This window comes from Chloroflexus sp., from assembly GCF_034431535.1.
Taxonomy (GTDB): domain Bacteria; phylum Chloroflexota; class Chloroflexia; order Chloroflexales; family Chloroflexaceae; genus Chloroflexus.
In genome coordinates, this window is record NZ_DAOUDC010000024.1 from 1 (window position 1) to 56003 (window position 56003).

The 56003-nt window shown below is 60.1% G+C and carries 57 protein-coding genes, 1 tRNA gene and 1 other RNA gene; 29 read left to right on the forward strand and 30 right to left on the reverse strand.

Annotated elements, in window-relative coordinates:
* The 8 genes from U9R61_RS06090 to U9R61_RS06125 all read left to right on the forward strand — a co-directional run.
* A partial coding sequence (locus tag U9R61_RS06090; RefSeq protein ID WP_322487988.1) for a hypothetical protein occupies positions 1-92 on the forward strand: 92 nt, incomplete at its 5' end.
* Positions 93-164: 72 nt separating this feature from the next.
* Positions 165-392 (forward strand): preprotein translocase subunit SecE, encoded by a 228-nt coding sequence (secE, locus tag U9R61_RS06095; RefSeq protein ID WP_066787824.1) that lies wholly within the window; start codon positions 165-167, stop codon positions 390-392.
* A gap of 24 nt (positions 393-416) precedes the next feature.
* Positions 417-974 carry a transcription termination/antitermination protein NusG gene (gene nusG, locus U9R61_RS06100; protein WP_066787822.1) on the forward strand — a complete coding sequence of 186 codons (558 nt, stop codon included), beginning with the start codon at positions 417-419 and terminating at the stop codon, positions 972-974.
* A gap of 83 nt (positions 975-1057) precedes the next feature.
* The gene (gene rplK, locus U9R61_RS06105) at positions 1058-1483 is read left to right on the forward strand and encodes a 50S ribosomal protein L11 (RefSeq protein ID WP_322487929.1); all 426 of its coding nucleotides are present in this window, start codon (positions 1058-1060) and stop codon (positions 1481-1483) included.
* A gap of 57 nt (positions 1484-1540) precedes the next feature.
* Entirely contained in the window at positions 1541-2254 is a 714-nt protein-coding gene (gene rplA / locus U9R61_RS06110; RefSeq protein WP_322487930.1) for a 50S ribosomal protein L1, read from the forward strand.
* A 223-nt stretch (positions 2255-2477) separates the two neighbouring features.
* Positions 2478-3020, forward strand: a complete 543-nt coding sequence (gene rplJ, locus U9R61_RS06115) for a 50S ribosomal protein L10 (RefSeq protein ID WP_322487931.1) — start codon at positions 2478-2480, stop codon at positions 3018-3020.
* Between the two features lie 78 nt (positions 3021-3098).
* Complete coding sequence (rplL, locus tag U9R61_RS06120) at positions 3099-3497, forward strand: 50S ribosomal protein L7/L12 (RefSeq protein WP_322487932.1); 399 nt, start codon at positions 3099-3101, stop codon at positions 3495-3497.
* An 86-nt stretch (positions 3498-3583) separates the two neighbouring features.
* Positions 3584-6541, forward strand: a complete 2958-nt coding sequence (locus U9R61_RS06125) for a hypothetical protein (RefSeq protein ID WP_322487933.1) — start codon at positions 3584-3586, stop codon at positions 6539-6541.
* A 58-nt stretch (positions 6542-6599) separates the two neighbouring features.
* Here the strand turns inward: U9R61_RS06125 and ffs are convergent.
* Positions 6600-6698: signal recognition particle sRNA small type (gene ffs, locus U9R61_RS06130), an RNA gene on the reverse strand.
* A gap of 90 nt (positions 6699-6788) precedes the next feature.
* On the opposite strand from ffs, the gene U9R61_RS06135 reads away from it, so the two are divergent.
* Positions 6789-7436, forward strand: a complete 648-nt coding sequence (locus U9R61_RS06135) for a hypothetical protein (RefSeq protein ID WP_322487934.1) — start codon at positions 6789-6791, stop codon at positions 7434-7436.
* Between the two features lie 106 nt (positions 7437-7542).
* On the opposite strand, the gene cdd is transcribed toward U9R61_RS06135, so the two are convergent.
* The 4 genes from cdd to U9R61_RS06155 all read right to left on the reverse strand — a co-directional run bounded on the left by cdd (position 7543) and on the right by U9R61_RS06155 (position 10536).
* Positions 7543-7953 carry a cytidine deaminase gene (gene cdd / locus U9R61_RS06140; RefSeq protein WP_322487935.1) on the reverse strand — a complete coding sequence of 137 codons (411 nt, stop codon included), beginning with the start codon at positions 7951-7953 and terminating at the stop codon, positions 7543-7545.
* Entirely contained in the window at positions 7934-9286 is a 1353-nt protein-coding gene (locus U9R61_RS06145) for a hemolysin family protein (RefSeq protein ID WP_322487936.1), read from the reverse strand. Before U9R61_RS06145 ends, cdd begins: the two co-directional genes overlap by 20 nt.
* 87 nt (positions 9287-9373) lie before the next feature.
* Positions 9374-10312: a ribose-phosphate pyrophosphokinase gene (locus U9R61_RS06150; RefSeq protein WP_322487937.1), complete on the reverse strand. Its 939-nt coding sequence runs from the start codon at positions 10310-10312 to the stop codon at positions 9374-9376.
* 150 nt (positions 10313-10462) lie between these two features.
* Positions 10463-10536: transfer RNA gene (locus tag U9R61_RS06155), tRNA-Gln, on the reverse strand.
* A gap of 115 nt (positions 10537-10651) precedes the next feature.
* Here U9R61_RS06155 and ettA point away from each other — a divergent pair.
* From ettA to U9R61_RS06195, 8 genes are all read left to right on the forward strand, one after another.
* The gene (gene ettA / locus U9R61_RS06160; protein WP_322487938.1) at positions 10652-12328 is read left to right on the forward strand and encodes an energy-dependent translational throttle protein EttA; all 1677 of its coding nucleotides are present in this window, start codon (positions 10652-10654) and stop codon (positions 12326-12328) included.
* A 189-nt stretch (positions 12329-12517) separates the two neighbouring features.
* The gene (locus U9R61_RS06165; protein ID WP_322487939.1) at positions 12518-13078 is read left to right on the forward strand and encodes a hypothetical protein; all 561 of its coding nucleotides are present in this window, start codon (positions 12518-12520) and stop codon (positions 13076-13078) included.
* Between the two features lie 28 nt (positions 13079-13106).
* Positions 13107-13256, forward strand: coding sequence for a hypothetical protein (locus U9R61_RS06170; RefSeq protein WP_322487940.1), 150 nt, complete (start codon positions 13107-13109; stop codon positions 13254-13256).
* Positions 13257-13279: 23 nt separating this feature from the next.
* Positions 13280-13654 carry a PPC domain-containing protein gene (locus U9R61_RS06175; protein WP_322487941.1) on the forward strand — a complete coding sequence of 125 codons (375 nt, stop codon included), beginning with the start codon at positions 13280-13282 and terminating at the stop codon, positions 13652-13654.
* 353 nt (positions 13655-14007) lie between these two features.
* Positions 14008-15357 (forward strand): acetyl ornithine aminotransferase family protein, encoded by a 1350-nt coding sequence (locus U9R61_RS06180; RefSeq protein WP_322487942.1) that lies wholly within the window; start codon positions 14008-14010, stop codon positions 15355-15357.
* Between the two features lie 135 nt (positions 15358-15492).
* On the forward strand, positions 15493-16920 hold the full coding sequence (locus U9R61_RS06185) for a serine/threonine protein kinase (RefSeq protein WP_322487943.1): 1428 nt from the start codon (positions 15493-15495) through the stop codon (positions 16918-16920).
* 28 nt (positions 16921-16948) lie between these two features.
* Entirely contained in the window at positions 16949-17548 is a 600-nt protein-coding gene (locus U9R61_RS06190) for a GNAT family N-acetyltransferase (protein ID WP_322487944.1), read from the forward strand.
* A 10-nt stretch (positions 17549-17558) separates the two neighbouring features.
* The gene (locus U9R61_RS06195; protein ID WP_322487945.1) at positions 17559-18110 is read left to right on the forward strand and encodes a hypothetical protein; all 552 of its coding nucleotides are present in this window, start codon (positions 17559-17561) and stop codon (positions 18108-18110) included.
* 7 nt (positions 18111-18117) lie between these two features.
* Here the strand turns inward: U9R61_RS06195 and U9R61_RS06200 are convergent, their stop codons facing one another.
* The 3 genes from U9R61_RS06200 to gatA form a co-directional block, all read right to left on the reverse strand.
* Positions 18118-18600, reverse strand: coding sequence for a transcriptional repressor (locus tag U9R61_RS06200; RefSeq protein ID WP_322487946.1), 483 nt, complete (start codon positions 18598-18600; stop codon positions 18118-18120).
* Between the two features lie 96 nt (positions 18601-18696).
* Entirely contained in the window at positions 18697-18942 is a 246-nt protein-coding gene (gene rpsR / locus U9R61_RS06205) for a 30S ribosomal protein S18 (protein ID WP_066787774.1), read from the reverse strand.
* 103 nt (positions 18943-19045) lie between these two features.
* Positions 19046-20506 carry an Asp-tRNA(Asn)/Glu-tRNA(Gln) amidotransferase subunit GatA gene (gene gatA / locus U9R61_RS06210; RefSeq protein WP_322487947.1) on the reverse strand — a complete coding sequence of 487 codons (1461 nt, stop codon included), beginning with the start codon at positions 20504-20506 and terminating at the stop codon, positions 19046-19048.
* A 25-nt stretch (positions 20507-20531) separates the two neighbouring features.
* Here gatA and U9R61_RS06215 point away from each other — a divergent pair, with 25 nt between their 5' ends.
* On the forward strand, positions 20532-23255 hold the full coding sequence (locus U9R61_RS06215) for a clostripain-related cysteine peptidase (protein ID WP_322487948.1): 2724 nt from the start codon (positions 20532-20534) through the stop codon (positions 23253-23255).
* 223 nt (positions 23256-23478) lie between these two features.
* Here U9R61_RS06215 and U9R61_RS06220 read toward each other — a convergent pair whose 3' ends face one another.
* The 4 genes from U9R61_RS06220 to U9R61_RS06235 form a co-directional block, all read right to left on the reverse strand.
* Positions 23479-25374 (reverse strand): ABC transporter ATP-binding protein, encoded by a 1896-nt coding sequence (locus U9R61_RS06220; protein ID WP_322487949.1) that lies wholly within the window; start codon positions 25372-25374, stop codon positions 23479-23481.
* Positions 25371-27296: an ABC transporter ATP-binding protein gene (locus tag U9R61_RS06225; RefSeq protein WP_322487950.1), complete on the reverse strand. Its 1926-nt coding sequence runs from the start codon at positions 27294-27296 to the stop codon at positions 25371-25373. Before U9R61_RS06225 ends, U9R61_RS06220 begins: the two co-directional genes overlap by 4 nt.
* A gap of 49 nt (positions 27297-27345) precedes the next feature.
* Positions 27346-27777 carry a MarR family transcriptional regulator gene (locus U9R61_RS06230; RefSeq protein ID WP_322487951.1) on the reverse strand — a complete coding sequence of 144 codons (432 nt, stop codon included), beginning with the start codon at positions 27775-27777 and terminating at the stop codon, positions 27346-27348.
* Between the two features lie 141 nt (positions 27778-27918).
* Positions 27919-29958 carry a S9 family peptidase gene (locus U9R61_RS06235; RefSeq protein ID WP_322487952.1) on the reverse strand — a complete coding sequence of 680 codons (2040 nt, stop codon included), beginning with the start codon at positions 29956-29958 and terminating at the stop codon, positions 27919-27921.
* Positions 29959-30192: 234 nt separating this feature from the next.
* On the opposite strand from U9R61_RS06235, the gene U9R61_RS06240 reads away from it, so the two are divergent.
* Positions 30193-30903, forward strand: a complete 711-nt coding sequence (locus U9R61_RS06240) for a helix-turn-helix transcriptional regulator (protein ID WP_322487953.1) — start codon at positions 30193-30195, stop codon at positions 30901-30903.
* A 101-nt stretch (positions 30904-31004) separates the two neighbouring features.
* Positions 31005-32138: a glycosyltransferase family 1 protein gene (locus tag U9R61_RS06245; protein WP_322487954.1), complete on the forward strand. Its 1134-nt coding sequence runs from the start codon at positions 31005-31007 to the stop codon at positions 32136-32138.
* Positions 32139-32152: 14 nt separating this feature from the next.
* On the opposite strand, the gene U9R61_RS06250 is transcribed toward U9R61_RS06245, so the two are convergent.
* Positions 32153-32716 (reverse strand): SH3 domain-containing protein, encoded by a 564-nt coding sequence (locus U9R61_RS06250; protein WP_322487955.1) that lies wholly within the window; start codon positions 32714-32716, stop codon positions 32153-32155.
* 12 nt (positions 32717-32728) lie between these two features.
* Entirely contained in the window at positions 32729-33613 is an 885-nt protein-coding gene (locus tag U9R61_RS06255; protein WP_322487956.1) for a GNAT family N-acetyltransferase, read from the reverse strand.
* Between the two features lie 55 nt (positions 33614-33668).
* On the opposite strand from U9R61_RS06255, the gene U9R61_RS06260 reads away from it, so the two are divergent.
* Positions 33669-34196 carry a dual specificity protein phosphatase gene (locus U9R61_RS06260; protein ID WP_322487957.1) on the forward strand — a complete coding sequence of 176 codons (528 nt, stop codon included), beginning with the start codon at positions 33669-33671 and terminating at the stop codon, positions 34194-34196.
* Here the strand turns inward: U9R61_RS06260 and U9R61_RS06265 are convergent.
* The 7 genes from U9R61_RS06265 to U9R61_RS06295 all read right to left on the reverse strand — a co-directional run bounded on the left by U9R61_RS06265 (position 34174) and on the right by U9R61_RS06295 (position 39681).
* Positions 34174-35091, reverse strand: coding sequence for a DUF2156 domain-containing protein (locus tag U9R61_RS06265; protein WP_322487958.1), 918 nt, complete (start codon positions 35089-35091; stop codon positions 34174-34176). The two genes, U9R61_RS06260 and U9R61_RS06265, sit on opposite strands and share 23 nt — an antisense overlap.
* A 70-nt stretch (positions 35092-35161) precedes the next feature.
* Positions 35162-35791, reverse strand: coding sequence for a uridine kinase (gene udk / locus U9R61_RS06270; protein WP_322487989.1), 630 nt, complete (start codon positions 35789-35791; stop codon positions 35162-35164).
* A 62-nt stretch (positions 35792-35853) separates the two neighbouring features.
* A complete protein-coding gene (locus tag U9R61_RS06275; protein ID WP_318775908.1) occupies positions 35854-35994 on the reverse strand; it encodes a hypothetical protein in 141 nt (46 codons plus the stop codon).
* 3 nt (positions 35995-35997) lie between these two features.
* Positions 35998-36705, reverse strand: a complete 708-nt coding sequence (locus tag U9R61_RS06280; RefSeq protein WP_322487959.1) for a zinc metallopeptidase — start codon at positions 36703-36705, stop codon at positions 35998-36000.
* Between the two features lie 138 nt (positions 36706-36843).
* Entirely contained in the window at positions 36844-37062 is a 219-nt protein-coding gene (locus U9R61_RS06285) for a YtxH domain-containing protein (protein ID WP_322487960.1), read from the reverse strand.
* A gap of 160 nt (positions 37063-37222) precedes the next feature.
* Positions 37223-38506, reverse strand: a complete 1284-nt coding sequence (locus U9R61_RS06290) for a Glu/Leu/Phe/Val dehydrogenase (protein ID WP_322487961.1) — start codon at positions 38504-38506, stop codon at positions 37223-37225.
* Positions 38507-38616: 110 nt separating this feature from the next.
* A complete protein-coding gene (locus tag U9R61_RS06295) occupies positions 38617-39681 on the reverse strand; it encodes a M42 family metallopeptidase (protein ID WP_322487962.1) in 1065 nt (354 codons plus the stop codon).
* Between the two features lie 209 nt (positions 39682-39890).
* On the opposite strand from U9R61_RS06295, the gene U9R61_RS06300 reads away from it, so the two are divergent.
* From U9R61_RS06300 to U9R61_RS06310, 3 genes are all read left to right on the forward strand, one after another.
* A complete protein-coding gene (locus tag U9R61_RS06300) occupies positions 39891-40244 on the forward strand; it encodes a metallopeptidase family protein (RefSeq protein ID WP_322487963.1) in 354 nt (117 codons plus the stop codon).
* A gap of 32 nt (positions 40245-40276) precedes the next feature.
* Positions 40277-41524, forward strand: a complete 1248-nt coding sequence (locus U9R61_RS06305; protein WP_322487964.1) for a glycosyl hydrolase family 18 protein — start codon at positions 40277-40279, stop codon at positions 41522-41524.
* Between the two features lie 113 nt (positions 41525-41637).
* Positions 41638-42702, forward strand: a complete 1065-nt coding sequence (locus tag U9R61_RS06310; protein ID WP_322487965.1) for a hypothetical protein — start codon at positions 41638-41640, stop codon at positions 42700-42702.
* Between the two features lie 476 nt (positions 42703-43178).
* On the opposite strand, the gene U9R61_RS06315 is transcribed toward U9R61_RS06310, so the two are convergent.
* Together U9R61_RS06315 and U9R61_RS06320 are read right to left on the reverse strand one after the other, a co-directional pair.
* Positions 43179-44690, reverse strand: a complete 1512-nt coding sequence (locus U9R61_RS06315) for a carboxypeptidase M32 (RefSeq protein ID WP_322487966.1) — start codon at positions 44688-44690, stop codon at positions 43179-43181.
* Between the two features lie 60 nt (positions 44691-44750).
* Positions 44751-45956 carry a methionine aminotransferase gene (locus U9R61_RS06320; protein ID WP_322487967.1) on the reverse strand — a complete coding sequence of 402 codons (1206 nt, stop codon included), beginning with the start codon at positions 45954-45956 and terminating at the stop codon, positions 44751-44753.
* Between the two features lie 138 nt (positions 45957-46094).
* Between U9R61_RS06320 and U9R61_RS06325 the strand changes: the two genes are divergently transcribed.
* Positions 46095-46487 (forward strand): hypothetical protein, encoded by a 393-nt coding sequence (locus U9R61_RS06325; RefSeq protein ID WP_322487968.1) that lies wholly within the window; start codon positions 46095-46097, stop codon positions 46485-46487.
* Here U9R61_RS06325 and U9R61_RS06330 read toward each other — a convergent pair.
* Complete coding sequence (locus tag U9R61_RS06330) at positions 46465-47289, reverse strand: DUF3352 domain-containing protein (protein ID WP_322487969.1); 825 nt, start codon at positions 47287-47289, stop codon at positions 46465-46467. The genes U9R61_RS06325 and U9R61_RS06330 overlap by 23 nt on opposite strands.
* 109 nt (positions 47290-47398) lie before the next feature.
* Between U9R61_RS06330 and U9R61_RS06335 the strand changes: the two genes are divergently transcribed.
* The 3 genes from U9R61_RS06335 to U9R61_RS06345 all read left to right on the forward strand — a co-directional run bounded on the left by U9R61_RS06335 (position 47399) and on the right by U9R61_RS06345 (position 51436).
* Positions 47399-48397 (forward strand): molybdopterin-binding protein, encoded by a 999-nt coding sequence (locus U9R61_RS06335; protein ID WP_322487970.1) that lies wholly within the window; start codon positions 47399-47401, stop codon positions 48395-48397.
* Positions 48398-48565: 168 nt separating this feature from the next.
* On the forward strand, positions 48566-49918 hold the full coding sequence (locus tag U9R61_RS06340) for a tetratricopeptide repeat protein (RefSeq protein ID WP_322487971.1): 1353 nt from the start codon (positions 48566-48568) through the stop codon (positions 49916-49918).
* Positions 49919-50155: 237 nt separating this feature from the next.
* Positions 50156-51436, forward strand: a complete 1281-nt coding sequence (locus U9R61_RS06345) for a glycosyltransferase family 4 protein (RefSeq protein WP_322487972.1) — start codon at positions 50156-50158, stop codon at positions 51434-51436.
* On the opposite strand, the gene U9R61_RS06350 is transcribed toward U9R61_RS06345, so the two are convergent.
* The 3 genes from U9R61_RS06350 to U9R61_RS06360 form a co-directional block, all read right to left on the reverse strand.
* Positions 51385-51936: a DUF3267 domain-containing protein gene (locus tag U9R61_RS06350; RefSeq protein ID WP_322487973.1), complete on the reverse strand. Its 552-nt coding sequence runs from the start codon at positions 51934-51936 to the stop codon at positions 51385-51387. The genes U9R61_RS06345 and U9R61_RS06350 overlap by 52 nt on opposite strands.
* A gap of 166 nt (positions 51937-52102) precedes the next feature.
* Positions 52103-52393, reverse strand: coding sequence for a hypothetical protein (locus U9R61_RS06355; protein ID WP_322487974.1), 291 nt, complete (start codon positions 52391-52393; stop codon positions 52103-52105).
* Positions 52390-52617, reverse strand: coding sequence for a DNA cytosine methyltransferase (locus U9R61_RS06360; RefSeq protein ID WP_322487975.1), 228 nt, complete (start codon positions 52615-52617; stop codon positions 52390-52392). The genes U9R61_RS06355 and U9R61_RS06360 overlap by 4 nt, the downstream gene beginning before the upstream one ends.
* Before the next feature lie 90 nt (positions 52618-52707).
* Here U9R61_RS06360 and U9R61_RS06365 point away from each other — a divergent pair, with 90 nt between their 5' ends.
* Positions 52708-53730 carry a gluconeogenesis factor YvcK family protein gene (locus U9R61_RS06365; protein WP_322487976.1) on the forward strand — a complete coding sequence of 341 codons (1023 nt, stop codon included), beginning with the start codon at positions 52708-52710 and terminating at the stop codon, positions 53728-53730.
* Here the strand turns inward: U9R61_RS06365 and U9R61_RS06370 are convergent.
* Genes U9R61_RS06370 through U9R61_RS06380 form a run of 3 tightly spaced genes read right to left on the reverse strand, consistent with a single transcriptional unit; the run spans position 53686 to position 55929 of the window.
* Positions 53686-54615 (reverse strand): GNAT family N-acetyltransferase, encoded by a 930-nt coding sequence (locus U9R61_RS06370; RefSeq protein WP_322487977.1) that lies wholly within the window; start codon positions 54613-54615, stop codon positions 53686-53688. The genes U9R61_RS06365 and U9R61_RS06370 overlap by 45 nt on opposite strands.
* A complete protein-coding gene (locus U9R61_RS06375; protein ID WP_416208824.1) occupies positions 54612-54923 on the reverse strand; it encodes a P-II family nitrogen regulator in 312 nt (103 codons plus the stop codon). The genes U9R61_RS06370 and U9R61_RS06375 overlap by 4 nt, the downstream gene beginning before the upstream one ends.
* Before the next feature lie 31 nt (positions 54924-54954).
* Complete coding sequence (locus U9R61_RS06380) at positions 54955-55929, reverse strand: sodium-dependent bicarbonate transport family permease (protein WP_322487979.1); 975 nt, start codon at positions 55927-55929, stop codon at positions 54955-54957.
* Positions 55930-56003 lie beyond the last annotated feature (74 nt).

The following is a 56003-nucleotide window of genomic DNA, read 5'->3' on the forward strand; positions in this document are numbered from 1 at the left end:
TGCCGGTGGCAATCGAAGAGGGTCTCCGCTTCGCCATCCGTGAGGGTGGTCGCACCGTCGGCGCCGGCGTCGTGACCAAGATCCTTGATTAACGCCTAAGGCCGGATTCGCTGAGCTGCCGGTGGCCTTGCCGCCGCCGGCAGCTTCAAAGTGAAGGGTATACAATGGCCGTGGCCAAAGATACAGAGCGCGACATTCAAGAAAACATCCTCGTGCGCACGTTTCGCGAGACGCGCAGCGAGTTACGGCAAGTCGTTTGGCCAAGCCGCGAAGAGACGATTCGCCTGACGGTGCTCGTGATTGCGGTGTCGTTGGTGATCGGGTTGCTGCTGTTTATTGGTGATTCGATCTTCACCTTCCTCTACACGAGCCTCGTGAGCCTCGTCCAGTAAGCTGTTCGCGAACGGGGGCTGCCCATGTCTGAGGAAAAAGAGAAAGAGACTGATGATCGGCGCTGGTACGTGATTCACACGTACTCAGGCTATGAGAATAAAGTGAAGCAAAATCTGGAGCATCGCATTGCTTCGATGGAGATGCAAGACCAGATTTTTCGCGTCATTGTGCCGACCGAAGAAGAGATTGAAATCAAGAATGGCCAGCGCCGCACGGTCAACAAGAAGATCTATCCCGGTTATGTGTTGGTGCAGATGCGCCTGACTGATGACTCATGGTATGTGGTGCGCAATACGCCGGGTGTGACGAGCTTTGTCGGGCATGGGAATAAGCCGACCCCGCTTGAGGATGAAGAGGTAAAGGCCATCCTACGCCAGATGGAGGGTGAAGCGCCGAAGGTGCGCGTTAGCTACCAGAAGGGGCAGGCCGTCAAGATTATCGATGGCCCGTTCACCGATTTCGAGGGTATCGTCGATGCGATCGACCACGAGCGGGGCCGTGTGCGGGTACTGGTCTCGTTCTTTGGTCGCGAAGCGCCGGTGGAGCTTGACTTCTTGCAAGTGACCCGGTTGGTTGAATAAGGTTGTTCCGTTGTCCGTGACCTCGCCGGTTGCGCGAGGGAGGGAAGTATTCCACTGCTTCCCGCTATGTAAGGAGTAGTGTTGTGGCTAAGAAACTTGTCGCAGTTGTCAAGCTGCAATTGCCGGCCGGTAAGGCGACGCCAGCGCCGCCCGTTGGCCCGGCGCTCGGCCAATACGGCATTAATATCATGGCGTTCGTGAAGGAGTACAATGAGAAGTCGGCTCCCCAAGCCGGCAGTATTGTCCCGGTCGAAATCTCGATCTACAGCGATCGCTCCTTCGTCGCTCGCCTGTTGACGCCGCCAGCTGCTGACCTGTTGCGCAAGGCTGCTGGCATTCAGAAAGGCGCGAGCAATCCGAAGCGCACGACGGTGGGGTCGATTACTCGCGCCCAGTTGCGCCAGATTGCCCAGCAGAAGCTGCCCGATATGAATGCGAATGATATCGAGGCGGCGGAACGAATTATTGCCGGCACTGCCCGCAGCATGGGTATCAAGATCGTTGAATAAGCGTTGTTAGTTGGTGGGAGGATCAATTGATCCGCCATCACCACCCGGAGTGTTACCATGCCAAAGCACGGAAAAAAGTATCTCGCCGCGCTGGCGAAGATTGATCGCTCGCGTCTCTATACCCCAGCCGAGGCGCTGGCGTTGGTGAAAGAGACATCGTATGCCAAGTTTGATGCGACGGTCGAGGCGCACCTGCGCCTTGGTATCGATCCGCGTCACGCCGATCAGAATATCCGCACGACGGTTGCACTGCCCCATGGTACTGGTAAGACGGTGCGGGTGCTTGTCTTCGCGCAGGGTGAGGCGGTGCAGGCAGCGCTCGATGCCGGCGCTGATTACGCCGGGAGCGATGATCTGATTGCCAAGATCGATCGCGAGAATTTCTTTGATTTCGATGTAGCGATCGCAACCCCCGATATGATGGGGAAGGTTGGTCGCATTGGTCGTAAGCTCGGTCCCCGCGGTCTGATGCCGAACCCCAAGAGCGGTACGATTGTGCCGGCTGCTGACCTCGCGCGCACCATCCGCGAAGTGAAGGGTGGCCGTGTTGAGTTCCGCAATGACAAAACCGGCATTTTGCACGTGGCGATCGGTAAGGTGAGTTTTACTTCGCAGCAGTTGGCCGAGAATTTTGTCGCCTTGATGGAGGCAGTCAAAGCGGCGAAGCCGAGTGGTGCGAAAGGAACATATATTCGCACCGTGACCCTGACCAGCACGATGGGTCCCGGTGTGCCGGTTGATCCGGCAGCGGCGCAGACCTTTAAGCCGTAATATGTGAATCTATCTCGTGGCTGCCTGAGACAGCCGGTGAGCATGCGCTCCTAATGGCCCGTTGGGCCGCCGGCCGAGGTAGCGTCTGAGGTGCGATAGCCGTGAGCTTTGCGCTCGCTCTGTCGATAGTGCGCAGTGTTTGGCTGCGCTCATCTCGGTCGCTCGGTCTCAGGACGCGAGCGACCATTTTTATTGTGACTTCAACAGAGAGGAGGTGAGATAGATGCCAACGCAGCGCAAAATTGAAACAGTGCATGAGCTGACCGAGAAGCTGAGCCGCGCCCAGTTGGTTGTGGTGGCCGACTATCGCGGTGACGGTCGCGGCATGAGCGTGGCTGATATGACTGAACTGCGCCGGAGGCTGCGCGAGCACGGCGGCGAGGTCGTGGTGGCAAAGAATACGCTGCTCAAGATTGCCGCCAATCATACCGGTCGCGAGGTGCTTGATTCGTTGCTCTCCGGCCCCACTGCGGTGACCTTGGCGTACGATGATGTTGGCAAGGTGGCCAAGGCGCTGCTCGATTATCTCAAGTCGGGCAACAAGAGCTTTACCGTCCGTGGCGCGTTACTCGGCAAGACGCTACTGCCAGCCGATGCGCTTGAGCAGGTGACGAAACTGCCGTCGCGCGAGCAGGCGCTGGCGCAGGTGGTCGGCGGGATCGCAGCGCCGGTTTCCGGTGTGGTTGGCGTGCTCAACGCCGCGATCTCCAATGTGCTGTATGTCTTGCAGGCCCGGATTGATCAATTGCAACCGCAGAATTCGTAATCCGTAGTAGCGGCACAGCGCTATTGTGCCGGTGCCGGGAATTAGGTTATTAGTATCACATAAAGGAGCATACATACCATGTCGAAGATCGATTCGATTATCGAGATGATAGAGGGCCTGAATGTCCTCGAGCTGGTCGAGCTGAAGAAGAAGATGGAGGAGAAGTGGGGCGTGACCGCAGCGGCGCCGGTGATGGCGATGGGTGTTGCTGCGCCGGTGGCTGCTGCCGGTGATGGCGCTGCCGCTGCTGCTCCGGTTGAGGAGAAGACCGAGTTTGATGTCATCCTCAAGGAGGCCGGCCCCAACAAGATTCAGGTCATTAAGGTGGTGCGTGAGCTGACCAGCCTTGGCCTGAAGGAGGCGAAGGATCTGGTTGAGGGTGCGCCCAAGCCGGTGCGCGAGGGTGTGAGCAAAGAAGAGGCTGAGGCGGCTAAGGCCAAGCTGACCGAGGTCGGCGCTGTGGTTGAGATTAAGTAATTTGGTTTGTCTCGCCAGCTTGTACGGGCACAGCATTGCTGTGCCCGTACACTGTTTTAGCAAGGGTGTGGTATAGTACATACCCGATGACGCCAATAGTACCGCGCGCCTTTCGCGCTGTCGAGCAATTTAGCGAACTTTACGCCACCGTCGCGCCGGCGTTGCGCGCCCAGCAAGAACGGGTGCAGGCTTGCTTGCGCTCGGCTATCGACCGGCCGGCGTTGCTTGATGCTGTGGTCGCCACGCTGCGCGATCAGCAAGGTATTGTCGTCCTCGATGCGCCGATCGGTGCTGGCGCATCGACTTTGCTCTGCCAGTTGGCTGTACGTAATGATTGGCCGCTCTGGCTAGTCGATGATGATGACGGCGGTGGTGCGCTGGCGTTCTATGCCCAAATTGCTGCTTTGCGCCGTCCCTTGCTTCCGTTGATCGACCCAGCGGCGCTGACCGATCCGGCCGCGTGTGAACGGCTGTTGGCCGAGGTAGCCGATCCTTCTCAGCCGTTGGTGTTGCTGGTCAGCGCTCCTGACCGCGATCGGCAGCCGTTACGCTCGCTCCCCCTGCCATTGCCGTTTGATCTCCCTGCCGGTGTGACACTGGTGATGCACGGTTCATTGCCGGTCGAACCGGATGCGCGTCTGGTTTTGCCTGCTGCTGATAGTGAGTTGATCCAAACTCAGACGGCGTTGCTCGAACGGCGTCATTGTCCGCCGGCATGGCGCGCGCCGTTGCTGGCCGCGGCGCAGGGGAATCTGCTCTACTTGAGCTGGGCTGAACGCTGGCTCCATCTCGGTGTACTCACGAGCGCCGATCTGCCTGCCGATTTAAACTATTTGCTGCTGGACTGGTGGCGAGCGCTGAATCCAGCCGAACGGCGGCTGGCGGTATTGCTGGCTGCGAGCGGCGAACCGGTGCCAGTAGCGGCGCTCGCCGAGATTAGCGCCGAGCATCCGCATTTGGTGCTCGATCGGTGGGAAGAGCAGGGACTGGTGCATATCAATCTTCGCCGCTTGAGCGATGAAGATTCACTGTTGCTGGTGCGCTATGCTCATCGCGCCGTGCGCCTCTTTCTGGCGCGCCACGTGCCCCGCGAGATAGATTCCGCTCACGGTGAATTGGCGCAGTGGTGCGCCGAACACTTGCGGCGCAATCCCCTCGATCCGGTGAACCGGTACCTTGTGCGCCAATTGGCGCGCCACACCGCGTTGTGCCCGCCGGCTCAGCGACCGGCTCATCTGCCCACTGCCAACCAAATCGCGTGGTTGCGCGAACGCGAGTTGCGCGAAGGACTGGCCGGCGCGTTGCGCGATGCCGGGTGGATGCTGCACGATGCCGCGCATGGCCCGCCGTTAGCTTTAGCTCGCGCCGCGGCGATCACCGGTACGCTCGCGACCCGTGCCCGCCAACTGAGCGGTGAATTGGTGACGGCGGCGTTTCTCACCGCGGTTCAAACCGGTGGTCGTGAGGGTAGCCTGCGCCGGGTGACGGCCATCGTCGAGCAGTTGCCCGATGGTGTGCCAAAAGCCGCTGTGCTGCGCCAGCTCGGTGAGGCGTGCTATAGCGTCAATATGCGCAGCGCCGCAATGCGACTGCTCTCGCGCGCACTTGATCTTGAGGCGCAACCAGTGTCACGGGCATGGCGCGATGCACGCGATCAAGCGATCGAGGCCTTGGCGACGGCGTGCTTTGAGGCGGGTGATGTTGAGCGTGCCTTGGCGTGCGCTGAACAGATCGATCTGCTCGAACGGCGTGCCCATGTTGAGACGCTGGTCGTGCGCCGGTTATTGGCTGATGGCCAGTATGATCACGCATGGCGGCTGTCGCGCGCAATTCTGCACGAGAACCGGGCCGCATGGGCGCAGGCGGAAGTGGCGGTTGCGTTAGCCCGAATTGGCGATCCACGGGGTGAGATGCTGCTCGAAGAATTGAAGGTGGAGACGGCGCGGGCATGGGCCGAGATCGAGTTGGCATGCGACCTCGCGTTGCGCAACGAAGAGGCGGCGTTACAACGTATCGCGGCCTTGGCTAGCCCGCATCAGCGTGATCGGGGCTTAGCCCGCCTTGCCCGGGTCTTTGCGCTGGCCGAGAAAGACGGTGATGCGCTGGCTGCTGCTGAACGGATTAGCAACCGCGAGTTACGGGTGACAACCCTGCTTGAGTTGCGGTTGTTGTTGCAAGGGTTGGTCGCTAATCTCGCCACCGAGCGTGCGACACGCGAAATTGATGCCTTGCAAGGCGAAGATCGGCCGATCTTGCTTGCGGCCTTGGCTTCGGCCCACGCCGCCATTGGCCGCAAGGATCGGGCGCTGGCGATTGCGCATCAGTTAAGTGGCGAAGAATTGGAACGTGCCTTGTCGCGGGTTGCGGTAGCCTGTGCGCAGGCCGGTGATTTCGCCGGCGCGCAAGAAGTGTTGGCCGCGATGACCGATGATGATGAGCGTGATTGGGCCCGCGACGAAATTGCGCGCTCTTTGGCCGCTATCGGTGATTGGGAGGCGGCGAGTGCGCAAGCCGCGGCGATTGTGGCTGAAGACCAACGGGCACGTACTAGTGCTGATCTGGCGATTGCGCGCGCGCGGGCCGGTGATGTGCTCGTTGCCGTCGCAATGATCCGTGCAATCGAGGTGGCTGCCGAACGGGGGCGGGCGTTGGTTATGATTGCGCCGTTGTTGGCGGCCACCGATACCGGCTTGGCCGACCGTTTGGCTGAAGCATTGCTGGCTGGCGAAGCGCGCAATCGTTACCGCGCAGCCTTGGCTGTTGCGCTCGTAGAGCGTGGCGAGGTGACAACGGCTGCTGCTGTTGCGCGGCGGATTTGCCGCCGTAATGAACGGGTGCGTGCTGAATTGGCGATCGTGGCGGCGCTCGATCCGGCCGATCCGATGACGTTGCACCGGCTGGCGAGCACACTGGGCAAGGCGGCTATTGGGCGCGAGGAAATGTTTTATGCGCTGAGCTTCGTTGTGCCAATGTTGCAGCGCATGGGTGGTACGCCATTATTGGCTGAACTGGCGGCGGCGATTGTCGCTGATGATCGCGCTTAGTGTACCCGGCTTTCAGCTAGCCGGTAACTGCGTTTCCCCAACCCGCTTCGCATCTGCCAAAAACAAAGCGCCGCGAACACCCAGAGGAACTCGCGTACCGTTGCTACCTCTCGGTCCTGGCGGGGTTCCGCAAGTATCTGCCGTTCGCGGCACTTGCTCATTATACCCCAAAATCGCGATTGCGCAACTCTTGCATCTACGAACAGGCGTGGTATTATTCAAGACAACTGTAGTTGTAGGAGGACGCATGAGCAACGAAACCACGCCTCGCCCCGTCAAGCGTTACGCGCGCATTGCCCCCCTCTACAAAGCGCTGATCTGGACATCGTTCATCATGAACGCGGTGCTGCTGGTGGTGCTGGGGATTGTGATTGGGATTTTGGTGATGAACCAGCGTCAAGTGGCGCAATTGGCCGAGAATTTGCCGGCCTTCGCCGCCAATAATCTGGCTGAGCTGCAAGATGTCGTGAACCATCTTGAATCAGCGACGATCGTCTACACCGTGCCGCTGAGCACGCGCTTGCCGATCGAGCTGGATGTGCCGATCAATGGCGCAACAATTATGACCGAGCGCAATGTGGTGAAGTTGACCGAGCCGGTTTCGTTGCAGGCGCCGGCCCAGATTGCGTTTCCCGGCGGCGGCGGCAATCTCAATGCCAGCGTGGCGATCGTGTTGCCCACCGGGCTTGAGTTGCCGGTCGATTTGAATATGAATGTCAAGCTGGTGACATCGATCCCGGTTGAACTTGATGTGCCGGTGAATATCCCGCTTGCCGAGACCGAACTGGGGCCGCAGTTCACCCGGCTCAGCGCGATTGTCGACCGGCTGGTCGAGCCGGTCGCGCCGCTGTTGCCGATGCCGACGACCCCGCCGGATAGCAGCAAGCCGCAATAACACCCAACCGCGACGTGTTCATCGGGATAACGTTCGCGGCCAAAGGCAGTGTCACGCGATGGATGACGGCAGTATAGCTGCCGTCATCCATCTCTGTAACCTGTGCTCACTCCCCGTGCAGTTGTTCAGGGCCAAAGCCGTAGGGCAACAACTCAGCCGGAGTGGTGATCCGGCGTTCGCTCGCATCAGCGTTGAGCAGAATGATCTGCGCGTGCGACGCTAACTCAAAGATGACCTGCCGGCACGCGCCGCACGGGCTGGCGACGGTGGCGGTCGGTGTCACCACCGCTAGCGCCGTCACCGGCCCGGCGGCGGCCATATGCGCGCTGAATAGCGCCACCCGCTCTGCGCAGATGGTTAGCGGGTACGAGGCATTCTCAATGTTCGCGCCGCTAAAGATTTGCCCATCCGCTGTGAGTACGGCTGCGCCAACGGCAAACTGCGAATAGGGCGCGTAGGCGCGGCTTTGGGCCGCCAACGCTGCGGCCACGAGTCGATTAAGGACTGCTTGATCCATGCGCTTCTTTGGTCAGCGGCAATATAGGCTTCTCGGCCTCCGCCGGCGCTGCCGCCTCTACCTCTTCCGGCGTTTGCCGCACAATGTGCAACCGTTCAGCGCGGATGCCTTTCAATGAGAGCACCGTGATCGTGACATCACCGCACGTCACTTCATCACCCACTCGCGGAATCCGCCCCAACTGCTCGTACACCAAGCCGCCAATCCGGTCAGCAGTCGTTTCCGGGAATTCCACTTCCAGCAGTTCGGCCACATCATCAATCGGCACGCGGGCATCGACGATAAACTCGCGTGGCCCCACTTCCACAATTGCCGGCTCTTCGGTGTCGTACTCGTCGCGGATTTCGCCCACGATCTGCTCGATCAAATCCTCTAGAGTGACAATGCCGGCGGTGCCGCCGTATTCATCAACCACAATCGCCATGTGAACGCGCCGGCGCTGCAAATCTTCCAAGAGCGCCTTGACCTTCATCGTCACCGGCACAAAATAAGCCGGGCGCAGCAGGTCGCGCAGCGGTGTATCGCGCTTGCCGTCGCGCAAGACGGGGATGAGGTCTTTGGCGTACAGAATGCCGACCACATTGTCGATCGTCTCTTCGTAGACCGGAATGCGTGAGTGGCCGCGAGTGATCGCCATATCGAGCGCGCGATCAAGTGAGCTATTGACTTCGAGCGCAGCCACATCAACCCGCGGGATCATAATCTCGCGCACCAGCGTGTCGCCAAAATCCATCACGCCCTCGATCATCTCGCGCTCTTCGTGCTCGATCCAACCTGCCTCTTCACCGGCGCTCATCATCAGGCGCAGCTCTTCTTCCGTCACCAACGGCGTTAGCGGGGCCGGTTTGCCGCTCAAGAGGGTGAAAATGGGGCGGGTAATGGCGTTGATCACGGCCATTAACGGCCACAAGATCGTGGCGACGATCACCAGCGGGCGGGCCAGCACCAACACGGTGGTGTCGGGGTTGCGGCGCGCGAGCGCCTTGGCTACCACTTCGCTGAGCAACAGAATCGCAAATAGTAGGGTGGCCAGACCGCCGATCATTGCGTTGGCGCCATATGGTGCAGTGAGTTGGATGGTCAGCGCGGTCACGGTGATGGTCAAGACGGTATTCAGAAAGATAATGGCCGACTTGATCCGGTATGGTTCATCGAGGAAATGGGCCGTGAAGCGGCGCGAGCCAAGGCCAGCCGTGGCGAGCAGGGCGCTCAGGCGCGGGCGGCTCACCGTCATCAAGACCGTATCGGCTGCCGAGGTAATGCCGAGGAACATGAGGCACAGGCCAATGCCGATCATCAGCGAACTAGGGCCGGGGTCCTCCAAGCGAATCATCTCCTTTCCGCGGAACAGAGTGGCGCGCATCGCTCTGCGGGTGCGCCCGAACGCTCCGTTGCCTTCGGGCGCATCACTGCCGCGTGGTTACGAAAACAGTGCGCTAAGCGACAGATCTTTGTGGATCCGCATAATTGCTTCGGCAAACAGCGGCGCGACGCTGATCGTGCGCACCCGCGCGGCAGTTGCCTCAGACGGTTGGGGAATGGTGTTGGTGACAATCGTCTCGATCAGGTCAGATTGAGCGATCAGTTTCAGCGCATCATCGGCAAAGATGCCGTGCGTCGCGCAGGCGTAGACGGCGCGCGCGCCGCGGGCCAGCAGGGTCTGGGCCGCTTCGATCAGCGTGCCGCCGGTCGAGATCATATCATCGACGATGATGGCCGTCTTGCCTTCGACTTCACCGACCATCTCGATCACTTCGGCGGTGTCGGGTTCGAGCCGCTGTTTGGCGATAATCGCCAACCCGGCCCCGATCCGTTCGCGGAAGCGGTTGGCCCGCCCCACACCGCCGGCATCGGGTGAAACCACAACCGGATTGGGCAGGTTCAGCTCGCGGATATAGTCGGCCAAGAGCGGCGACGCCTGCAAGTGATCGACCGGAATGTCGAAGAAGCCTTCGATCGCTGGCGCGTGGAGATCCATCGTCAGCACCCGGTCGGCGCCGGCAGTGCGGATCAAGTTGGCGACTAGCTTCGCCGTAATCGGCTCGCGACCCGATGTCTTCTTTTCTTGCTTGGCATAGCCGTAGTAAGGAATGACCGCCGTCACCCGCGCTGCTGATGCGCGCCGGAAAGCGTCGATCATAATCAACAGTTCCATCAGATGGTGATCCACCGGCGTGCAGGTGGGCTGGATCACAAACACATCGCAGCCGCGCACATTGTCGTGGATCTTGACCCGCGTCTCGCCGTTCTTGAAAGTGCCGACCAGCGCCCGCCCCAGATTGATGCGCAGGTTGCGGGCAATCTCTTGCGCTAACGCCGGGTTGGCGTTGCCGGTGAAAATGAGCAGGCGACCATCCATGATGCAGTCGTTCTTTCGTGAATAGAAACGCGCAGCGAGCATGCTCACTGCGCACGTATCAATTGGCCGAGCCAGAAATCCTGACCACCATCGCCGAGAGCAGATTGTGTGGGTTCAGTCGTTTCATTGCCTGTGGCACGGTTGTTGCCGTGGCTGCCGGGCTAGGACTCGAACCTAGACTAACGGATCCAAAGTCCGCTGTGCTACCATTACACCACCCGGCATCACGCTGAGTATTATACCATAAGCTTGCAATTGTGTTGTCAATCGCGCGCTGTATTTGGTTGGCCGCTCTATGCTACACTAAGAGCGGTATAACCCAACCCAAGGAGTGTTCGCATGACCGATACCCAAAAGATTATCTTCTCGATGTACCGGGTGGGCAAGGTGGTGCCCCCCAATCGCGACATCCTGAAAGATATCAGTCTCTCGTTTTTCTACGGGGCCAAGATCGGCGTAATCGGCGCCAATGGTTCGGGCAAGAGTTCACTCTTGCGGATTATGGCTGGTCTCGACCAAGATTACAACGGTGAGATTACCCGCGCTCCCGGCTATACGGTTGGCTGGCTCGAACAAGAGCCGCACCTCGACAATGTCAAGACGGTGCGCGAGGTGGTCGAAGAGGGCATGGCTGAGACGGTGGCCCTGCTGCGCCGCTACGACGAGATCACCGAGCAGTTTAACAACCCTGATGCCGACTACGATGCGCTGATCGCCGAGCAGGCCGAACTGCAAGACACGATCGATCACGTTGACGGCTGGAATCTCGATAGCCGGCTGGAACTGGCGATGGACGCGCTGCGCTGCCCGCCGGGGGATACGCCGGTAGCGGTGTTGTCGGGCGGCGAACGCCGCCGGGTGGCGCTCTGCCGGTTACTGTTGCAGCAGCCTGATATTCTGCTGCTCGATGAGCCGACCAACCATCTGGACGCCGAATCGGTGGCGTGGCTGGAACGGCATCTGCAAGAGTACAAGGGCACTGTGATCGCCGTGACCCACGATCGTCACTTTCTCAACAATGTCGCCGGCTGGATTCTCGAACTCGAACGCGGGCAGGGCATTCCGTGGCGCGGCAACTATTCGAGCTGGCTTGAGCAGAAGCGGCAGAAGCTGGCCGAAACCGAGAAGGCCGAATCGCAGCGCCAAAAGGCCCTTCAGCGCGAGTTGGAATGGATCAATATGGCCCCCAAGGGCCGCCATGCCAAATCGAAAGCGCGTATCACCGCCTACGAACGCCTGCTTAACGAGAGCCAAGACCAGCGTGACCGCGAGCTTGAAATCTACATCCCGCCCGGCCCCCGTCTCGGCGATCTGGTTATCCGGGCCACCAATGTGACCAAAGCTTACGGCGACAAACTGCTCTACGAACATCTGAGCTTTGATGTGCCGCCGGGAGCGATTGTCGGCATTGTCGGCCCCAATGGTGCCGGCAAGACAACCCTCTTCCGCATGATTGTCGGCCAAGAGCAACCCGATAGCGGTACACTCGAAGTTGGTGCTTCCGTTAAGCTCGGCTACGTCGATCAGAGCCGCGAGGTGCTCGATCCCAAGCAAACGGTCTGGGAAGCGATCACCGAAGGGAACGACCAGATCGTGCTGGGTGGGCGGCAAGTCAACTCGCGCGCCTACTGCGCCCGCTTCAACTTCAGCGGCAGCGACCAGCAGAAGCTAGTAGGCAGCCTTTCGGGTGGCGAACGCAACCGGGTTCACCTTGCCCGTATCCTCAAGTCGGGGGCGAACGTCTTGCTGCTCGACGAGCCGACCAACGATCTCGATGTGCATACCCTGCGCGCATTGGAAGAAGGGTTAGAGAACTTTGCTGGCTGCGCGTTGATCATCTCGCACGACCGCTGGTTCCTCGATCGCGTTGCTACCCACATTCTCGCCTTTGAAGGCGATAGCCAAGTCGTGTGGTTCCCCGGCACTTACTCAGAATACGCCGCCGATTATCGCCGCCGCAAAGGGGCCGAGGCCGATCATCCGCACCGGATTGTCTACCGCAAATTGACGCGGTGATGGCGGCGGGGGCGCACCGTCGTAGGGGCGCACGGCAGTGCGCCCCTACGTAAATGTCTTTTCACTGTATTTCCCGTGGGCGCGTGCTACAATCGCTCTGAGGAAACCTGCTAGGGGGAAGGGGGTGCGCGATGCGTTCTCTCGTTACGTTCCTGCTCGCGGTACTGCTCGCCGGTTGCACGTTGCCCCTTGCCCTGTGCCGCACCGCCTACTCCTACCGCTACACTGACCCGCACGCCGCGCCCGACGCCGGTGGTGACGCCATCTCCGCAGCCGACGCCACCGCCAATAATGCCAAGCTTCTATGGCTTTGACCCCGAACGGGTGTTGGCAGCGCCATTGCTTGATGTCGATTCGGCGCAAACCGTTCAATTCGATCAGACCGGTATTGCATGGTTCCGCATCAACTTGCAGACCGGCCAAGCTTATGAACTGTTTACCGCTGATCTTTCCGAAGGCCTCGATACCTCATTAGCTATCTTCAACTGTACTGGCGACGAAGGCGCGTTTGATGAGGACATCGACGCGACGAGGTGTATCGTCATTCGCCCATTCTACTTCCGCAGCAATGATACGCGCTACAGCGTGGAGGTCGAAGAGGTGCCGCTGATTGCTCGTGATGCCTTTGAACCCGACGATCAGCCAGCGAATGCCGGTTTGCTTGTTGAGGGCGAGGCGCAACTACGCACGATTCAAGATTCATCTGACGTTCATCTGGTGCAGGTGCAAGTACAGGCCGGCAAGGCGTAGCAATTCGTAGCAACGTATTCGCTATGCAGTGTGGCTATCACTCGATCTGCTTGACAGTGAACGCGAGGCTATTGTAGACGCTAATTTCGTGCAAACTGACAATGGCCGTCAGATTCTCTATCTGGCAAGCGCCGATGCGATCCTCTATCTCCAAGTGACTGCGTATGAGATGCATTAGGCGGTGCGAGCTATCAATTGTCAATGGAAACGACGCCTCTGCCGCAGCCCGACCCCTACGAGCCGGATAACGACCTCCAGAGTGCGCGTCCGATTGAGGCCGGCGCCACCCAACAACACAATTTCATCGGTCGTAGCGATGAAGATTGGTTGAAGCTCGATTTGCAGGCGGGCCAGACCTATAGTAGTGAAACGTTTGACCTTGCTGCCGACGTAGATACGGTTATCGAACTGTTTGATGCGCAGGGCCAGTCGCTCGCCGTGAACGACGATAGCGATGGTTTCGTATCGCGAATCGAGTTCCGCCCGTCGCGCAGTGCGACCTATTACGTGCGGATTACGAATATTGGCGTTGCCATGTTTGGTGCAACCTATCAGGTGCGGGTCAGCGTGCGGTAGCCGGTTGGCGTAATGCGTTGCCCGATGCGCTCCCCCTTCTGTCATTGCGAGCCGCGCGTAGGGGCAGAGCGTCGCTCTGGCCACGCGCGGCAAAGCCATCTCCTGCGAGCACGGCATGCAATGCGATCAGGCATGGGTTGCGCTAAAGAGGGAGATTGCTCCGGTCGGGTGGCGCCCGCTGCATTGGTCGCCACCACTCCCTCGCAATGACAGGAGGGGCGCTACGCGCCCTCTCACACTGACAGAAGCTTGCCCTTCGCGCCCTCGCTATGCACCTGTCTTGACGCCCTGAGCGCATGTCGGCTACAATATTCTGCCTGCAACTATCGTCACGATCTGCAAAGGAGCGCGTCATGACTGCTCATACCGACACGGCAAGGATGCCTGCTGAGTATATGCCCGAACCGGTGCCCGGCCCGCGCGCGCAGGCGTTGGTGGCCCGCGATCGCGAAGTGATTGCGCCGTTGGGGCGTGTGTATCCGCTCACCATCGATCATGCGCAGGGTTGTGAAGTGTGGGATGTTGATGGGAACCGGTTCCTCGATATGAACGCGGGAATTGCCGTGCTGGCTGCCGGTCATTGCCACCCGCGCCTGATTAAGGTAGCGCAAGAGCAGTTGCAGCGGTTTACCCACATGGCCGGTACCGATTTTTACAACGAGCCAATGGTACGGGCTGCCGAGAAGCTGGTTTCGCTGATGCCCGGCGGCAAGGGTTGGCAGGTCTTTTTCACCAATAGCGGTACCGAAGCGGTCGAGGCGAGCATTAAATTGGCCCGCTACGCCACCGGTCGCCAGAATATTATCGCTTTCTACGGCGCATTTCACGGGCGCAGCTACGGCAGCCTCTCGCTGACGGCCTCGAAGCCGCGCCAGCGCCACGGCTTTTTCCCGCTGTTGCCCGGCGTTAGTCATACCTATTACCCGAATTGTTATCGTTGTCCGATTAACCTCCAGTTTCCGTCGTGCAAGATCGCGTGTCTCGATCTGATTGAGCGCACGCTCTTCAAGACCACTACGCCGCCGGAAGAGGTGGCCGCGATTATTATCGAGCCGATTCAAGGCGAAGGCGGTTATGTCGTACCTCCCCCCGGCGCATTGGCTCGCTTGCGCTCGATCTGCGATCGCTACGGCATTCTGCTGATTGTGGATGAAGTGCAGAGCGGCGTTGGCCGCACCGGTAAGATGTGGGCCTTCGAGCACGAGGGCATGGTGCCTGATATTGTAGCCTCAGCCAAAGGGTTGGGCGGCGGCTTGCCGCTGGGGGCCATGATCGCGCGCGCCGAATTGGCTCGCCAGTGGCAGCCCGGTTCGCACGGCAACACCTACGGCGGCAATGGCCTCACCTGTGCAGTGGCGTATGAATTGCTCTGTATGGTCGAAGAGGAGCTGATGGCGAACGCGGTGACGGTTGGGGCGTATCTGCTCGAACAATTGCAGACGTTGCAGCAGCGCTTCCCGCAGATTGGCGCAGTGCGCGGGCGCGGATTGATGATCGGGGTCGAGTTTGTTGATGACCAAGGCAACCCTGCCGGCGCGCTGGCCGATGCCGTCATGGAGGAGAGCTTCCGCAAGGGGTTGCTGGTGTTAACCTGTGGCGCTTCGACCATCCGGTTCTGTCCGCCGCTGACGCTCACCATGGCGCAGGCCGATGAGGCGGTGGCCCGGTTTGCGTTGGCGATTGAAGCATGCGTTGCCGGCTAAGATAGCGCCGCCGATGATGCATAGTTGGCGTCTTAGCAGTATACTGGTAAGGGCATCATTTGGCTGGCGCAACTGCCATCAGGCAGTGATGATTGCGGGTATATTGCGGGTACGCCGTTTTGATGGATCAATCGTATGACCGCTCCTGAAGCGACAAAGGAACCAGTCCTCTTTGGCCGGTATCGTGTTCACGAAGCGCTTGGTGAGTCACGGTTGGCTGTTGTCTACAAGGCGACCGACTTACGTCTGCAACGGACGGTCTTGATCCATCTGTTGCGCAAGGAATTGCGCGATAATCCGCGCAAACGGGCGCAATTCATTGCTGAGGCGTCCCAGAGTGCGCGCCGTTCGCATCCGGTGTTGCTTGAGGTGTTTGATAGCGGTGAGAGTAGCGACCGGCCCTTTGTAATCACCGAAGCGGTGGAGGGCCGGCCTTTGTTTGGCATCGGCGCGTTGAGCGTGGCGCAGGCGCTCTTGATTGTGCGGCAAGTGGCCGAGGCGATCGCGCTCTGCCAACGCCACCGTTCGGCTGAATTGCCACTCGGCCTTGCCCATCCGCCGATCAGCAGCGCCAACCTCTTGTTAATTGGCGATGGGCAGGTCAAGTTAGTGGATGGCTGGTTCTTTGCGCCGGCGCTGATCCCAGCCGATCTGGCGCACTATCGCGCGCCCGAACTCAGCGCCGGCCAGCCGCCGCAGCTTTCCAGCGCGGTATATGCTTTAGGCATTTTGCTCTTTGAGCTGATCACCGGCCAACGCCCAATTCACGGCGACGATGCGCAGGCCACCGCGCTCGCCCATCTTACCCAATCGGTGCCGTCACTCGCCCGCGCTCGACCGACGATGTACCTGCCATCGGTAGAACGGCTGATCGCGCAGGCGACCGCTCGCGATCCGGCCCAGCGTTTTCTCGATGCGCAAACATTTGCCTTGGCGATTAACGATCTCTGGCGCGAGCTGACCGTGCAGACCCGCCGGTTAGTGATGGAACCGGCAGCTCCGGCCCGTCCTCTCGCTGGTGGCGCAGCCCAGCGCCAGCCGGTAACGCCGCCGGCAACCCCTCCTGCCCGTCCGGCGCCAACCCGGCCAGACGATCTCCGCAGCCGGGTGAGCCGCGCGCTGACCAATTCCTTTGACATCGACCAGTTTCGTCGCTATAACGTAAGTCGGAGCGTGATGGGGTGGGTGGTCATGGTCGCGCTCTTGCTCATGGTGGCCGGAGGTTCGTTTTGGGCCGTGACGTGGACGATTGGGCGGTTTAATTGGGGCGAAGTGCCGCGCCTGCCCGATCTGCCGACGTGGTCGTTGCCCGATCTGAGCTGGCCGGGCAATGCTGCTCCTGAACTCTATGTGGTCAATATTGCCGAAGGGTTGAATCTCCGGTCAGCGCCAAACGCCCAACCTGACAACATTATCACCGTTGTGCCTAATGGGGCTGTGGTGCGCAAACTGGAAGGACCGGTGATGGCCGATAATATCCCGTGGCTCAAAGTGCAGGTTGAGCTCAATGGCCAGATCATCGAGGGCTGGATGTCGCTCAACTATTTACGTCCGCAACCGTAGGAGAGAGATGGTGGCAGAGGAAGCGGAAATGCGCGAATTGCTCGGCGAGCGGGTTCGCATCCGGCCATGGCGGCGAGCCGATACGCTGATGCAAGAGCGCTGGCCGCGCTATAGCGAACCGTTCAGCTCGCTGTGGAATATTCCGCGCCCATACCAACCCGGTCAAGATGATAGTCATTGGATGGGCATGACTGAGGCGTGGGCGATTGATCTGCGGTCAGGTCAACTCATCGGGCGCATCTCGTTGCGCGAGATCGACCGGCAGTGGCAGTCGGCTCGGTTAGGAATTTCGTTGGCCCAGCCGTATGTAGGGCAGGGGTTAGGCGGCGAGGCGTTACGCCTCTTTCTCGCCTATTATTTCGGCTCGCTCGGTTACCAGCGCATGGTGCTCGATGTCGCTGCTTTTAACCTGCGCGCGGTGCGTTGCTATCAGCGGCTCGGCTTTGTCGGCGTAGGCAGCGAATGGCGGCGCATTGGTAATGAACCGGTGCTCCGCTTGTTGGATGATCAACAGTACCAACATCTGCGTCCCCATTTTCGGCGCAACCGGTTTGATGCGCAGGTCGAATTTTACGAGATGGAACTGACGCGCGAGGCGTGGCTAGCCGCAGGTGGCTCGTTGATATAGGGAGAAAACAATGTCACTTATCGCCGGAAATCTTGCTATCGTCCAACGCCTACTCGACGGCGATCAGATGGCATGGGCCGTGATTGGCGGGGCGGCTGCGCATCTGTATGGTGATCGGCGCCCGCTCAATGATGTCGATATTCTGGTGCAGCGGGGTGCGTTGCCGCAGATCATCCACTTACTGCAACAATCGCATAAAGCGGTGCAATCTGATGGTTCGCGGGTGATCTGGCGCGGGATCAAGTTATTTGAAGATTTGACGGTGCGTCGTGGCGCTACCAGCCATCCCTTCTGGCTCGACGAGCCAATGCAGCGCCACCGTCGCCGGATGCCATTACTCGGCGCGCAAGTCTATGTCGCTGCACCGGAAGATATTGTGGCCCACAAACTGCTGTTGCAGCGCGGGCCGGAACAAGGGAAGTACGATATCAATGATGTGGCCGGGATCATCCGGCGCTGTCAGCTTGACGTAACATACCTTGAGGCGCGCCTCAAGACCATGGGAGCGCTTGAGATTGTTCGCCCTCGCTTGAGCGAGTTTGGGGTGGCGTTACCGTTGTAACGGTACGCTACGACGACGAAGCTTTTGCTTGGCATTGGGCGCAGCGGCCAAACAATTGCAGTAAATGCCCCTCGACGCTAAACCCGGTCTCTTTGGCGACACGGGCTAGCATCTGTTCCAGATCACAGCCTTCAAAACTGATCACTGCCCCGCATTGGGTGCAAACCAGATGGTGAAGATGGCCGGGATGGCATGGCACGTACCCTTCTTCACCGACCGAGCCATGGATGCGGGCGAGCCAACCGCTCGCGTGTAGTTGCTCGATCGTGCGATAGACGGTGGCCCGTCCCGGCGCTTCGTTGTGCGTGCAGAGATCGGCGTAGAGCTGCTCGACGCTGAACGGCGATCGGTATGATACGATCGTCTCGATCACGCGGAGGCGGGGGCCGGTGATGCGCAGGCCGCTGCGTTGCCATGCGGCGCGCACGCCGCTTAACCAAGCTTTGGTGTCGATTGGTGATTGCAGCGATGAAGATATGGATGCTGCCATAAGCTACTTCCCGTGTAGTCAACGTGCGAGGGTAGCGCAGCGTATAAGCTGTCGCAACCCTCGCACGTCATCTGTACCGTTTCTGGCAACAATCGTTTAGCGTGTGTGCGCCGGCGCTGCCGGCAACAGCGCCAGATGGCGCGCGCGTTTGATGGCCACTGCCAACCGGCGCTGCATCTTGGCCGACACGCCAGTGCGACGCCGCGGCAGGATCTTGCCCTGCGCAGTCAGATACTTCTGCAGACGTTTGACATCTTTGTAGTCGGGTACAATCCCCAACTTGGTAAACTCACACTCGCGGCGGCGCGCTCGTGGCCGCCCAACCCCTCGCGAACGGCTCATTGATGATATCTCTCCTTGAATGATCCAATACTGACCGGTCGAGTTTTGATAAACCGCCTCTTAGTATACCACAATCTGCGGGTGTGTGGTGCAATGTATGGGCTCAGGCCAACGCTGGCCGGCGCGTATGCCAATCGGTAATGCGTTGATACGCATCGCCAACCCGCAATAACGTGGCTTCGTCGAATGGCCGCCCGATCAATTGCAACCCGACCGGCAGTCCTTCGCTAAAGCCGCAGGGTACGACGAGCGCCGGCACGCCGGCCAGATTGATCGGCAAGGTGCAAACGTCACTGAGATACATTGTCAGCGGATCGTTGATCTTTTGGCCGATTGGGAAGGCAACGGTTGGCGAAGTCGGCGTGGCCAGCAGATCAACCTCCGCGAACACCTGCTCGAAGTCGCGCTTGATCAAGGTGCGCACCTGTTGCGCGCGCCGGTAATAGGCATCGTAGTAACCGGCTGAGAGCGCATAGGTGCCGAGCATGATCCGCCGGCGCACTTCGGGGCCAAACCCTTGCCCGCGCGTCTGCTCGATCTGCTCCCACATTGTTTCACCCTCGGCGCGGAAGCCGTAACGCACGCCGTCGAATCGGGCCAAATTAGCACTAGCCTCGGCGGGAGCGATGATGTAGTATGTAGGCAAAGCATATTTGGTGTGCGGCAGCGACACCTCGACCAACGTTGCACCCTGTTCGCGCAGCGCCTCGATAGCCGCGCGGGTGGCGGCTTCGACACCCGGCTCCATACCCTCCACGAAGTATTCGTGGGGAATCCCGATCCGCAACCCGCGCAGATCACCAGTTAAGGCTGCCGTATAGTCGGGTATAGGAATAGGCGCGCTGGTGCCGTCACGCGGATCGTGGCCGGCAATGACGTTCATGATCAGAGCTAGATCAGCGACTGTCCACGCCATTGGTCCGATCTGATCGAGCGACGAGCCGTAGGCGATCAGGCCATACCGGCTGACCCGGCCATAGGTTGGTTTGAGGCCGCTGATGCCGCATAATGCAGCCGGTTGCCTGATCGAGCCGCCGGTGTCGGTGCCGAGGGTAGCCGGTACTTGACCAGCGGCGACTGCCGCCGCGCTGCCGCCGCTGCTGCCACCCGGCACCCGGCTGGTGTCCCACGGGTTGGTGGTGATCTGGTAGGCGCTGTTTTCGGTGCTGGAACCCATGGCAAACTCGTCGCAGTTGAGTTTGCCGATCAGCACCGCGCCGCCGGCAAGCAGCCGCTCGATGACGGTGGCGTTGTAGGGCGGGCGAAAGCCGGCCAAGATGCGCGAGCCGGCAGTTGTCGGTACGCCGTCGGTGCAGATAACGTCTTTGATCCCGATTGGGATGCCGTCAAGCGGTCCGAGCGACTGACCTTGCCGGCGCCGTTCGTCGGCAGTGCGCGCTGCGGCGAGGGCGGCGTCGGGAGTGAGATGCAGAAAGGCGCGAATCATTGGTTCGGTGGCGTTGATCCGCGCAAGATAGGCTTCAGTGAGTTCTACCGCCGTCATTTCGCCGGCTGCCAACGCAGCTTGAGCGGCGCTCACGGTAAGATGAGAGACTTCGGTCATATCGCCTCCAGCGGAGTTGTGGCGCATGGTGACTTTATTGTACCAGACTTCAGCGCAGCGTTTGGCGATGGGGCAGCGCCTGATCGCACTGTTGCTCTGTGTTGGGTTGCTCATTGGTCTCGTTCCGCCGCAGATCGAGGCGGCCCATGATCCACCGCCTGAGCTAACCAATTTGATCTGCATCGATGCGCTGGCTGATCCGGCGATCAGCCTTGCGCCGTCGGCATCGCCGTGGCGTACGGTGCGCGAGCAGGTAAATTTTACCTCCGAAAGTGTACGGGTCTTTTCACCGCCGCAGGCTATCTTTCTGACCGAAGATGATGATGGCGATAACGATGGCAGTGTTGATGTCGATGCCTTCGGTCAGACCTTCACCGTACCGGCGGCTGCCGAGCAGATCATTGGTTCGCTGCGGTACCGGATACCACCCGGCGCATTGGGGCCGAACGATACAGTAACGCTGTCGCTGAACCTGCCCGATGACCCGACGCCATCAGGTCGGATCTTCGCCGTCGATCTGCCGCTGAGCGGGAGGGCGGACGGCAACTGGCGTAGCTTTACTTGGGCTGCTACTAATATTACGCCCCTTGTTGAACGCGGTTCGGCGCAATTCGTGATGACCCTGCGCGGCGTGAATGGTGGCCCGGCGATCGGCATCTCCTTCGATGACATTGAAGCTCAGGTGTGTACGCGCACCGTCGCGACGCTCAGCGGGCGGGTGACGCAGCGCAATCGCACAGTCCCCGCGCTGGGTGATGCGCAGGTGTTGCTAGTGCGTTACGATAGCCGCGGGCGACAGGTGGTAGCAACGGCTCACGTCACGCCAGCGGAAGATGGCTTTCGCTATCAATTCAGTGTGCCGCCATTGCCCGCCGGAGCTGCCTATCAAGTCTGGTTTGCTAATCAGCCGCTCGCGCCTACTCGTGACGAGCAACGGCTTGGTATGCTGGCCGGGCCGGTGATCACCACCCTTACCGCTGGGCAAGAGGTAACTAATCTCGATCTTGAGTTGAGCACTGTGCGTTTAGTCAATCCTCCGCCCAATGCCACCGTGGTATTGGCTCCTGATGCACCGGTGCGGCTCCAGATCGAGCCACGCGGGATCGAGGGCGAAACGTACCAGATTTGTCTCTACGATCCGGCGCTGATCGTGCCTGAAACTGATTTGCCGCCCCAATTGTGCAGCTCGGTTTTGACTGCTGATGAGCCATTCTTTGACCTTGTTCCAGCCAGTTTTTCCACATTCCGGCTCCGCTATGGTTATCCATACCGCTGGTACGCCATCGTCCGCGATCCGCGCGGTACTGTTGCTCATCCAGCCTATGGCTATAGCTTTGCCGAGCAGACGATTACCTTCTTGACGGCGCCACGCACGGTACCTTTCCAATCGGCCAGCGATGAAGGATTGCCGGCTGGGGCCGCCTCGGCCAATTGGACGGTGCTGATGTATGTGGCCGCCGATAACGCGCTGGGTGATCCAGCGCGGATGAGCATAGTTGCGCAGCCAGCGTTCGAGCTGGAGCGGCTGCGATCGTTGGCGGCATCTTATCCGAATATCTCGATCGTGACCTTCTACGATGGATACGGCAACACTGGCGGCGAGATCTGCGCTCTGCGCGGGAGTGCCGTAGATTGCAGGCAGCAACTCGAACCAAATAGCGCCGACCCGGCGACGTTGCGCGGGTTCGTCGAATATGGCTTGCGCCAATTCCCGGCCAGCCGTACGATGCTGGTGTTGGTGGGGCCGGCCCATCCGGCGCTGGGGTTTGGGAGCGATGAGGCGACGGCCAACCAACCGCCGATGAGCATCACCGATCTGGAGATGGCGCTTACTGCTGCTACCAATGCGAGCGGCAAACGGATCAATCTCGTGCTGATGCAGGCGCCGTTGACGGCCAATCTTACCACAGCGTCGGCTTTGGCTCCTGCCGCCGATTATCTGGTTGCGCCACCCGGCCAGATCTGGCGCATGGCATGGTTGAGGCAGGTGTTGAACCGGCTGGTCGCGACCGGCGGCAATGATCCGCGTGCGGTGGCGAGTGATTTGCCGGTGCTGTATGCGGCGGCGGCGCGTGCCGATGGCGTATTGCGCGAGTATGCGCTGGCCGCGTTCGATCTTGCGCGCGCCAGTGCCGTGCAAACGGCGCGTGATGCATTGGCTGTCGAGCTAGCGCGGGTGTTGAATGAACGTGGTACCGTCATCCAACAAGCGTTGGGTGATGTGCGTGCGGCCAGCACCGTCTATGACTCGTCGGGCAATGGCTTGGCCGATATGATGCGCGATCCGATCGGTGACCGTTATCCTGTGCCGGAAGATGCCTTCCTTGATCTCGGTGATTTCACAGAAGCCTTGGCCACTGCTCCCGCTTTGCAAGCCAGCGAATTAGCTCCGGTGCGCGAGAGAACAACCGCTCTTGCTACCGCGCTTGGCGGTTCAGCGCCCATCGTGATCAATGCTCGCCGGCAAACTCCTGGTGTCCCCGGTGTGCCTACGTTGCCTCCCGGCGGCGGTCTAGCCGAGTTCTTCCCCCACCACTCGCTGTTTGGGACGCAGCCGCTCTACGTTGAACGCTTGCTCTACCGCGGTCAAACCGATGCATGGAGCAGTTTTCTGCGCCGTTATCTCACTAGTGATCGGCCAGTGGGGGTGGGAGGCGTGACGGCTGCGCCTGCCGGTGGCACGGGGTTGCCATTGATTGCCGGGCTCCCGATTGCATACGATTGGTACTTGCCGATTGTGATCCGGTGATTGGTTGGGTACGGCGTATGCCTGCCGTGGTCAACCGCTGCTCGTTGCGCGGTTGTGACCTGTTGTCATTGCGAGAGGGCGCAGCCCCCGAAGCAATCTCCCGTTTGGGCGGGAGCGAATGGTGAGGGATGGTTTCCGTGCTCGTGGGGGATTGCTTCGCCGCGCGTGGGCAGAGCGTCGCTCTGTCCCTACGCGCGGTGAAGCAATGGCATCTACCCCTACATTACCCCACGCGGGCCGGCGCCACGTCTGCCCCTTCACCAGCGGTAAATTGCTGCCGGTACAGCTCGTAATACGCGCCGCGCTGGGCCAATAGCTCATGGTGGCTGCCGCGCTCGACGATCTGACCGTCTTTGACCATCAGCACCAGATCGGCGTTGCGAATGGTACTGAGCCGGTGGGCAATCACGAAACTGGTGCGTCCGGCCAGCATCTGGTCAAAGGCGCGCTGGATGATCCGTTCGGTGCGGGTATCGACGCTGCTGGTCGCTTCGTCGAGGATTAAGATGCGCGGATTGGCCAATGCGGCGCGGGCAATCGCGATCAATTGGCGTTGGCCTTGGCTGAGACCAGTTCCGCGTTCGCCGAGCATTGTCTGGTAGCCGTTGGGCAACCGCTCGATGAACTCGTGCGCGCCAACCAGTTTGGCCGCCGCGATCACCTCCTCGTCGCTGGCGTCCAGCCGGCCATAGCGGATGTTGTTCAGTACCGTATCGGCAAACAGGAAGGTGTCTTGCAGCACGATCCCGATCTGCGAACGCAGGCTGGCCGCTGTCACCTCCCGCACGTCGTAACCGTCAATGGTGACGCTGCCCGCACTCACATCGTAAAACCGTGGGATGAGGTTGACCAGCGTCGTCTTGCCGGCGCCGGTCGGCCCGACGATCGCGATCGTCTGGCCCGGCTCGGCCACGAAGCTCACGTCACGCAGCACCGGCTGGCCCGGTTTGTATTCGGCCCAGACGCGATCGAACACGACCCGGCCCTTGATCGGCGGCAGCGGGCGGGCATTGTCGGTATCAACCAGATCGGGCTGCACGTCAAGCAGGCCAAAGATGCGTTCGCCGCCGGCAATCGCGTTCTGCACGTTCGTCCACAGCGAGGCGATCTGCTGGATGGGCTGGTTGAAGCGCTGCACGTATTGGATGAAGGCGAAAATGGTGCCGAGTGAGATGACTGCCGTGCCGAAGAGGGGGGCATTACGCAGCGCGCTGAGCGCACCCACCACGACCACAATCGCGATCGCAACGTACCCTAATGCTTCCAGCACTGGGTTGAGTGCACTGGTGAAGCTGGCGGCGCGAATGTTGGCATCGCGGTTAGCGGCGTTGGCCCGCTCGAATTGGGCAATGCTCTCGGCTTCGCGGTTAAACGCCTGCACCTCGCGCGCCCCAGCGATGCTCTCTTGCAGACCGGCGTTGACGTTTCCCATCTGCTGGCGGCTGGCGCGAAACGCGCGCCGGGCTTGGGTCGAGAAGTAGAACGTAGCGAGGATCATGAACGGTACGACACTCAGGCTGATCAGGGCGTAGGGCAGATTGCTCTGCACCATCGCGTTGATCGTCAACCCAATCTGCAAGAGGCCGTTGACCACGCTCAACAGGGCAAAGCTGAGCGCCTGCTGAATGGTGTCGGTATCACTGGTGATGCGGCTCATCACGTTGCCGGCCTCGTTGCGCGAGAAATAGCCGAGTGAGAGCCGGTGGATATGGGCGAAGACATCTTCGCGAATCTGGCGCAAGGCGCGCTGGCCAGTCCAGTTCATGCTAAAGAAGGCCAACCCTTGCAGGAATGCGCCGCCGATGAAGATCACTAACAACCAGCCGGTTAAGCCGGCCAACCCTCCCATCCGGTCGGCGATGGTGGCGGCGGGATTGACCGTAGTGTACCAGCAGGCATCGGCGCGCGGGAAGAGGTAACAGTCCACCGCTTGCCCGATCAGTTCAGGCGCTGTCACCTGCAACTGGGCGCTGGCCGTGATCAAGATCAGCGTCAAGGCCACGGCAAACCAATAGGGCCGGAAATAAGGCCAGAAGCGGGCGATGGTCGCCAAGACATTCTTGGGCTTCTGCACCTCGGTATTGAGCATGCGGCCGTGGCCGCCAAATCCTCCCATCATAGTGCGGATGCTCCTTCGCCAAGCTGGCCGTTCGGTGACGGCAGGGGGGCGTCTTCGATCAACTGGGAAGCGTAGATTTCGGCATAGATCGGGCTGTTTTCCAACAGCTCGGCGTGGGTGCCGCTGGCTACCAGCCGGCCTTTATCAAGCACAAGGATCAGATCGGCGTTGCGCACGGTGCTAATCCGATGGGCAATCACGAAGCTGGTGCGATTGCGTAGTAATTGGTCAAGCGCGCGCTGAATGAGCGCCTCGGTCGCGACATCGACGTTGCTGGTGGCTTCGTCGAGGATCAGCAGGCGCGGATTGAGTAGCAGAGCGCGAGCGATGGCGATCCGCTGTTTCTGTCCGCCCGATAGGGTCATGCCGCGCTCGCCGACTCGCGTCTGGTAGCCGTCGGGAAAACTCATAATGAAGTCGTGCGCTGCTGCCGCTTTCGCTGCTGCGATCACCTCTTCGTCGCTGGCGTCGGGCCGACCAAAGGCGATGTTCTCGCGGATGGTGCCGCTAAACAGGTTGGTCTCTTGCAACACAATCCCGATCTGGCTGCGCAGGCTGTCGATCGTCACCTCGCGCACATCGTAGCCGTCAATCAGCACCGCACCCTCGCTCACATCGTAGAAGCGCGGGATCAGATTGATAATCGAGGTCTTGCCGCTGCCGGTCGCGCCGAGCAGTGCCACAGTTTGGCCCGGCTCAACCACAAAGCTGACCTCTTGCAATACCGGCGCGCTGCTGTTGAAGTAGCGGAAGGTGACATTGCGAAACTCGACCCGCCCCTGCAACGGCGGCAAGACGATCGCGTTCGGGCGTTCGACAATCTCGCTTTCGGTATCGAGCACTTCGAAGATGCGGGTCGCCGACGCGCCGGCTTGCGCCAGCAGCGCGATGATAAAGCCGAGCTGGCCGAGCGGGAAGAAAACGTATACCAGATAGAGGCTAAATTTCTGGTACTGGCCCAGCTCAAGCGTGCCGTTGAGGATCTGCTGGCCGCCAAAGTAGAGGATTGCCGCTTGGCCGAGCTGGGCAATCAAAAACACCACCGGAAACAGAAAGGCGAAGATACGGTTCACCTTAATCTGCTGCTCCATCAGCGCCGTCGCCGCTCGATCGAACCGTTGCTGTTCGTAGGGCTCGCGGGTGAACGCCTTGACCACCTTAATCCCGGCGACATTCTCTTGCAAAATGGTATTGAGCCGGGCTAGTCGCGCCTGCACTTCCCCGAACAATGGCTGGCTTAGGCGGCCAAAGACGACAAAGACGGCCAGCGCAATTGGCAAGATCGGCAAGATCACCAGTGTGAGTTGCCAATTGGTAAAAGCGAGCACGATCAGCGCGCCGGTGAGGAGCAAAAACGACTGGGCCACCAGCACTAACCCCTGCGCCACAAAAGTGCGCACCCGTTCGACATCATCGGTGGCGCGCACCATGAGCTGCCCGGTCTGGTTGCGGTCGTAAAAGCTGAACGACATCCGCTGGATCTTGCTGAAGATCGCATTGCGCAGGTCGAAGGCCAACCCGTGCGAGGTTTGCTCAGCCATAAATGACTGCAAAAACGAAAAGACGCCGCGCATCACGGCGAAGACTAGAATCAGTAAGGCCGCGTTGATCACCAGACCTTCGGCATTAGCGGCATCACGTTGCAACTGTTCGACGGTAAGGCCAAGTTGAGCGGCAGCGGCAGCCTGAAATGCCGCTGGCACTTCGGTAAGGATGCGGGTAGCGGTAATGCTGCGCGTGACCGCATCGATCATGTTCTGCACCAATTGCGGCACTGCCAGTTGGGCCAACGTTGCGATCACCAACGCGCTGTAGGCAATCGTCACGGTGCGGCGTTGCTGACCGAGATAGCGAATGGCGCGGATTAGCGCGCCGGGATTGGGCCGATTGGTTGGCGGTTGGGCGACACGATGAGCTTGCATAGACGGTTCCTGCTGGCATGTTTGCCAATTCTTCACTTTGTTGTTCGGGTCACGTGCGTATCGCGCGTTCGAGCAAATCGAGAAAGAGTTGCTGTTCGGTGTGGCTGAGGCCGGCCAACAACCGCGTCATATGCCCTAGCCGCTCCGTTTCGAGATCGCGATGCAGCTTGTGTCCAGCCTCGCTCAGCGCCAGCAGCGTGATCCGGCTATCGTCAGGATGCGGGCGGCGTTCGACCAAGCCGTTCTGCACCAACCGGCGGGTGAGGGCCGTCAATGACGGCGGCGTAATGCCGAGTGCCTCGGCCAGTTCGCGCATCGACAGCTCGCGATCAGGCACCAACAAACCGAGCAAACGCAAATGCGACATCGACAATCCCCACTCGCCAAGCTGCTGGAAGAGGGGACTGCGTGGTTGGTTGGCCCGCATGCAGTCGATCAACTGGATCAGGCGTTGGGCATTGGTGATGGTGGTTTGATCCATAGGTCAAAACAATTAGTTAGACAAACTAAGAGTATGATACGGCGGGAATGATTGACGTGTCAAATGAGAAATGGGCGGCGCAGGCCGGGGTTTGTAGCGACGCACGACCGTGCGTCGCTACCATCATAACGTGATCGGTATTTATGATTCGCCCCGGCAATACCGGTCAAACCATTCCAACGTCCGCCGCATGTGATCGGCGCGGTGGCGCGGTTCGCCGCTGCGGGTCAATTCATGGCCTTCGCGCGGGTAACGCACCAATTCCACCACCTTCTTTTGGCGGCGGAGAATGGCGAAAAGCTGTTCGGCTTCGCTAATCGGCACGCGATAATCGAGTTCACTGTGCAAGAGCAGCAGCGGCGTTTGAATCTTGTGGGCATGCGCCAACGGCGAATGATCCCACAGTTCTTCGTACAATTCCCATGGGTAGCCGCGGAACTCGATCTCGATCAACTCGTGCGCATCGCTGGTGCTATGCTGGGTCAGCAGATTGTAGACGCCGCGCGCGGCGACGGCGCAGGCAAAGCGGTCGTCGTGGCCGATCAGCCATGCCGTCATATAGCCGCCATACGAACCGCCGGTGACGGCGATGCGGTCTGGGTCGATGTAGCCGCGGGCGACGAGGGTGTCGATCCCGGCTAAAATATCGGGCGCGTCAGCTTCACCCCAATTGCCGCGGATCGCGTCGCGCCAGAGTTCGCCGTAGCCTTCGCTGCCGCGTGGGTTGCAGAAGAACACGACGTAGTCGCGCGCCGCTGCGGTTTGCCATTCGTGCCACATCGAACGAAAACCCGGCCCCCACATCACATGCGGCCCGCCGTGGATATAGACCGCTAATGGATAGCGGCGAGTCGGATCGAAATCAGGTGGGTGCAGCACCCAGCCTTGCACTTCGCTGCCGTCAGGCGCAAGGTAGACCAGTTCTTCGATCGGCACGATGATCCGCTGGCGAAGCAGCTGGCCGTTGATCGCCGTCAACCGGCGTTCGTGGCCATCGGCACTGCGAAAGTAGAGATCGCACGGATTGTCAGGGCTGCCGGCGACAAACGCGATACTGCCATCACGTCCGACATCAAATTCACTCACGATGCGCGGTCCGCCTACCAGTGTGGCCCCGTTGCGGTAGGTCGGTGTGCCCGGCAACCCGATCTGGTAGACGTGGGCCTCGCCGCGCCAACCGGCGCTAAACAACACGCCTTGCCCGTCAGGCTGCCAGTGGAATTGCTCCACATTCAAGTCGGTATGCGCAGTGAGATCGTGCGGTTCGCCTCCCTCGGCGGGAATAATCGCCACCCGTCGGCCTTCACCGAGCAGCCGCTCTTCATTCAGGCGCAAAAAGGCAATCTGGCTGCCATCGGGCGAGGGTTGCGGGTCAAAGTACGAAAAGCCGGGACTGGTTAACGCCTGCGGTAACGATCCATCAAGCGGAATGCGCATCACATCATAGTAGGCGAAGAGCGAGTCGGCTTCGGGGTCCCGGGTCGCAGTACTCAGGAGCGCATCGCCGGCGGGCATCCAGACCGGTGCGCTGTAGTGGAGATCGCCGGACGTCAGGCGGCACGGGGTGGCCGGTGTGTCCTCGTCGCTGATCTCGATCACATAAATGTGTCGTCGCCGATCATCGAAATAGCTCGTGCCGCTGCGGTACGGCAACTTCGTCACCACTCGCGGATCGTTGCGCAGCTCTTCGTCGTGCTGGCGCTGCTCACGGGCGCGCCGGGCCTCCCACGCATCAGCCGGCGGCGGCAGTGTACCGCTATCTTCACGTGCTTGCTCTTCGGCGTTCACTGGCGAAAGGAATGCGAGCCATCGCCCGTCCGGACTCCATGCCGGATCGCTTGCACCGTTGGGCATACTAGTGACTTGCCGGGCCTCGCCGCCATCAACCGGCATCACGTAGATCTGGCCCCGTTCATCGTCGCGGTTCGAGACGAATGCCAGCCACTTGCTGTCAGGACTCCAGCGCGGCTGGCGATCCTGCTTGCCGTGCGTAAATCGGCGCAGCGGCTCGCCAGCGGTTGGAACCAACACGATCTGGCGGCGATAGCCATTGTTTACCCGATCGACAGTAACCCACACGACAGCTACCCTGCGTCCATCAGGACTCAGGCGCGGGTCTTCCAGCCATCCCAGCTCGTAGAGGTCGTCGATCGTAAAGCGACTAGGGGTTGGGGTTGTCATGAGCGGTCCTGCAATTATGAAACCGGTGCCAATACCTTGCTATTGTAACACACTTCTCTGGGCATGTCACTTTGATATTTTTGTTAGAAAGTATCAAATGACCACAACATAAACCTTGACATTTTAGCGACATCCAACTATAATCCTACAATAGCGAGCATAATTAAAGAGGTTTTCACAATTTCTTGTGTAATCATAGGTTGAGAACTGCTGATAACGAAAGGATTGCCTCCGGTGAGCACGTCCGATCAAAAGATGCCGCTTTCGGTGCTCTTGTTCCATGCCGCGATGCAACGGCGAACATCGCTGGCCGATTTTGCCGGGATGCTGGGGCTCAGTGTCGCCACCTTGCGCTCGTACCTGTTTGAAGCAGGCGCACGTTCACGGATGCGCAGCAAAACGGTTGAGCAGATGGCGGAAGTCTTGAGCATGCCTGCCAGCGAAGTCCGTGAACGGTCTGAATTATTGCCTTACGCCGGGCAAACATTCGGTGAGTGGTTGAAAGAGCAGATGCAAGGCCGGTTTACCCGCGCAAGCCTATGTACCGCCACCAAAATCAGCGACAGCGCGATGAAAAACTATATCAACGGCCAAACCACGCCCGATCCCGATAACGCGATGAAACTAGCCGAGGTGTTGGGTGCTGATTCGCTCGAGGTGGCACGCCTGATCATCGCGACTGAATTGATCCAGCGTGGCGTTGCGTTGCCGCCGGCGCCGAGCCAAGAGCCAGCGAGCGCCGCGTCTCCGGCGACGGCTGACACTATGCCAGCTCCTGCTCCGGTCAATGCGGTGGCCACTCCGGCGGTTGATGCGATGGCCGACGAGGCCGTGGTGAATGCCTACACCGAGCAGCGATTACTCAATCTGTGGCGGCGCTTGCATCCCCAAGGTCGCCGGGCGACGTTGACGTACATTGCGTCGTTGTTGGCCGAAGGGATCTAGCGGGTGATGGAGGTACTGGCGGGTGTACGGGTGGGTGTAATGTAAGGGTGGGCTTCAACCCGCCCTTACATGCCCGTACCATCTGATCACGCGTTGTTTCTATGCCCCCACTACGCATCGGTTTTGATGCTCGCTATGCCAGCGATCACTTTCCCGGCATTGGCCGTTATATTACCGCGCTCTTGCCGGCCTTAAGCGAACTCTGCGTCCCTCATCGTTTGTTTGTACTGATCAGTGCCGGGCAAGCATTGCCGCCGTTATCTGATGTAGTCACCGAATACGTTACCGTGCAGAGCGGCCCTTTTGCGTTGGGTCAGCAGCTTGAGATACCGTTGCTGGCGCGCCGGCTGCGCCTCGATCTCTTGCATTCGCCCTACATTGTCAAACCGTATCTGTTGCCCTGCCCCTCGGTCGTAACCATCTACGATGTCTTGCCGTTGCGCTACCCGCAAACGCTGAGCCCGCGCGGGCGGCGCTGCTACCGCTGGTCACTGCGGCTCGCGGCCCAGAGTGCGCGTAGGCTGATCACCATCTCAACGGTTTCGCGTGATGATTTGGCCTTTCATCTCCGCATTCCGCGCGACCAGATCGCAGTGACGCCACTGGCCGTCGCGCCGGGTTTTGCCCCGCAGCCGGTTGATGAGATTACCGAGGTGCGGATGCGCTACGCTTTGCCGCGCCACTATGTGTTGTACGTCGGCTCAAACAAGCCGCATAAGAATATTGACCGCCTTCTGCGGGCCTGGGAACGGGTGCTGCCAGATTTGCCGGCAGCCTTTGCCGATGCAGTACTGGTGATTGCCGGCAAATTTGACCGCCGGTATCCGCTGCCAATGGCGATTGCCGCTGACCGCGGCGTGAGCGACCGGGTTACCGTGGTGGCGAATGTTGCCGAAGCCGATCTGCCGGCACTTTACAGCGGGGCATTGCTGTTTGTGTTTCCCTCGTCGTATGAGGGCTTTGGCTTGCCGCCGCTTGAAGCTATGGCCTGCGGTGTCCCGGTGGTCTGCGCGTATGCCGGCAGTTTGCCAGAGGTGGTTGATGAAGCCGCGCTGACGGTTGATCCGCACAGCATGCACGAGATCGCCGAGGGTATCTTGCGCGTGCTCCGTTCGCGCGATCTGCGTGAATTGCTGCGCCAACGCGGGTTGCGCCGGGCGGCGCTCTTCTCATGGCAGGTGACGGCGCAAGCGACGCTGGCAGTGTACGAGCAGGCGGCAGCCAGCGCGCGGTAATTCATTGCCAGTTCCTACGGTTCGGGCGCGCTCAGCAATGTGGCATTCACCCACCCCTCGGTGCCGGCGCTTACCCGTTCGGGAACGCAGTTGCCCACAGTTTCGACCACCCGCAACCGGTACCAACGGTTGGCGCCGTTGGTTGTTTGCTCTTCGAGCAATACCACCCGATCACCCACACACACTTGCCCCATCACCGTTTCGGCGGCGACGCGCGGTTCACGCCGGATATTACCGCCGTTAATCACTTGCGCGCGGCCAAGGATCGGCTCTGGCATCAGAGTAGGTGTTGCGGTTGGTGTTGGCGGGGCCGTTGGCGTGGCCGCCGGAATGGCGCTCTGCGTAGCTGCTTGCTGAGCGGTTGCCCGCGCCTCACGGGTTTGCAGCGCAATTTGCGTTTGGCGGGCAATGGCCCGGTTCGTTTCCAGTTGGTCGAGGACGAAGGGTGTGAGCCCGATCAGACCAACGATGATCATCCCAATCACGAGCGCTGCGATGAGTGTGCTAAGCGGGCCGCGCCGGCGTTGGTGGCGTTCAAATAGCCGACTCCAGTCGTGCGGATCAGTTTTCGGTGGCACGGTTCTCCCTCGCTACAACCAGCGGCAGAGCACTGGTTGGCGTTCACCGGTCGGCGCAAAGCCAAACCAGCGATACAGCCGCTGGGCATGATGGTTGTACGCTTGCGTGTTGAGAGTGAGCAACCCGCCGCCGGTTTCAGCCGCGTAGGCGACGAATTCAGCCAGTAACCGTACACCAATGCCGCGTCCGCGCACATCAGGATCGACCGCGATCCGCACCAAGTGTACTAATCGGCCGCCAAAATGGCTGGTGGCGTAACTGTATCCCGCTATTTGCCCGTTGAGTTCAGCGACCACGAAAAACGACCCATCGGCAATGGCCGGCGCGAGAATGCTTTCGTCTTTGACCCATTGTGGTTCAAAGCAACGCATGTCGAGTTGCAGCACTTCGGCTAAATCAACGGCTTGGACGGGGCGAACTTGCACATCGCTATTGCCATTGGCGGGAATTTCCCAGTCGCGTTTTTCATAGACGACGACATCTGTTTGATGGTAGTAACCGGCCTGTTCTAACAGCGGGCGCAGCCACTGATCCGACTGGTCATCGCCAGCATAATAGAGGTGCGTGATCGCTTGTTGGCGCGCGACCTGTTCGAGCGCAGGCGCGACTCGCGCTACTGCTGCACGGGGTTGGATCCGTTCGCTTACCGCGAGCGCGCGTAGCCATACCACGTGATGAATGGGCCGGCCAAGCACTGCTATCGCCAACACTTCACGTTCAAGCTGCATCACGACCGCACGCCCTTCCTCTACGGCGTGGTAGAGTTCGCTGCCGCCAGCGGCGGAAAAGCGGCGGCTGGCGGCATTAAAGAGATGGCTAACCGCCGTGACGTCGGCCGGCTGGCTGGGCCGGACAATGGCTGCGCTGAGATCAACTGGTTTGCGAAACGGCCACATACTTGTGCTACCATACACGTAGAGGTCTGAAGTTGTATTGTACCAGAGAAGCGCAATGATCAACCGGGTGCGCCAGTATTTTTCCACGCAGTGGCAACGATTCTTTGGCCTGAATATTACCCCGATTACGCCGATGTTGTTTGTCGGCGGGCAATTTCATCCACAGCAATGGCCGGCGATTTACGCACTAGGGGTACGCGCAGTCCTTTCGTTGCAGGCCGAACGGGCTGATGTGTTTAGCGGGCCGTTGCCCACGCGCAGCTTACGCCTCTTAGTACCAGATTTTCATCCGCCGACCATCGAACAACTCGATGAAGGGGTGCATTTTATGGCCCATGCTATTGGCGATGACCTGCCGGTCTTTGTCCATTGCCATGCAGGCGTGGGCCGGGCGCCGATGATGGCGGCGGCCTATCTGATGGCGCGCCACGGGCTCGAGCATCGCGCGGCGCTGGCAACGTTGCGCATCGCGCGCCCGATCATTCGCCCGAACCGCCGGCAATTGGGCCGGTTGCGCGAGTATGAGCGGCTCTTGCGCCAGCGCCGCCAAGGTAGCCGTGCTACGCCGCCTGCCGGCGATTAAAACCGCTGGCAGCCAGTTCCAGACATCCCGATACAGTAAAGAGATCAACCAGCGCCAACAACGGCAGGCGGGGCCGGGCGCATAGGTAGACGGGCCGCCAGTGGGGCGCAAACTTGGCTTTAAACCGGTACAGGCCGTCAGCATCATACACAGCGGCCATTTGCCTGCCGGCGAGCGTAATGAGCCATTCGAGCGGGCGCAAATGAGGCTCAAGATGGCGGAAGGGTGCTTCATTGAGGCTGAGGGTCTGGCAGCCTTCGCTGCGGAGCTGCTGGCCGGCTGTGGCGAAGATTGCTTCCATGACCCCCGCCGGTGCTTGTGGCCGGCGCAGCATCAATTCGGTGACGGCGGCAGCGGGAGATGGCTGGGTAAGCAATACCGCGCCTTGCCAGTGCCCATCGTGGTCAATAAAGACAAACAGGCGCGTTTCCGGTTCAAACGTCGTACGAAAGAGATAGCGAAGCTGCGGGCGCTGGCCGTGGCGCGCTTTGCGGGCTAACAAGCGCAGCCGGGCAACGGCGGTTGGGCTCCACGGGATTTCATGGACGCTGCCGAAGCGGGCGGCGGCGCGCACCATTTTGCGCACGGTGCGCCGGTGCAAACTCTCACCGGCGAGTTCAATCACGCCTTCTATGCCGACCCGCACCGTTTCCCAACCGGCGCGGGCCAACCGCTGCGCTAATCCTGCCGGGCAGCCGCGCAACAAGAGGCGTGTATGAGGGCTGTGCTCGTGGTGGAGGGCGCTGAAATGGCCGTTCGCCGGCACCGTGGCGTAAGCCAGCCATGTAAAGCCAGACAACGGTAACCGCACCCGCTGGACGTGCGGCGCAGCAAGCGCGGCGCGCGTCCAACTGAGCGGCAGCTCATCACTTTCAGACAGCAGGCTCAACGGCATCGTGGTTTGTAACCGGTGCTAAGCTGATGAATTGCTCTCGTATGTAGTTTGCGCTTGGTTACGAATTGTGTCAAGCAGTTGCTTGCAAGGCGGCTTCGATCCGTGCCACGACCATATCGATCGCGATCGGATTGCGCCCGCCGCCGGGGAAGATTACATCGGCGTATCGCTTCGTCGGTTCGACAAACTCAAGATGCATCGGGCGTACCGTTGCCAAATATTGCTCAATGACCGACTCAACCGAGCGTCCGCGCTCGGCAATATCCCGCCGCAGCCGGCGAATGAAGCGTAGATCGGCATCAGTATCAACAAACAGTTTGATGTGCATCCGGCGGCGCAACACCGGTTCGTAAAAGATCAAAATGCCTTCGACCAAGATGACTGGCCGCGGTTCGATCCGCTCGGTTTGCGGCAGGCGCACATAGGTGGCGTAGTCATAGGTCGGCAGATCGATCGCTTGTCCGGCGCACAGGGCATCGAGATGCGCCACTAACAGATCATTGTCGAGCGCATCAGGGTGGTCGAAGTTGAATTTGGCCCGCTCGGCGAGCGGCAGATGGCTAAGGTCTTTGTAATAACGGTCGTGATCGATGTGGGCAATACGGTCGGTGCCGACTCGTTGCAAAATCGTCTGCGCGACGCTGGTTTTGCCGCTAGCGCTGCCGCCGGCGACGCCGATAATGATAGGATTGGTATTCATCATACAACTATCAATAAAAGCGCATCGTAGGGGGAGCGAGTTGCTCTGCCCCTACGATGCCTCTACGCCGTCTGCGATTCCGGTTTTGATGGCTCGCCTAAAATCTTGTTCGTTAAATAGGTCGCCAACCACGCGGCTGCCAAGCTCAACACGAGGCTGATCAAGCCATGCACCAACTTTCGGCGCAATTCTTCCTCTGTCATGCGTTAATCCCTCCGTCGCATCAAAATCGTCACGAAGTAGAGCAACTGCGCGATCGCTTGCGCTGCCGCCGCCACATAGGTCAACGCTGCCGCGTTGAGCACGGCATTCACCCCTGCTGCCTCTTCTACCGTCACCAACCCGGCACGCTGGAGCATCTCGCGCGCGCGTGCGCTAGCGTTGAATTCAACCGGCAGCGTCACCAGTGTAAAGGCAACCGCGGCGCTAAACAAGATCACACCAACGACCGCTAGTTGGAAACCGAACCGACTGCCGCCGCCGGCGCCGAGCAACATACCGATAAAGAACAACCACGTGCCGAGTTGCGAGCCGATGTTGGCGAACCCAACGATGCCCGATCGCACGCGCAACCACGCATAGCCCTCTTTGTCTTGCGCGGCGTGACCCAACTCGTGGGCAACGATCGCCATTGCGGCTACCGATGGTTGCACCGAACCTTCCGAGAGGCGAATAACCTCGCTCGCAGGGTCGTAGTGGTCGGTCAACATGCCGGGGATGGTCTCGATGCCAACATGGTCGAGGCCTTCGTTGCGGATCAAGATGCGAGCGACATCCAAACCATTCAGCCGCCGTATGTTGGCGACCTGCGACCATTTATTAAAGGCCGACTGGACCTGAAATTGGGCCCAGAGGGCGAAGAGCATCGCTGGTATAGCGAAGAGCAGATAGGTTGGATCGAAGAAGAATGGCATAGGCACCTCCCTTGAACGCTGAGATGCGGTACTTGTCCGCTGCTGTGCTCAGTATACCACTCTCTTGCATGAGACGAGTGTTGGTGAAATGTTTGAGTTTTGCAAAAGCGATGAGGCTAGCGGGACAGTTCCGCGCGTTCACAAGAGTTGCTCACCGGCTAGGGTGTTGCGGGCCTGCCCCAGCCACGCTTGGACGCGTTCGGCCAACCATGTGCGGAGCGCCGGCCCGCTACGGGGCATCAACAGGGCTGCTGCTGCGGCGCCGCCGATCATGCCCAGCAGCAAACCGGCGACAAAGCGCCGGCCACTGGTGCGGCGCGGGATCAGGCTGTCGATCATCGCATCGAGGTCATCCATAGCAACTTTTCTCTTTAAAGGAATGCTACGCTTGCATCCAATCATACTACATAAAGTGCGGCAGGTTGACTGCCGCACTCCAAAGCAATCCTATCATCAAAATCATGGCGCATCGCCGGCGTATCGTGTACCGGCCACACTCGCATGCGGCCTCATGGCGCTACGGATAGATCCCGCGCGTGGTCACTGCATCACCCACCCGCTGGATCGCCAGCATATAGGCGGCGGTGCGCAGATCAACCTGTCGCTCTGCCGCGACGCGCAACACTTGCTGCAAGGCATTGGTCATTACCCGGCGCAACTGGGCATTGACCTCGCGTTCGCTCCAGAAGAACTCTTGTAAGCCTTGCACCCACTCGAAGTAGCTGACTGTGACGCCGCCGGCGTTGGCCAGAATGTCGGGGATCACGAGACAGCCGCGGTCGTACAAGATGGCATCGGCAGCTTTGGTGGTCGGGCCGTTCGCCGCTTCGGCGATGATCTGCGCTTTGATCCGGCTGGCGTTTTGGGCCGTAATCACGCCGCTCAAAGCCGCCGGTACTAGCACATCACACTCGATTTCTAGCAACTCCTCGTTGCTCAGCGAGTCGGCGTTCGCGACGCCGGCCACGCTGCCGGTGCGCGCTTTGTGCGTCAGCACCGCTTCGACGTCGAGGCCGTGCGGATTGTAGACACCGCCACGGCTATCGCTCAAGGCGACCACTTTCATACCCAACGCAACAGCTTCCCGCGCCACGGTTGAGCCGACGTTACCACACCCCTGAATAGCAAGCCGGATCTCAGGAATCTTCAAGCCAAGATGCTGTGATGCGGTCGTGAGCACATACGTCAACCCGCGTCCGGTCGCTTCGAGCCGGCCTTCCGAGCCGCCAATGTTGATCGGCTTGCCGGTGACGACTGCCGGCACGGTATGGCCCTGATGCATCGAGATGGTGTCCATAATCCACGCCATAATCTGGGGATTAGTGCCGATGTCAGGCGCGGGAATATCGCGCTCAGGGCCGATGGCGACGCTGATTTCGGTGGCGAAGCGGCGGGTAAGCCGTTCGATCTCGCCGAGCGAGAGCTGTTTGGGATCGACGACCACCGCGCCTTTAGCGCCGCCGTAGGGCAGGCCAGCCAATGCACACTTCCACGTCATCAACATCGCCAATGCGCGTGTCTCGTCAAGCGTGACTGCCGGATGGTACCGGATGCCGCCCTTCGTTGGGCCGCGGGCCAGATTGTGTTGGACGCGGAAGCCTTGGAATACTTCGATACGGCCATTATCGTGTTTGACGGGAAAGTTAACGGTCAGCTCGCGCTGAGGGGCGCGCAAGATGCCACGGAGGCGGGCCGGCAGATCGAGCAGATCGGCAGCTTCGTCAAATTGTTGCTGGACGGTGCTCAGCAGATCGGCGCCCTCAGAGGGCGCAGCAGTGTGGGCTACATCAGTCATTACCATGATGTTTACCCCTCTCCGATGAGTAAGGGCGGCCAGCGCTGGCCGGTCGCGACAACGGCGGCGCGACAATGCCTATTGTACCACGATGCGCTGGTGGTTGCGGAATAAGATTATTCATCGGCGGGAATGAATTCGGTAACACTCGCCACCGAATGGACAAACGCAGCGATCAGTTTGACCGCATGCGCCACATCGCTGATCTCGATCATCTCGTTGGGCGAGTGCATATAGCGATTGGGGATCGCGATCACCGCGCTGGCGATACCGCCGCGCACGTGATGGATAGCGTCGGCGTCAGTGCCGGTGTAACGCGGTGCAATTTGGACATTGTACGGGATCGACTCGCGTTCGGCCAATTCAACCAGTCGGCGGAAGACGCGGCCACTGTTGGCCGAACCGCGCGAGAGCACCGGCCCGCCGCCGAGCTTCACCGTATTCCACTGGCGCTGATCGGCGTCGGGATGGTCGGTAGCAAAGGTGACATCAACCACAATCGCAACTTGCGGATCAAAGCTGAACGCGGCAGTGGTCGCGCCGCCGAAGGTAATCTCCTCCTGCGTGGTCGCCACAGCGGCGACGTAGGCTGCCGGACGGTTTTGGCTGAGCAAGCGCAACGCTTCCAGCACGGTAAATGCCCCAATCCGGTTGTCAATCGAGCGGCTGACAATGCGCCCGCCGCGCAATTCATACACCGGCGCGTCAATCACGCCAGTATCGCCGACCTGCACCAATTCGGTCGCTTCGGCGCGGCTCGATACGCCAATATCAATCCACATCTGCTCGATCTTAGTGGCTTGATTACGATCCTCTGGTTTCAGCAAATGGATCGGCTTCTTGCCGACCACGCCGATCACTTCGCCGTGCCGGCCCAGCAAGCGCACGCGCTGGCCGATCAGCACCTGGGCATCCCAACCGCCAATGGGGCTGAAATAGAGAAAGCCATTCTCATCAATATGGCTGATCATGACGCCGATTTCGTCAATATGGCCAGCCAGCAGAATGCGCGGCCCGCTGCCTTCGAGCACGGCAAAGCTGTTGCCGAGCACATCACTGTACACTTGGTCGGCGAACGTGCGTGCCTCTGCCCGCCACACTCGCGCCGCCCGATCTTCATCGCCCGATGGCCCCGGCGCGCTCAGCAGGCGTTTGAGAAATGCGATTGGCGTGTCTTGCATGGGGATGATCCTTACCTGTCTTGTTGCGGGAACGTGTAAAAACGAGCCGTTATCGTAACTTTGCATGATAAGTGTTGCCGGTTTTTCGCTCGCTCGATCAGACCAATATGCGTTTTTGGCTGTGTGAAAACCGGCAAAATGCTTGACGCCATTCCATAGCGGCCAGTATAATAAGTTGTGGCACTACATTATACTCGATAGCAAACGCAATGGAAAAACCCGACTTTGCTGATTTGGTCGCTGAAGTCATCGCGAGCTTACTCCCTGCCTTTGCGCGCCATCTCGAAACGGTCGAAGTGGTGATTGTGCCGCGCCCAAGCCGCGAACAACGGCGTGCGCTTGGCTTGAAGCCATGGCAGACGATTTATGGCCTCTACGAGGGGGTGCCGCTCACCGAGGAGAATGATGCGCCGGCAGTGATTACCATCTTCCAAGAGCCGCTCGAACGCGATTTTCGCACCACGGCGGCGCTGCGCGAGCAGGTTCGACGCACTGTCTTGCACGAAATTGCCCACCATTTCGGGATTAGCGATGAGCGGTTGCGCGAGTTGGGTGCGTATTAAGCGAGGATCGGTTGTCGTTCAAGAGGTAGCGCGTGCGGATCAGCACGATTATCACCGGAATCATGTATATTGGCGCGTTGGCGATCGCCGGTCTCTTGCTCTGGCAGACCGTGCAGATGTCGAGCGCGCTCATTGCGCTCTCGGCGAATGCGCCGACGCCAACGGTTGCGATGGCTCCCACTGCCACCGCTGCGCCATTGCTGGTGTTGCCCACGCCGGTGCCGCCGACGCCGCTGCCTACTGCGGCTCCGCCCCAACCGGAAACGGTCGGGTATCATCCCAAGAGTGGGCGCTATATCGCGGTTTGGCTGCCGCCGAATTTTGAGGGTGATGCGCGCGAGTCGTTTTTCGCCAATGTCGATATCATTGACGACATTAGCCCGTTTTGGTATACCACTGACGCGAGCGGGCGGCTCTATGGCCGGCGTGATGATGATCTGGTGCGGATTGCGCACGAAAACAACGTGCGTATCATCCCCTCAATTCATAACGTTGGCAACCTCGGCGCGGTGGTGCCGGTGTTGACCAATCCGCAATTACGCGCGCGCCACATCCAAAACATTGTTGATGAGGTGTTAGCGCGCGGTTACGATGGGATTGATATTGATTATGAATCGCTCGCCCCTTCACTGCGCGACGATTTTACCGCATTTATCGTTGATCTTGCTGCGGCATTGCACGCTCACGACAAGCTCTTGACGGTCGCTGTCCACGCCAAAGATCGTGATGATGGCGGTTTGGGTTCGTTTCAAGATTGGCGCGCGATCGGGCCGCATATTGATCAATTGCGGATTATGACCTACGATTACCATTGGCGCGGGTCAGGGCCGGGGCCGGTCGCGCCAGCCTATTGGATTGAAGCTGTCGCCAATTATGCCCGCGAAGTTGTCGATCCGGCCAAGGTGCTGATCGGCGTTCACTTCTACGGCTACGATTGGCCGCCAGACGGCAATGCTACGTCGCGACCGTGGAAGGTGATTGAAGAGATTATCAATGAGTATAAGCCAACCGTGAGCTTTATCGAACGCAACGCCCGCGGTCGCGTCGGCGAGAGCACCTTTACCTATCGCACCAGCGCCGGTACGCGCACCGTTTGGTTTATGACCGATACCGGCCTTGCCGATAAGATCGCGACGGTGCAGAAGCTTGATTTGGCGGGCATTGCGATTTGGCAATTGGGGTATGAACGACCCGAATATTGGCAGACGGTACGCGCCAATTTAGTGCAGGATTCAACGTTGATTCAACGGGCATTAAACACCTTATTACCGGAACACTAGGAGGGGCGCACGGCAGTACGCCCCCCGGCGGTGCGCCCCCCGGTGATCAGCGTAACCATCAATCGTAGTGATGCACGGATGAGCGTCCCAGATTACATACATCGGACTGTACTATGACCGCCACCGCAGGCGAACCCGGTGTCCGGGCCAATCCAACCGAAGCTCGTGATTTGGTCGAGCGCGGCATTGCAGCGGCGCGCGGCGGGCAGCGTCGGGTCGCGGCTGGTCTGCTGGCGCGTGCGCTCAAGCTCGATCCTCGCGATGAACGGGCATGGCTGTGGTTAAGTGGTGTAGTTGATGATCCAGCGCAGCGCGCCTTCTGTTTGCAAGCCGTCTTGCGCATTAACCCCAATAATCCCCACGCTCGTCGCGGTCTGGCCTATCTCGAACGGCAAGGCACAACGATTGCACGCCCGATCGCCGACCTCGCGCCGCCCGCATCAACGCCGGAACCAGCCGCCGATGCCGCGCCTGCTCCTCCCCCCACGCCAACCGCGCAAGCCCGGGATTGGTGGATTCAGTGGCGCTGGCAGCGCCGCGAAACGTCGCGGGTGCGGATAGTGCTGTGGGTATTGCCCATTGTGTTGTTGGCGGTGGCGCTGATGTTGCATCAGAGTGTGAGTATCGCTCGCGAGCGCGCGCTTGCGGCGCTGGCTGCCGAGCAAGAACCAGCCTTTACCGTCGAAACCGCTCTGGCAACGCCGCTTGCGACTCCCACCCCCATTCCGGCGTTGGAAGCCGAGCCGCTCGCCGTCGTCGAGAGCCTCACTGTGTCGTATCTGACTGCGATCGATGCGATCCGCGCCGATCTACGCACTGCCACGGTTGCCTATCGGCAAGAGACGAGCCAGCCCGGCGGCGCGTCGATCAACCACGTGGCGGCGACCCAACGGCTACGAGCGACAGTGGCGCAGGCGCTGGCTAATTTGGGCGAACTGCGCGTGCCGGGAGTGCTGTTGCCAGCTCACGAAGATTACCGGCAGGGGCTTGAGCTCGAGCTGGCCGGCCTCGATGCCATCCTCGACTTCTACAGCACCTACGATGTGGCAAACGCCAATCGCGCCGCACTCCGCTTCCAAGAGGCGCGTGCATTTATCGAGCGCGCCCAAGCCAGTTTTCAAGCTCAGCGCCAGCTCCTCGGCGAGATGAGCCTCACGAGCGCGTATACGATTCGCTGATGGGCATACCTCTTGCTCGGCTCGCAAGGATGCCTACTCCAGTCCTCCTCCGTTAGAGGAGGGAGCGATGTCGCTCTGCAATTTTGTCATGGCGAGGGCGCGCAGTGTCCGAAGCAATCTCCCGCTTTAGCAGGAAGGATGGCTGAGCGGATGGCACGCGCAAGATCCCCATCCCAGTCCTCCTGCGTTAGAGGAGGGAACGATGCCACCCTTACCTCCATACCTCCAGCCCCTCTCCCCCTGGCGCGGGAGAGGGGTGCGTAGAGCTAAGTGTTGAGGCATCGCACAGTGATCAGTAGTTGTGCTCAACCAAATATTCTGTTCACCCATCAACCCTCTGGTGGAGGGAGCCACACACCCCTCAACCCCAGCGGGGGAGGGGCAAGGGGTGGGGGCATCCTCGCGGACGATGGGAGTTGAACCCGCACGCCTTGCGGCACAGCGGGGGAAAGGCATAGGGTGGGGCATCCTCACCCCTACAACGTGATCCCGTAGATCGCCGCATACTTCTGGCGCAGATAGGTCAGATACGGCTCAATCTCCATCGGCTTGCCGGTCGCGCGCTCGATCAGTTCGTTTGGTGTGTACACACTGCCATGGCGGTAGATATGCTCGCGCAGCCAGCTATGCAGGGTGGCGAATTCACCCCGGCCAATCTCATCATCAATTTCGGGGTGCGCCGCGCGGGCGGCGGCAAGGAATTGCGCGCTGAGGATATTTCCCAGCGTGTAGCCTTGGAACGCGCCGCCGATCAGGCCGCCAAACCAATGCACGTCTTGCAGCACGCCGTCGCGATAGTCGGGCACCGTCACCCCTAAATCCTCGGCGTAGCGCGCATTCCATGCTTCGGGCAGGTCACGCAGCTTTAAGTTGCCCTCGAGCAGCGCCAATTCCAGATCAAACCGGATCATCACGTGCAGATTGTAGGTAACTTCGTCGGCATCGGTGCGGATCAGTGACGGCTGCACCCGGTTGATCGCGCGGTAGAATTCGTCGAGCGAGACGTTGCCGAGCTGCTGTGGGAAGGTCTGCTGCAACTCTGGGTAGAAATGCTCCCAGAATGGACGTGAACGACCGATCAGATTTTCCCACAGCCGCGATTGGCTTTCATGCACTCCCGCCGACACGCCGCCGCAGAGCGGGGTGCCCTCAAACGCCGGATCGACACCCTGTTCGTACATGGCGTGGCCGGATTCGTGCAGAGTGCTGAACAGACCATCGCCTAAATCATGCTCGTTAATGCGGGTGGTGATGCGCACATCGCCGACCGAGAACTTGGTCGCAAACGGATGGTGGGTAAGATCTTGCCGCCCGCGCTCGAAGTCATACCCGAATTGGCGAATGATCTGCTCGCCAAAGGCCAGTTGATCATTGCGTGGGTAGTATTTGCGCAAACACGATTCGTCAATTGGCGGCTGGGCGACAATGGCCCGGATGATTGGGGTGAGGCCGGCGCGCAGGCGGGCAAAGAGGTCACGAATCGCTGCGGCGCGCATGCCATAGTCGCTGAAATCGATCAACGGGTCGGCGGGATGCTCGTAGCCGGGGAAGCAGTCGGCCACTCGCCGGCTCAGTTCGAGCGTGCGTTCGAGATACGGCAGCATAGTGGCGAAATCATTCGCCGGGCGGGCTTGCGTCCAAGCGTGGTAGCTGGCCGCCGTGTGCGCCGCAATCTCGCTGGCGAGATCGACCGGAATCCGGATCATCCGCTCGTAATTGCGCTGCGCCACCCGGATCAGCGCCGCGTCAGGGTGATCGTATGACAACTGTTCACTATAGGGCATCAGTTCAGCCAGCAAGCGCCCCAGGGCGGGGTCGGTGCTGCGCGCGTGAGCCAGCCGCGAGAGGGTGGCCAGTTGGCGGGCGCGTGCGACAGCGCCGCCGGGCGGCATATAGGTGCTCTGATCCCAATTGAGCACCGCGGCTGCGCTGTTGATGTCGTCAATTTCCTGCAACCGGGCGCGGAGTTCGTGCAAATGGGCTTCCATGGGTATGACTCGCTTTCTAGTGAGCGCCAAGATGGAGCGTGGCCTCCAACTGCTCAGGCATTACCCATCTTGTGCGTTTTGGTGTTGCCGCCACGCCAGCAACCGTTGCTGGGCGGCGCGGAGGGTCTCGTTGCGTTTGGCGAAGCAAAACCGGGCCAGCAACGGTAAATCGTGCTGGCGGGCGTAAAAGGCCGAGGGCGGGATCGCGGCGACGCCAACTTCTTGGGTGAGGAAGCGGCAGAAGGCGACATCGTTGCGAAAGCCGGTTGATGAGATATCGGCCATCAAGAAGTAGCTACCTTCGGTCGGCAAAACCGGCAAATCAACACTTGCCAATATCTCGGCCAAGAGCCGGTAGCGGGCGGTATACTCAGCCCGAAACTGGGCGTAATAGCCGTTGTGCAACGCCTCTTCGAGTGCCGCCGCAGCCGCAAATTGCAACGGGGTGGCGGTGGCGAAGGTGATCCACTGGTGGGCTGCGCGCAGCGCAGCGTTGAGGTGGGCCGGGCCGACTGCATACCCGATCTTCCAACCGGTGAGGCTAAAGGTCTTGCCAAGACTGTTAATCGTCAAGGTGCGCTCCCACATTCCCGGCAGGGTAGCGATCGGAATGTGTTCGGCGCCGGCAAACACCAACTGGTCATAGACCTCATCCGATACCACCACCACATCGTACGTCTGGCACAGCTCGGCGATCTGCTCAAGTTCGGCCCGGCGAAAGACCTTGCCAGTCGGGTTGTGCGGGGTATTCAGCATTACCAAGCGGGTGCGCGGCGAAAAGGCGGCTTGCAATTCCGCCGGATCAAACCACCACCCTGTCTGACCGTTAGACGGTGGGTGGAGGCGGACGAGTCGCGGCACGCCGCCGGCCATGGTCACATCAGGCAGGTACGCATCATAAAACGGCTCGAACAGAATCACCTCGTCGCCGGGGTTGACCAACGCCTGCACTGCCGCAAAGAGCGCTTCGGTTGCGCCGCTGGTGACAGTGACTTCAGTCTGTGGATCGATCGTGCGCCAGTCGTGGGCCTGCCACGTGGCAGCGATCGCTTCGCGGAGCCGGGGCACGCCAATGTAAGGTGCGTACTGGTTGGCGTCGGCAGCGATGGCGCTGGCAGCCGCTTGCTTGACCCATTCCGGCCCGGCGAAATCAGGAAAGCCTTGCCCTAGATTAACCGCGCCGCACTGCACGGCAAGGGCGCTGATTTCGGCAAAAATCGTGGTACCAAACTGGCGAACGCGCTCGGCGCTGGGTGCTGTGGTCATCGGTGAACCTCTGGTGTCTGGCAGAAGAACCGGCTTGCTGTATGGTACCACAGACCGGTGCAACTTTTGCGACTGCACCGGCGTCATACCGGCAGTGAATGAGTGAATGAAGGATGAGCGCACTGAAGGAGGAAACGTATGTCGTTTCAGAATGATCAAACCCGCCTGATCGGTCTGTTGCTGGTTGCGTTGGGCATTGTCGCGATCTTCAAGTTGTGGTGGCTGGTACCGATGGCGTTGCTGGCCGGCGGTGGCATCGCCATCTACCGCCGTCAGCGCAGCCTTGGCCGCACCAACGAAGCGGTGCAGGCCTTGTTGTGGGGTGTGGGCTTGGCGCTGCTCTCGCTGATCAATTTGGTGTGGCCGGGCATTCTGGTGCTCGGCGGCGTGAGCCTGCTGCTGATTGGCCGCGAGGCCGAGGTTGAGCAGCGCATGTGGGCATTGCTGGGGCAGGCGTTGAGTTGGAACCGTCGCCCTACCCCGCCACCGGCGAGCAACAAAGTACAGATTATTGAGAAGGACGGTGAATAGCCGTTCCTTCTCCCAACACCTTCACCAACCACGTTCGCACCGCCGCCCGTGCAGCCTCGGCGGCGGGCGAACCATCGGTGTAGAGCGCACCGGAACGCACGGTCGCTATCGTTTCGCGGAATTGCTGAAATGCAGGCACACTGGCGAGCCGGCTCGGTCGATCTGGGCCGGCTGCCAGATCAAGCAGCGCTTCTGGCCGGTTGGAAAAGACGATGTAGTGCTCGATCAAGCCTACCGCGCGCAGCGGGCTGGCAATCTCGCCAACATAAATCGTCGTGTCGCCGGCTCGCTGTTCGGTAAACGTTTCACCCCGGTTGCGGCGCACATCCAGATATTTTTCTAAAAAGATCTTGGCGAGTGGATCGTTGCGCGACGCCAGAAAGACCAATACCTCGCCATTCTCGACCAGATCGGCGGCCACGTCATTCGTGACTGGGGTAAAGTCACGCACCACGACCACAATATCGCTCCCGATCCATGTGATTACATCGCTATCGAGCTTCACGCCAAGCATGGCGGCCACGTTAGCAGTCGCATCTGCCGGTATGGTTAGGCCAAACACCTCGCTGAGCGCCCGTTCGATCCGCGGTTGTTCGGGAATATCGCTGAGGGTTGGCGATAAACTCGCATAAAGCTGTACATCTGCCGGCAGTAATTCAGCCGGCGCCGGGCCGCGTTGGATGGTCGTGAACCAATAGATGAAGAGTGCGCCGAGCACGGCGGCGATCAGGGTGATGGCAAGCCCGCCGATGAAAGCGTAACCAAGCCCGCGTTCGCGGGGCATCGTTGATGTGTTGATCATAGTTTTGTCAGATAATCGTTTATTTCACTCTTAGCCATGGTACCATGATTCGTAATCAAGGTTGTTGCGTTCAGAGGTATTTGGCTGTCCTTACGATAGGCGGGCCTATATGCGGATCGAAACCTTGCCGCCGGCAGCGGCGGTTGGGCATATTCTCTGTCACAATCTGGCCGATGCGCAAGGACGGAAAGCCTTTAGTAAAGGCAGGCGGTTGCGCGCCGAGGATGTGCCGCGTCTGATCGAACTGGGGGTGCCAGCGGTGCGGGTGGCGGTGTTGGCGCCTGATGACATCCACGAAGACGGAGCGGCCATCCGTTTGGCGCAGATCGTGGCTGGGCCGGGAGTCGCGATCGGTGAACCGTACGCTGGCCGGGTGAATCTGAGCGCAACTATTGCCGGCCCATTGCTGATCGATGCTGAAGCCTTATTGTCAATCAACCTGATCGACGGCCTCACCGTAGCGACATTGCCGCCCTATACACTGGTTACGGATGGGCAGATGCTCGCAACGATCAAGATCATCCCATTCGCTGTACCAGAAGCCGATCTCGCCCAAGCCGCTGCTGCGACTGGCGAATCCGGCGTATTGCGGGTAGCGCCGTTGGTGCGGCGACGCATCGGGGTCGCACTGGTGAGCAGTCCGGCGGCGCGGGCGCGGGTGGAACGAGGCATGTTGCCGGCGATTGCCGGACGGATTGCCGATCTGGGGGCGACAATGGTGGCGTGCCGAGATTTGTCGCCGGACGAACAAGAAGTGGCCGCCGGCCTCGTAGCGTTGATGGCGGCGGGGGCTGATTTGATCATCACTGCTGGCGAAACGTCAGTAGTCGATCGCGATGATGTCATCCCGCGCGCTGTGCAGCGGCTTGGCGGCGAGATTGCCCATTACGGCGCGCCGGTCGAGCCGGGGAATCTGTTGTTGCTGGCCTATCTTCACCACACCGGTGATGTTGTCCCGCTGATCGGCGCTCCCGGCTGTGTGCGTTCGCGTGACCAGAACATTGTTGATCTGATTCTGCCGCGCTTGATGGCGAATGAACGGCTGGGCCGGCGCGAGATTGCGACGTTTGGACTCGGCGGCTTGCTTGGCGCCTCCCGGCGCGGATGAGGCATGAACCGGCCCGGCGATGGCGTGCGGCAGTGGTACTGCCGCATCTACCAGTGCGTTGACCTTGGCGCTCTTCGCGACCTCGATCTCTGGTGCAACTTCGCCGCAGCCGTCTGCGTAATGGTAATATATCTGCCAGCACGCCTGAAACGCTGAAAGAGGGGAATCATGAACCTTGAAAGTCTGTACCACGACCGGCGCGAAGCGGCGTTGGCCGATTTCAACCGGGCTATTGCGCTCGACGAGAACTATGCGTGGGCCTACTTTCAGCGTGGGCAAGTGCTGCGTGAATTGGGAAGGATGGAAGAGTCGTTGGCTGATCTGACGCGAGCGTGTGAGCTTGATCCTGAAGATGCAGCGTATCATGCCGAGCGCGGCGAGACGTTGCGCATGCTGCGCCGCCACGAAGAGGCTATTGCGGCCTTTTCGCGTGCGATTGAGTTGCGGCCTGAATATCCGTGGGCATTGGGGAGCCGTGGTCAGGTATGGCGGGCAATGCGCCGCCATCACGAGGCGCTCGCCGATTTTGACGCGGCGTTGGCGCTGAATCCGGCGCTGGCATGGGTGCATGCCGAGCGCGGTGAGGCGCTGCGCGCGCTGCGCTGCTACCCGGAGGCGATCGAGGCGTTTACGCAGGCGTTGGCTATTGACCCCGATTACCCATGGGCGCTGGGCCATCGCGGCATTACCTACCGCGAATTGCGCGATTATCCGGCGGCCATCGCCGATTTTGACGCTGCCATCGCCTTGCAAGACAATCTGGCATGGCTCTATGCCGAGCGCGGTGAAGCGCGTCGCTTAGCCGACGACTACGATGGCGCGTTGCTCGACCTCAGCCGCGCTATCGAGCTTGATCCCGGCTACGCTTGGGCGTTAGGCAGCCGCGGCGCGACCTTCCGCGCGCTTGGCGATGCCGAAGAGGCGCTAGCTGATTTTAACCGCGCGCTCGAACTCGATCCCGGTTATGCGTGGGTCTATATGCAACGTGGCCTCTTGCATCGCGCCGCCGATCGAGTTGATAAGGCGCTGGCCGATTTCAGCCGCGTGATCGAGCTTGAACCCAACCACGTGGGGGCATTGGCCGAACGAGGCGAGATTTTTCGCCTGCGCCGCCGCTACAACGAAGCGTTGGCCGATTTTAGCCGCGCGATCGAATTGCAACCCGATCATGCGTGGGCGCTGGGCAGCCGCGGGCAGGTGTATCGGGTGTTGAGCCGCTATGAAGAAGCGTTGGCCGATTTTAACCGCGCACTCGAACTGAAACCCGATGTGGTGTGGGTGCTCGCTGAACGTGGCGAAACCCATCGTCTTATGCGCCATTACAATGAGGCGATCGAAGATTTCAACCGCGCCCTTGAACTCAGCCCCGATGACTCGTGGGTGCTCAGCCGTCGTGGCGCGACTTATCAGGCGCTGAAGATCTACGAAGAAGCGTTCATTGACCTGACCCGCGCCGTCGAGATCGATCCCAATAATGCGTGGGCATGGGCGCAGCGCGGCTCGCTCTTCCGCCAGATGTAAGCAGAAGTGCTATGGAGTGCGGCAGTGTAACGGCCACTCATGCGTGGGCATGGGCGCAGCGCGGCTCGCTCGTTCGCCAGCGTAGAGGCGGACTATGGAGTGCGGCAGTCACACTGCCGCACAGTATCGGCTAGCTGCAGGTGGCCCCAATGGGCTATGCATGCCGTTTCCTCTCTCAACTTGTGGTATCATCACCCCAGCGGAGTGATACTCATTCTGAGGAGGGATTGCGCAGCCATGGACGCTACCCATCCGCTTCATCCCCGCCCGATCCGGGTGGTGATGCTGGCGCGCGCAGTCTTCCCGCTGCACGGCTTTGGCGGGATTGAGCGGCATGTCTACCATCTTACCAAGTATCTAACAAAGTTGGGGGTAGAGGTCACGCTCTATGTGCAGACGCCGCCAGCCAATGCTGAACGCGGTGATCTGCGTCCCCACGCGATCGAGACCCTCCGTTACGACTACATCACGCCCTTGCTGCCGCCAAACGGTGTGGTTGGCCGCCAGATCAATTTTCCGGTGTACAGTTGGCGAATTGGTCATCTTGCTGCGCAGCGCGTGCTGGCCGGCGGGATCGATGTGGTGCATACACAAGGGTTGTGCGCCTTTGGCTACGCTATGGCCCGCCAGCGCGATCCGCGTCTGCACAGCACACCGTTTGTCGCTAACCCGCATGGCATGGAAGAGTTTCGCACGCCTGACCGGGCCAAATGGCTGGCCTATGCCCCGTTCCGGCTGCTCTACGCCTACGGCCATCGCCAAGCCGATCGGGCTATCGCCACCGACGCCTGCACCAAAGACGACCTGCCCCGCTACCTCGGCGTTGATCCGGCTAACGTCGTGGTGATCCCTTCGGCAATCGATGTTGAAGAGTGTCTTGGTCAAGTGCGCAGCGATCTGCGCGCGGCGCTGCGGTTCCGGTTGGGTTTGACGAGTGGTGGCCCGATGTTGCTCAGCGTGGGCCGGCTCGAACCCAACAAGGGTTTTGATGTCTTGATCGCGGCGCTGGCCCGCCTGCGCAGTGAATTGCCGGCCAATTGGCGCTGGTTGCTGGTCGGCAGCGGCTCGGCGCGCGAGGCGCTCGAACAGCAGGTGCGCGCAGCCGGGATTGCCGAGCACACCCTCTTTGTCGGACGGCTCAGCGACGAGGAGTTGCATAGTCTGTACGAAGAGATTGACCTCTTTGTCCACCCTACCCGCTACGAAGGCAGTTCGCTGGTCACGCTTGAAGCGATGATCCACCGCCGGCCAGTGGTGGCTAGCGCAATCGGCGGTATTCCCGATAAGGTCTTTCCGGGTCGCAACGGCTTGCTGGTGCAGCCGGGTGATGTCGATGATCTCACAGCCCAACTGCGCGCTGCGTTGGCTGCCCGCGCGCGCTGGCCGGAATGGGGTGCGGAGAGTGAGCGCATTGTGCGCTCAACCTTCGATTGGCCGGTCGTGGCCCGGCAGACGCTGGCCCTCTATCACGAGTTGCTGGCCGGCAACCATACCTCACACCCCGCCCGATCGGGATGATCAACCACCAACGCTGTGGCCGGATCGCGCCGGAGTATCCACAAGATCAGCAGATCACCGCCGGCAGCGAGGGTCATGATCGCGCCGAAGCCGGTGACCATTGGCCAGTTGCCGGCAATGCCGATCACGCCAGGGATGATGCCAAGCGCCACGCACGGCAGAGCCGTGCCGAAACGATAGGCATTGATCGGCAACGGCTGTTTGGCATGGGCAAATGGCGCGAGTCCTTTGATGCTAAAACCGAACGTGATCGCGCTTAGCGGTAGGCGTCCGGCAATCATCCATCCCGCAGCATGCAACCCTTCGTGAACGAGAACGCCAATCACGAAGGCTAGTAATATTTCCCATGATGCGGTCAGTAACATCGTTTGATGAATAAGGGTGTGCGCAGCAATGAGCAAAAGCGCTAGCGGCAGGCCAAACATCAGCGCGCCAAGGTTGGCTTGCGCAAACGAGACCGAGCGATCGATCCGTTGGTAAGCGGTTTGGGTGCCATTCATCAGGCGCACCTCGTGGCGGGATATGGGGGATAGGGGCTATCTGTACGGTATCGGCGGCATGTTTGAAATAGCTAGCCTTTTGCCCCTTTCTCAGTATCTAACAAGGTGAACTGTAGTTAGTCTAGATCATAAGCTGCTCGCACTGAATTTAGAGAAGGGTTAAATGCTATAACCAGTTCGGCAGAAAAGCTGCTAATTGCTTAGCAAAAGCGCTGATCAAATCACGAACTGAATTGGTTAAATCGCCATGGCGTTGCAGCCAATCTTCAGTCAGCAGATCTGGTTGAAATGGTCTGAACAGTTCACCTGATAACATCACCGTTTGGGTCATACCGCCGAGCATGCCTCTGTCGCCAGCCTGCAAGTTCCAGCCACAACCCATGACAATATCGGATAACAGAGTATAACGCCACCCAACAAAACTCCGTTGTTCGTCAGCATGAACTTGGCGGATCACATACAATACCGTTGCTTTGGGTCGCGAGACATAGACGTAGCATCATTCTGCCGGTATTTGCGTAATATCGCCAGCAGGTCTTTCACAAAATTGGCTTCGTATGTGCGACAGGCCATCTTATCCCATTCAGACGAGAAGATGCAGGTTGCGCCCGCTCGTTCAAATGCTAGCCGGATGCCGCCAATGCCGGCGAATAGATCAATGAAGGTGATGGTCTTATCCATAAGGAGCATGTCCGAATTGGTTGCGTTTGAACGTAGTTGATGTATACAGTATGGTTTAATGGCTGTCCCGTTTATTACAAGGAGTCTCCCATGTCTCACCCTGATCTCCCTGATCTGCGCCTTGTCGCGCTCGGCGGCGGCGGCGGCAGTGCGCAGGTGTTGCTCGGCGCGCGGCCCTTTTTTGCCGAAAGGACAGCGATCATCGCTGTGACCGATTCGGGCCGCAGCACCGGCGCTGCCCGGATGATCGCTGATATTCCCGCTCCCGGTGATCTGCGTAACCTGTTAGCGACGCTGGCGGCTGATCCGCAAAGCCCGTTGGCGCGGTTGATGCAGTACCGGTTGCGCAGTTCCGCCTTGCCCTTGCTCGATGGAATGGCGGTGGGTAATCTCATTTTGGCTGGCTTGGCCCAGATGGAGGGTGATCTGGCAGCGGCAGTCGCTATGGCTCGCCAGATGCTGGCTTGCCCTGAGCAGGTGCTGCCCGTTTCAACGGCGAATACCCGTCTGTGCGCTGAGTTGGCCGATGGCCGGATCGTGGTCGAAGAGGCGGCGGTGCGCGCGCTGGGCAAGCCGCCGATCCGCCGCTTGTTCCTCGACCCGCCGGCTGCCGCGTACCCGCCGGCGCTAGAGGCTATCGCTGCCGCCGATCTGGTTGTGATCGGGCCGGGCAGCTTGTACACCTCGCTCTTGGCTACGCTCTGCTTTGATGGGTTGATCGAGGCGCTGCGGGCCACACCGGCCACCGTTGTCTTTGTCTGCAATACCACGATCCAACCCGGCCAGACTGATGGCATGACGATCGCCGATCACGTGGCGCGGTTGGTTGAAGTACTCGACCCCGGTGTGCTCGATGTGGCTCTGATCAACGATGCCAATGCGCTGCACCCGGCAGTGACGGCCCGCTATAGCGCCGCCGGTTTGCATCCGCTGCTGGTGACTGATGCCGACCGGCAGGCAATTCGTGCGCTGGGGGTTGAGCCGCTGGTGCGTGAGCTGGCTGAACCTGACCCCGGCCCGCGTGAGTTGTGGAATAAGGCCGATACTATCCGCCATGATCCCCAGACGCTAGGGCTGGCGCTGTGGAAGATCGCGCTCGATCGGGTCGACTAAGCTGATAGGTTTGCGATACAGGAAACAGATCCGTCCGGGGCGCGCGCCGGCGATGCGGGTGTAGAATGCTTGCGGTCCGACCCAGCCAATCTCGATCTGGCGATAGCCGGCGCTCGCCATCGCGGCTAGGGTGGCGCAGAGCAGCGTGCGGCCAAGGCCATGGCCTTGCAACGCTTCCTCAACACCGGTTGGCCCAAAGGTGCCCCAGAACCCGCTCACATCCCAGCACGCAAAGCCGCCGTACTCGCCATCACGTTCAGCGATGAGCGCAGTCGGGGGATCGGCGCTCACCGCTTGCATGGCTTCCCACTGCCATGCCGCGCCCCAACGCTCACCGGCCCACGCCGCAAGTGCTGTCTCCCCATACCGGGCGTGCCGGATACTCCACTGTTTCGGATCGGTGCCGGCTAACCAGTCGCGCCCGTTCAGCTCAACGGTCATATTGAGCGTTTCTCCGGCCAGCTCGTACCCTTGTTGGGCCAACAGTGCCTGCATCGCCAGATTCGTCTCCGGCACTCCCGGCCAAAGATAGTTAGGCGCGAGATTGCCCACCCGCAGCTCGTGTACGCCGATGGCTTGCAGCCGCTGTTCTAGCTCGTTCAGCAAGCGAGTGCCAAGACCTCGGCGTTGCCACGCTGGGTCAACCGCCAACAAGCGCGCTCCGCCTGTGAGCAGGTCATCGTGCCGGCGCACACTCCCTAATGCCACACCGATCATGCGCTGGTCATGCCACGCCGCCACGTGCAGGTCAGGCCGCGCATCGGGTTCGGCGGTCACCAACCGTCTGATCAGCCGCTCATCAACCGGATCGCTCAGGCTCCGCTGTGCCAATGCGAACACGTATGCGCAATCGCTCGCTGACAGCTCGCGGATTTGGATCTTCATTGCTGACCACGAAACTTCTCGCCGCGCACCACTTGCACATCAGTCATATACGCGATCACGGCGAAGTGCGAGAAATAGGTTGCGGCCAGATGTTGCAGGATGCTCTCGGCAACTTCCGGCGCAACCAGCGTTTCGATCCGCAGGCTCTGCCCTTCCCACTCGCTGGCATGCACGCCGCGGGTGCCCTCGCCATGCACTGCGCCGACGGTATAGCCACGCGCACCGAGCTGGCGCAGGTCGTGCAAGATGCGCTCTTCCAGAATTGCTTCGGAGATGATAGTGACAAGTTTGACGGTAGTTAACTCCATAATTGTTAACTCCATAATTAATGATCCTTCCTCATGCCCCGCCGGTAATCCATGTTGCCAGTGTGTAATAGATGGGGAGTCCAATGGCAAGGTTAAACGGGAAGGTGATACCGAGCGCCGCAGTCAGATAGAAGCCGGGGTTGGCTTGCGGCAAAGCGATGCGCACCGCCGCTGGCGCCGCGATATATGAGGCGCTGGCGGCTAAGACTCCCAAAATCGTACTACCGCCGAGCGAGAGACCGGCGAGATGTCCGAGCGATACTCCGAGTATCCCGTTGATAATTGGCATGATAATCGCAAATCCCAGCAGAAACAAGCCCGCCGTCGGCAAATCGCGGAACCGGCGGGCCGCGACCATGCCCAATTCCAACAGAAAGAAGGTGAGCGCACCTTTAAACAGATCAACAAACAGTGGCGCCACCTCTTTGCCGCCGCGCGGGCCGGCCAGCCAGCCGATTACCATACCGCCGATAAGGAGCAAAATGCTTTTGCTGGTGAGCAATTCGCGCACCGCAGCCTTCCAGTCGCCGCCTTGCTGCCCGCCCGCCATTTGCGCGATCAATAAGGCGATCACAATTGCCGGCACCTCGAGAATCGCCACCAGCGCCGGCATAAAGCCCTCAAACTTGATCCCGATCGTATCAAGAAATGTCTGTGATGCGGCAAACGTCACCGCTGACACCGAACCGTAATGCGCCGCCAGCGCCGCCGAATCGGCGATGCTCAACTTTCCGAGCCGGCGGGCAACGGTGTAAGCCATCAGCGGGATGATCACGCCTAAGATGAGGGTTGCCAGCGCTGGCGCCCAAAAGACGGCCAGACTCGTCTCCGCCAGCGCCACGCCGCCTTTGAGACCAATCGCTAACAAGAGGTAGATCGACAAGGTCGTGTACAGTTCATCGGGTAACTTCAAGTCGCTATGCACCAACGTGGCAATGATGCCGAGCGCAAACGCCAACACCATCGGCGAGAGCAGATTGATCTGCATCAGTTCAAGAATAGTCATACCATTTCCTTGTGCAAGTGCGCTTTTGCCTATAGTGTATATCCTATCATTTCACGTAACGGCGTTGACAATGA

Excerpts from the sequence above, each read along its gene's own strand:
- secE (WP_066787824.1), top strand. The coding sequence starts at position 165 with ATGGCCGTGGCCAAAGATACAGAGCGCGACATTCAAGAAAACATCCTC.
- nusG (WP_066787822.1), top strand. The coding sequence starts at position 417 with ATGTCTGAGGAAAAAGAGAAAGAGACTGATGATCGGCGCTGGTACGTG.
- rplA (WP_322487930.1), top strand. The coding sequence starts at position 1,541 with ATGCCAAAGCACGGAAAAAAGTATCTCGCCGCGCTGGCGAAGATTGAT.
- rplJ (WP_322487931.1), top strand. The coding sequence starts at position 2,478 with ATGCCAACGCAGCGCAAAATTGAAACAGTGCATGAGCTGACCGAGAAG.
- rplL (WP_322487932.1), top strand. The coding sequence starts at position 3,099 with ATGTCGAAGATCGATTCGATTATCGAGATGATAGAGGGCCTGAATGTC.
- U9R61_RS06125 (WP_322487933.1), top strand. The coding sequence starts at position 3,584 with ATGACGCCAATAGTACCGCGCGCCTTTCGCGCTGTCGAGCAATTTAGC.
- U9R61_RS06135 (WP_322487934.1), top strand. The coding sequence starts at position 6,789 with ATGAGCAACGAAACCACGCCTCGCCCCGTCAAGCGTTACGCGCGCATT.
- cdd (WP_322487935.1), bottom strand. The coding sequence starts at position 7,953 with ATGGATCAAGCAGTCCTTAATCGACTCGTGGCCGCAGCGTTGGCGGCC.
- U9R61_RS06145 (WP_322487936.1), bottom strand. The coding sequence starts at position 9,286 with ATGATTCGCTTGGAGGACCCCGGCCCTAGTTCGCTGATGATCGGCATT.
- U9R61_RS06150 (WP_322487937.1), bottom strand. The coding sequence starts at position 10,312 with ATGGATGGTCGCCTGCTCATTTTCACCGGCAACGCCAACCCGGCGTTA.
- ettA (WP_322487938.1), top strand. The coding sequence starts at position 10,652 with ATGACCGATACCCAAAAGATTATCTTCTCGATGTACCGGGTGGGCAAG.
- U9R61_RS06175 (WP_322487941.1), top strand. The coding sequence starts at position 13,280 with ATGGAAACGACGCCTCTGCCGCAGCCCGACCCCTACGAGCCGGATAAC.
- U9R61_RS06180 (WP_322487942.1), top strand. The coding sequence starts at position 14,008 with ATGACTGCTCATACCGACACGGCAAGGATGCCTGCTGAGTATATGCCC.
- U9R61_RS06185 (WP_322487943.1), top strand. The coding sequence starts at position 15,493 with ATGACCGCTCCTGAAGCGACAAAGGAACCAGTCCTCTTTGGCCGGTAT.
- U9R61_RS06190 (WP_322487944.1), top strand. The coding sequence starts at position 16,949 with ATGCGCGAATTGCTCGGCGAGCGGGTTCGCATCCGGCCATGGCGGCGA.
- U9R61_RS06195 (WP_322487945.1), top strand. The coding sequence starts at position 17,559 with ATGTCACTTATCGCCGGAAATCTTGCTATCGTCCAACGCCTACTCGAC.
- U9R61_RS06200 (WP_322487946.1), bottom strand. The coding sequence starts at position 18,600 with ATGGCAGCATCCATATCTTCATCGCTGCAATCACCAATCGACACCAAA.
- rpsR (WP_066787774.1), bottom strand. The coding sequence starts at position 18,942 with ATGAGCCGTTCGCGAGGGGTTGGGCGGCCACGAGCGCGCCGCCGCGAG.
- gatA (WP_322487947.1), bottom strand. The coding sequence starts at position 20,506 with ATGACCGAAGTCTCTCATCTTACCGTGAGCGCCGCTCAAGCTGCGTTG.
- U9R61_RS06215 (WP_322487948.1), top strand. The coding sequence starts at position 20,532 with ATGGTGACTTTATTGTACCAGACTTCAGCGCAGCGTTTGGCGATGGGG.
- U9R61_RS06220 (WP_322487949.1), bottom strand. The coding sequence starts at position 25,374 with ATGATGGGAGGATTTGGCGGCCACGGCCGCATGCTCAATACCGAGGTG.
- U9R61_RS06225 (WP_322487950.1), bottom strand. The coding sequence starts at position 27,296 with ATGCAAGCTCATCGTGTCGCCCAACCGCCAACCAATCGGCCCAATCCC.
- U9R61_RS06230 (WP_322487951.1), bottom strand. The coding sequence starts at position 27,777 with ATGGATCAAACCACCATCACCAATGCCCAACGCCTGATCCAGTTGATC.
- U9R61_RS06235 (WP_322487952.1), bottom strand. The coding sequence starts at position 29,958 with ATGACAACCCCAACCCCTAGTCGCTTTACGATCGACGACCTCTACGAG.
- U9R61_RS06245 (WP_322487954.1), top strand. The coding sequence starts at position 31,005 with ATGCCCCCACTACGCATCGGTTTTGATGCTCGCTATGCCAGCGATCAC.
- U9R61_RS06255 (WP_322487956.1), bottom strand. The coding sequence starts at position 33,613 with ATGTGGCCGTTTCGCAAACCAGTTGATCTCAGCGCAGCCATTGTCCGG.
- U9R61_RS06260 (WP_322487957.1), top strand. The coding sequence starts at position 33,669 with ATGATCAACCGGGTGCGCCAGTATTTTTCCACGCAGTGGCAACGATTC.
- U9R61_RS06265 (WP_322487958.1), bottom strand. The coding sequence starts at position 35,091 with ATGCCGTTGAGCCTGCTGTCTGAAAGTGATGAGCTGCCGCTCAGTTGG.
- udk (WP_322487989.1), bottom strand. The coding sequence starts at position 35,791 with ATGAATACCAATCCTATCATTATCGGCGTCGCCGGCGGCAGCGCTAGC.
- U9R61_RS06275 (WP_318775908.1), bottom strand. The coding sequence starts at position 35,994 with ATGACAGAGGAAGAATTGCGCCGAAAGTTGGTGCATGGCTTGATCAGC.
- U9R61_RS06280 (WP_322487959.1), bottom strand. The coding sequence starts at position 36,705 with ATGCCATTCTTCTTCGATCCAACCTATCTGCTCTTCGCTATACCAGCG.
- U9R61_RS06285 (WP_322487960.1), bottom strand. The coding sequence starts at position 37,062 with ATGGATGACCTCGATGCGATGATCGACAGCCTGATCCCGCGCCGCACC.
- U9R61_RS06290 (WP_322487961.1), bottom strand. The coding sequence starts at position 38,506 with ATGGTAATGACTGATGTAGCCCACACTGCTGCGCCCTCTGAGGGCGCC.
- U9R61_RS06295 (WP_322487962.1), bottom strand. The coding sequence starts at position 39,681 with ATGCAAGACACGCCAATCGCATTTCTCAAACGCCTGCTGAGCGCGCCG.
- U9R61_RS06300 (WP_322487963.1), top strand. The coding sequence starts at position 39,891 with ATGGAAAAACCCGACTTTGCTGATTTGGTCGCTGAAGTCATCGCGAGC.
- U9R61_RS06310 (WP_322487965.1), top strand. The coding sequence starts at position 41,638 with ATGACCGCCACCGCAGGCGAACCCGGTGTCCGGGCCAATCCAACCGAA.
- U9R61_RS06315 (WP_322487966.1), bottom strand. The coding sequence starts at position 44,690 with ATGGAAGCCCATTTGCACGAACTCCGCGCCCGGTTGCAGGAAATTGAC.
- U9R61_RS06320 (WP_322487967.1), bottom strand. The coding sequence starts at position 45,956 with ATGACCACAGCACCCAGCGCCGAGCGCGTTCGCCAGTTTGGTACCACG.
- U9R61_RS06325 (WP_322487968.1), top strand. The coding sequence starts at position 46,095 with ATGTCGTTTCAGAATGATCAAACCCGCCTGATCGGTCTGTTGCTGGTT.
- U9R61_RS06330 (WP_322487969.1), bottom strand. The coding sequence starts at position 47,289 with ATGATCAACACATCAACGATGCCCCGCGAACGCGGGCTTGGTTACGCT.
- U9R61_RS06335 (WP_322487970.1), top strand. The coding sequence starts at position 47,399 with ATGCGGATCGAAACCTTGCCGCCGGCAGCGGCGGTTGGGCATATTCTC.
- U9R61_RS06340 (WP_322487971.1), top strand. The coding sequence starts at position 48,566 with ATGAACCTTGAAAGTCTGTACCACGACCGGCGCGAAGCGGCGTTGGCC.
- U9R61_RS06345 (WP_322487972.1), top strand. The coding sequence starts at position 50,156 with ATGGACGCTACCCATCCGCTTCATCCCCGCCCGATCCGGGTGGTGATG.
- U9R61_RS06350 (WP_322487973.1), bottom strand. The coding sequence starts at position 51,936 with ATGAATGGCACCCAAACCGCTTACCAACGGATCGATCGCTCGGTCTCG.
- U9R61_RS06360 (WP_322487975.1), bottom strand. The coding sequence starts at position 52,617 with ATGGATAAGACCATCACCTTCATTGATCTATTCGCCGGCATTGGCGGC.
- U9R61_RS06365 (WP_322487976.1), top strand. The coding sequence starts at position 52,708 with ATGTCTCACCCTGATCTCCCTGATCTGCGCCTTGTCGCGCTCGGCGGC.
- U9R61_RS06370 (WP_322487977.1), bottom strand. The coding sequence starts at position 54,615 with ATGAAGATCCAAATCCGCGAGCTGTCAGCGAGCGATTGCGCATACGTG.
- U9R61_RS06375 (WP_416208824.1), bottom strand. The coding sequence starts at position 54,923 with ATGGAGTTAACTACCGTCAAACTTGTCACTATCATCTCCGAAGCAATT.
- U9R61_RS06380 (WP_322487979.1), bottom strand. The coding sequence starts at position 55,929 with ATGACTATTCTTGAACTGATGCAGATCAATCTGCTCTCGCCGATGGTG.